Consider the following 53429-nt stretch of genomic DNA (forward strand, 5'->3'; position numbering starts at 1 on the left):
CCGACTTCTGGAGCGCGCGGCCGCGCTGGCCGGGGACGCCGCCCGCGCCGAGGACCTGACCAAGGTCGCCGTCCGGGACGCCGCCGTCGGCGGGGACGCCTTCCGTGCGCGGGCGCTGGCCGGTGCCGTCCTGCGCGGCGCGGCGCCGGCGGCCGCACGGGCGGAGGTGCTGCACGTCCTGGGCCGGGTCGAGCAGGACACCGGCTCGGTGCCGGCCGCGGGCGACCTGCTGCGCGCGGCCGCCGACCTCGCCACCGGCCGCACCGCCGCCTGGGTGCTCACCGACCTCGCCGTCGTCCAGCACCGGCTCGGTGACGTGACGGGCATGCGGGCGACGGCGCGGCGGATCGCGGCCGCCGCGGACGCCGGCGACCCCCTGCAGCGGGTGCTCGCGGCGTGGGTCACCGGGATCGCCGCCCTGCACGCCGGCGACCCCGACCGCGGACGACGGCTCCTGCACCGGGCACTGGAGACCGCGGAGGGCGAGCCGGGGCTGCGCGCCGAGCCCCGGCTGCTGCCGCTGCTCGTCCTCGCGGTGGGCTGGCTGCCCGACCCGCCGGCCGCCGTCCCCGTGGTGGAGCGCCGCCTGCGCGAGGCCCGGGAGCTCGGGGCCCTGGGGGTGCTGGTCGCCGTCCTGTCGATGACCGCCCACGGCCGGGCGGAGCTGCTGGGCGACCACCCGGGCGCTTACGCCGACGCCGGCGAGGCGGTCGAGCTCGCCGAGGAGCTGGGCTACGTCGCCGACGCCGCGCCGGCCCTGGAGCTGCTGGCGGAGGAGGCCGCGGCGCGCGGGCGGCACGGGGAGGCGGCGGCGCACCTGGACCGCGCCCGGGCGCTGGTCGCCCGGGCCGGCACGGCCGCCGTCGCGGCGCACCTGACCCTCTCCGAGGCGTTCTGCGCGCTGTGCCGCGGCGACCTCGCCGCGGTGGCCCGGCTGCTGGAGGGGCGGCTGGCCGCCGACGGCGGGGTCGGCGCGCTGGGCGAGCCGCTGGGCGTGGCGCCGCTGCTGGTCGAGGCGTGGACGGGGCTGGGCCGGGCCGCCGAGGCCGCGGAGCTCGCCGGGGAGTACGAGCGGGTGTCGCGGTCGCCGCTGCCGCCGACCGCCGCGCTGGTGGCCCGCTGCCGGGCGCTGACCTGCCCGGACGACGACGCCGCGACGGCGCTGTTCGAGGGGGCGCTCGCCGCCCACGCGCTCGCGCCGGACCCCTTCGAGACCCCGCACACGCGGCTGCTGTTCGGAGCGAGACTGCGCCGCTCGGGTCAGCGGACGCGGGCGCGGGCGGAGCTCGCCGCGGCGGCCGACGCCTTCGCCGCGCTGGACCTCACGGCCTGGGCGCAGCGCGCCGAGGGCGAGCTGCGCGCCACCGGGCGGACCGCGCGCCCGCGCCGGCCGCTGCCCGAGGAGCCCCTCACCGCGCAGGAGACGCGGATCGCCGTCCTGGCGGCGCGGGGCGCCTCGAACGCGGAGGTCGCCGCGGCGCTGTTCCTCAGCCCGAAGACCGTCGAGCACCACCTGAGCAGCGTCTACCGCAAGCGCGGGCTGCGCTCGCGCGTCGGGCTGGCGGCGCTGTTCCCGCCCGCGGGCTGAGGGCGGGTCAGCCCGCCCGGTCGAGGCGGCCGGCCAGCCGGTCGACGAACCGGTCGACCGGGCGCGGCTGCTCGCCGGGCGGCAGGGGCTCGGCGGGGGTGAGCACCCACAGCACGGCGTAGAGCACCAGGCCGGCGCCGCCGGCGAGGGTCAGGGCGACGGCGGCGGCGCGCCACAGCACCGCGTCGACGCCGGTGTAGGCGGCCAGCCCGCCGCAGACGCCGCCGAGCATGCGCTCGGTGGAGCTGCGTCGCAGCGGCGGCCGGTTGCCGGTGTACGAGGTCGGGATCGTCATGGCACCAGGCTCCCGCCGCCGGGCCCCGCGGCACATCGGGGAAGGCCCGGAGAGCGCACCCGGACCCGACCCTGGTCAGCCCGCGGCGACCTTCGGGGCGACCTCGGTGCCCAGCAGCTCGATGCCGCGCAGCAGGTCCTCGTGGGCCAGCCGCGGGTTGGTCATCTGGATGGAGACCCGGTCCACCCCGCCGAGCTGGGCGGAGATCCGCAGCAGCTTCTCGGCCACGGTGTCGGGGTCGCCCGTGAAGAAGGCGCCGTCGGGCCCGCTGGTGGCGTCGAACTGGGCGCGGGTGGGCGCCCGGAAGCCGCGCTCGCGGGAGACCTTCGTGAACATCTCGTGCCAGCCGGGGTAGATCGTGTCCGCGGCGGCCCGGGTGCTGTCGGCGACGTAGCCGAACACGTGCAGGCCCACCTGCAGCTGCTCGGGGGCGTGCCCGGCCTGCGCGCCGGCCTGCCGGTAGAGGTCGACCAGCGGCGCGAACTGCCGGGGCTCGCCCCCGATGACCGCGACCATGAGCGGCAGGCCGAGGAGCCCGGCGCGGACGAACGACGTCGGGGTGCCGCCCACGCCCACCCAGATCGGCAGCGGGTCCTGCAGCGGGCGCGGGTAGACGCCCTGGCCGGTGAGCGCCGGACGGTGCCGGCCGGACCAGGTGACGTGCTCGGACTCGCGGATGCGCAGCAGCAGGTCCAGCTTCTCGTCGAACAGCTCGTCGTAGTCGGCCAGCGACAGGCCGAAGAGCGGGAACGCCTCGGTGAACGACCCGCGGCCGACGACCAGGTCGGTCCGCCCGCGGCTGATGAGGTCGAGGGTGGCGAACTGCTGGAACACCCGGACCGGGTCGGCGGCCGACAGCACCGCGACGGCGCTGCCCAGCCGGATCCGCTCGGTGCGGGCGGCGGCCGCGGCCAGGATGACCGGCGGCGCGGAGTCGTAGTACTCGGGGCGGTGGTGCTCCCCGATGCCGAAGGAGTACAGCCCGGACCGGTCGGCCAGCTCGATCTCCTCGAGCAGGTGGGCCATCCGCTCCTCGGGACCGATGAGCCGGCCCGTCCGCGGGTCGGTCACCGCCGCCACGAAGCTGTCGACGCCGAGGTGCACGGCGGTCCTCCTCCCGGGGCGGGCGCCCCTCTCGTCGAGCGGTCGGTCGTCAAGCGCTCAACGAGCAGTGAACCAGCCCCCCGGCGCGTGCCGCCCGACACAGGGGGTACCGCACGGCCCGTACCGCACACCCGAGTGATGGAGGGACCGTGTCGGAGTCAGACACCCAGGGTCAGGGCCTCGAGGAGACCGGGACCGGCGACGCCGCCAAGCGGATCGGCCAGGCGCCGACGGCGACCGACGTGGAGGACCCGGACCGGGCCTCGCGCAACACCGCGGCGGGCAGCGGGTCGGAGCCGGGCGAGGGCCCGGTGCAGCCCGCGGCCGACGAGGGCGTGGACCCGTCGGCGAGCATCGAACCGCACAACGAGGGGCAGGTCTAGCGGAGCCCGTGGACGACAGCGCCCCTCCGGCCTCGTGGCCGGAGGGGCGCTGTCGTGCACGGGTCTAGGCGGCGGTGGTCGCCCGGCCGTCGCGCGTGGCGCGGGGGCGGGGCGCCGCAGGGCGGTCCTCGGCGCCGGCGCGGAGGCCGGCGAGGTGCCAGGCGGTGCAGTCGGGGCAGCTGGCGATCCAGACGTGCCGGGGGTGGCGGAAGCAGGCGGCTCGGTCAGCCGGGGTGCTGGACATGGTGCGGGTACTCCCTGCCGCCGGTCTGACGGCGGCTCGTGACTCGTGGGACGGGTGGTGCAACACCCGGGAGGGGGTCCCCCATCCGGGCTGTGCGCGAGGACACCCTGCGTGCCCCGTACCTGCGCGTTCGGCGGAACGTGACGATCACGACCGCACTCTTTGGTGTCCAGCGTCTGCGACCCGGCCACGGGGAGTGCCGATCCTGGGCGCATGTCCGCTCGACTCGTCGCTGCCGGCACCGCCGCCGCGCAGCAGCCGTGGTCCCGGCCCGTTGCCCCGCCGGCGACCCAGGAGCAGCCCTGGTGGCGCTCGGCCGTCGTCTACCAGGTCTACCTGCGCTCGTTCGCCGACGGCAACGGGGACGGCATCGGCGACCTCGCCGGCCTGCGCGCCCGCCTGCCCTACCTGTCGTGGCTCGGCGTCGACGCGCTGTGGATCAACCCGCACTACCCCTCGGGCGGCGCCGACGGCGGCTACGACGTCGTCGACTACCGGGCGGTGGACCCCGAGTACGGCGACGTGTCCGACGTCGAGGCGCTGGTCGCCGACGCGCGCCGGCTGGGCCTGCGCGTCGTGCTCGACGTCGTCCCCAACCACACCTCCGACCGGCACCCCTGGTTCCAGGCGGCGCTGGCCGACCCCGACTGCCCCGAGGCCTCCCGCTACCACTTCGCGCCGCCGTCGGAGGAGCCGCCGAACAACTGGCGCTCGCTGTTCGGCGGGCCGGCCTGGTCGCGCACCCCGGACGGCCGCTGGTACCTGCACCTGTTCGCCCCCGAGCAGCCCGACCTCAACTGGCGCGACCCGGTCGTGGCCGAGGACTTCGAGCGGACCCTGCGCTTCTGGCTCGACCGCGGGGTGAGCGGCTTCCGCGTCGACGTCGCCTACGGGCTGTACAAGGACGCCGGCCTGCGCGACAACCCCGGCGAGTACTCCCCCACCCTGTTCGGCCACGGCCCCGAGCAGGCCATGACGTGGAACCAGCCCGAGGTGCACGACGTGTGGCGCCGCTGGCGGGCGGTCTGCGACGAGTACCCGGACACCATGCTGGTCGGTGAGGTCTGCCTGGCCGACCTCGACGAGGTCGCCCTCTACTCGCGGCCCGACGAGCTGCACCAGTCGCTGTCGTTCCGGCTGCTGAAGTCGGCGTGGGACACCCCGGCCTTCGCCGAGGCGATCGGCAGCGCGCTCGAGGCCTTCGGGCGGGTGGGCGCGCCGGTGTCGTGGGTCCTCGGCAACCACGACAAGGACCGCATGGTCACCCGCTTCGGCGGCGGCGGGACGGGCCTGGCCCGGGCGCGCGCCGCGGCGCTGCTGCTGCTGTCCCTGCCCGGCTCGGCCTACGTCTACGCCGGCGACGAGCTCGGCCTGCCGCAGGCGCACGTCCCCGACGAGGCCAAGCAGGACCCGATCTTCTTCCGCAGCGGCGGCGAGCGCGCCGGCCGCGACGGCTGCCGCGTCCCGATGCCGTGGAACGCCACCACCGGCGTCGGCTTCTCCCGCGACCGCTCCGCGAAGCCGTGGCTGCCGGTGCCCGCGGAGTGGAAGCGGCACGCCGTCTCCCGGCAGACCCGCGAGTCCGGCTCGGTGCTGCACCTCTACCGGCAGGCGCTGGCCGTCCGCGCCGAGCACCCGGCGCTGGGCACCGGCGAGGCCACCGTGAGCACCCGCGGCCACGTCCTCACCGTGCGCTGCACCGGCGGCGGGCGCACCGTCCGCTGCGTGGTCAACATGGGCGCCGACACCGCGCTGGTCCGCTCGCGCGGCCGGGTGCTGCTCGAGTCCGGTCCGGGCGTGCACACGTCCGCCCGGTCGGTGGCGCTGCCGCCGGACACGGCCGTCTGGATCGCTGAGGACTGAGGGCGTGAGCCCGGAGCGCTGCCCCTGCGGCACCGGCCTGGCCTACGCGGAGTGCTGCGGCCGCCTCCACGACGGGACGGCGGCCGCGGCCACCGCCGAGCAGCTGATGCGCTCGCGCTACAGCGCCTTCGCCGTCGGGGACGCCGCCCACCTGCAGGAGACGTGGGACCCGGCCACCCGGCCGCGGTCGCTGACCCTGGACCCGGCGGTGCGCTGGACCGGGCTGGAGGTGCTGGCCACCACCGGCGGCGGCCTGTTCGACGCCGAGGGCACGGTGACCTTCCGCGCGCACTCGCGCGCCGGCGGGCGGGAGCACGTGCAGGCCGAGCACAGCCGGTTCCGCCGCGTCGGCGGCCGCTGGCTCTACGTGGACGGCGACCCCGCCTGAGACCCCGGCAACCAGCGGTCCAGCCAGCCGAGGGTGCGGTCGACGACCTGCTCCAGCGCGCCGGGCTCGGGGAACAGGTGTGTCGCCCCGGGGACGACGGCCAGCCCGGACGGCCCGCCCAGCCGCGCGGCGGCGTCCCGGTTGAGCGCGAGCACCCGCTCGTCGGCACCGCCGACGACGAGCAGCGTCGGCGCCCGCACCCGGGCCAGCGCCGCCCCGGCCAGGTCCGGCCGGCCGCCGCGCGACACCACCGCTCCCACCCGGCCGGGCCGGTCGGCGGCGGTGAGGAGGGCCGCGGCCGCCCCCGTGCTCGCGCCGAACAGGGCCAGGGGCAGGCCGGCGGTCGCCTCCGCGCGGTCGAGCAGGTCGGCGGCCGCGGTCAGTCGGCCGGCCAGCAGCCCGACGTCGAAGCGCAGCTCGCGGGTGCGGGTGTCGACCTCCTCCTCCGCGGGCGTGAGCAGGTCCAGCAGCAGGGTGGCCCACCCCGCCCGCTGCAGCGCGGCGGCCACCTGCCGGTTGCGCGGGCTGTGCCGGCTGCTGCCGCTGCCGTGGGCGAACAGCACCACGCCCCGGGCGGCGGGCGGCACGGCGAGGTCACCGGCCAGCGCCGCCCCGGGTGCCGGCACCTCGACGGGGACCTCACCGGGCACCCCAGCAGGCATGGCCGTCCCTCCCCGGACGCTCGGCTCCCGGGTACCCGGCGGGGACCGGGCCGACGCGCGGGTCCCGGCCGGGTGTGGCGGGGAGCGGGCCGGTGTGGTGGTCTGCCGCGGTGCCCCCGCCCGCTGCCGACGTCGTCGTCGCCGGGGCCGGGCCGGCCGGGCTGTCGGCGGCCGCCGCCTGCGCCGCCGCGGGGCTGCGGACGGTGCTGGTGGCCCCGGCGGCCCGCCCGTGGCCGGCCACCTACTGCCTGTGGGCCGACGAGCTGGCGGCCGCGGCCGCCCCGCTCGGGCTCGACCCGGCCGCCGTCGCGGCCGGGTACTCCCCCACCGTCGTGCGCACCGCGGCCGGCGGCGAGCGGCGGCTGGCCCGCGGCTACGCGCGGCTGCGCAACGACGTCGTCACCGCCGCCCTGCTCGACCGGCTGCGCGCCGGCGGCGGCGAGGTGGTGACCGGCCGGGTGGCGGCGGTGGAGGCCGGGGAGGCCGGAGCCGGGGAGGCCGGAGCCGGGGAGGTCGCCGTCCTCGCCGACGGGCGCCGGCTGGCCGCCCGCACGGTCCTCGACGCGCGCGGCGGCGGCCCGGGGACGGCACAGCAGCGCGCCTGGGGCGAGGTGGTGAGCGGCCCCGTGGACGACGTCGTCCCGCCCGGCGGGGCGCTGCTCATGGACTGGACGGCCCTGGCCGACCCCGCCGCGCTGCCGGCGTTCCTCTACGGCCTGACCCTCGACGACGGCACCGTGCTGCTGGAGGCGACCTCGCTGGCCGCCCGCCCGCCGGTGCCACTGCCGGACCTGCGGGCGCGGCTGGACCGGTTCCTCGCCGCCCGCGGCCTGCGCCCGGCCGGCGAGCCCGAGCGGGTGGCGATCCCCCTGGACGCCCGGCCGCGGGCCGCCGGCCCGGGGATCCCGCTCGGCGCGTCCGCGGGGCTGGTGCACCCGGCCACCGGCTACAGCGTCGCGTCCTCGCTGCGGCTGGGCCCGCGGGTGGCGGCCGCGCTCGCGGCCGGCGGGGACGCGCGCGCGGTGGTGCGGCGGGCCCGGCCCCGGACGACGGCCGCGCTGCTGGGCCTGGGCCTGGAGGTGCTGCTGCCGCTGGACACCCGCGCCACCGACGCCTTCTTCGCCGCGTTCTTCGCGCTGCCCGAGCGGGCCTGGGCGGGCTACCTGGACGTCGGCTCGCCGCCGGCCGCCATCGCCGCGGCGATGGCCCGGGTGTTCGCCGCGCTGCCCGGGCCGCAGCGGGTGCGGCTGCTGCGCGGGGTGGCCGCCGGCTCGGCCCGCGGTCTCAGGCGGGGGTGGGTGGCGGCGTCGGGTCGATGACGGCGGCGTGCTCGGGCAGCACGCCGGTGCGCCGCCGCTGGCGCAGCAGGTACCACGCCAGGCCGACGGCGACGATCGCCCCGATGAACACCGGCGCGGCCCACTGCAGGTACCAGTGCGGCTCGCCGGTGGCGTTGTAGACCTCCCGCCGCGGCCAGGCCAGGTTGACCGCCATCCCGGCGCCCCACAGCACCGCGAGCACGTTGACCGGCAGGCCGAGGCGGCCCAGGGAGAACCGGCCCGGCGCCGGCCGGGGCCAGCGCCCGCGCAGCCGGGCGACCAGCATGGGGCCGGTCACCAGCAGGTAGGCCAGGTAGATCATCACCACGGCGATGCTGGTGAGCGCGGTGAACACCTGCGGCTGGCGCACGTTGAGCAGCAGCACGCCGACGGCGAGCAGGCCGACCAGGACCGCGGGCACCACGGGCGTGCGCCGCCGCGGGTCGACGTGCGCGAGCCGGGCGGAGGCCGGCAGCGCGTTGTCGCGGGCCATGGCGAAGGTCATCCGGATGGCCGCGGTGTGCACCGCGAGGCAGCAGACGGTGACCGCGACGACGATGCAGACGAGGAACGCCTTCCCGAGGCCGGTGCCGGCCACCGACAGCAGGACGTACTGCAGCCCCCCGCTGCTGGAGGCCAGCTGCGGGTCGGTGAGGTCGGGGGCGGCCATCAGCCCGAACAGCAGGATCAGCCCGCCGAGCACGAAGGACGCGGTGATCGCCCGCAGGATCGCCCGCGGCGCGGTGCGGCCCGGGTCGACCGTCTCCTCGCCGAGCGAGCTGGCGGTGTCGAAGCCGTACATGACGTAGCCCGACGCGAGCGCCGCGACGAGGAACGCGCCGAGGTAGCCCAGCGACTGGCCCTCGCCCCGGCCGCCGGTGTCGAACAGCACGTCCTGCGGCCCGCGGGTGAGCGCGACGGCCAGGACGACGACGATCAGCACCGCGGCCACCAGCTCGATGAACACCCCGGCGCTGTTGATGCGGGCCATCAGCCGCACGCCGAACGCGTTGACCAGCGTGGTGAACGTGATCAGCAGGCCGCCCAGCACGACGGCGTTGACGGCGACGTCGTAGGTGCCGGTGCCGTCGCCGACCAGCTGGAAGCCCGACCACAGCTGGGGCAGCGTGATCTGGTAGGCCAGCGCGGTCGCGGCGAGGGTCACGACCGAGGCGGTGAGCATCACCCAGCCGGCCAGCCACGACGTCGTCGCGCTGCCGAGGCGCTTGGTCCAGTTGTAGAGCGACCCGGCCACCGGGTAGCGGGCGGCGAGCTCGGCGAAGCACAGCGCCACCATGAGCTGCCCGGCGAACACCATCGGCCACGACCACACGTAGGCCGGGCCGCCGGCGCCGAAACCGAAGTAGAAGAGCTGGAACGTCCCGGTGAGGATCGAGATGTAGCTGACGCCGGCGGCGAAGCTGGAGAACCGGCCGATGCTGCGGTCCAGGTGCTGCCGGTAGCCGAACTCCGCGAGCTGGGGTTCGCCGTCGTCGGTGGGGCGCACGGGGGGCCTTCCGGGTGGGAGGTGCGGGCGGGCGGCCCCACTGTGGCCGACGGCGGGGTCCCCGGCGACCCGGGAGGTCATCCGCCGAAGGTGAGCACCTCCGCGACCGGCCGGCGGTTGGTGGACGGGCTGCGGTCCCCGGACGGGTACCCCAGCCGCATCAGCATCTGCGGGTGGCCGACCAGCGACAGCCGCGAGCGCAGCTGCGCGCGGGTGGCCGGCCAGTCCAGCGCCTGGGTCAGCGGGGAGGCCGCGAGCCCGGCCGCGGTCACCTCGAGCAGCACCCGGCCGAGCGCCCGCCCGGCGGTGAGCCAGGCCTGCCGGTCGTCGCCGTCGGTGCCCAGGAGCAGCACGGTGGGGCGCTCGACGTCCGGCGGCGGCGCGTCGGGGTCGAGGTCGCGGGGCCGCTCACCGGTGCGCGAGCCCACCACGAAGTCGCGGACCAGCCAGTTCGACGGCCGGGTCGCCGGGTCCTCCCCCGGCACCGCCCCGACCGGGATGCCGTCGGGTGCGGCCGGGTCGGTGCGCATCCACCGCTGCAGCTCGGCGAGGTACTCGGGCTCGCGCTGCTCGACCTCCTCGGCGCGGGACAGCAGGAAGGTCGTGGTGACCTCCTCGTCCTCCCCGCTGATCCGCTTCACCCAGACGCGGAACCCCCCTGCGGTGGCCTGCAGCCGGTCGACGACCTCGGCCGGGACGGCCTGCGGCAGGAACGGCGCCCGCTCGGTGTGCCGGGCGCCGATGGCGTCGGCCAGGGCCCGGTCGGCGTCGTCCGGGGTGCGGCCGCCGGTGACGGTAAGGACCGCCAGCAGGTCGGGGTCGGCCGGGTCGGGCAGCTCCTCGACGGCGGTGTCGTGCCCGGCGGCCGCGAGCGCGACGACGGCGAACTCGACGGCGACGCCGCAGCTGACCACCCGCTGCCGGCCGCTGGGGTCGAGGGCCTGCAGCGCCCGACCGGGATCGGTGCGGACCGCCAGCCGGTCGCCGGACGCGGTGAACCGCCACGGCTGCGTGTTGTGGATCGACGGGGCCCGGGTGGCGGCCTCCACCACACGCGTCCACTCCTGCTGGTCCACCGTCGTCCTCCCGTCGTCCGTGCGTCCCGTGCAGGACCTGCCTACCCCGTCCCCGCAGGTCACACCGCGCCAACCGCGGGAGCCCGCCGGAGCCGCCCGGCGAGGAGGACGACGACGCCGCGGCCGGTGACCGCCGCCCTCGTCAGGGCCATCGCGAGGCCGCCGAGGACGCCGATCGCGGCGACCGGCACCGGGGCCTGCCCCGGCCGCCACAGCGGCGTGGTGACGGCGGTGAACACGAGCAGGCCGGCGAGCCAGGCCAGCGCGGTGCAGGCGATCCAGCGGCCGGCGCGGGGCACGTGCCGGCGCAGCACCGTCCACTGGGCGGCGCCGACGACGGTGAGCAGCAGCGCCGCCGCGAGCAGCGCCAGGGGCACCCGCACGGCGAGCGGCCCGCCGGGGACCGCGGCGGCCCAGGTGCTCGGCGCCATCCCGAGGGACCACGCCACGACGGCGGCCGCGGCGGTGCGCAGCGTCCAGTCGCGCCGGGACAGGCCGGGCAGCACGCCGGCGAGCACGGCGGCCTGCGCCGCGCCGAGCAGCGCGCCCTCGGCGGCTCCGGCGGCCAGGAGCACCACGAGGGCGGCCGGGCCGGGCAGGTCGCCGGCGCCCAGCAGCACCGCCGTCACCGGCACCAGGAACCCGAGCGCCTCGCCGGCGGTGACGGCGAGCAGCCAGCGCCGCCACAGCGCGGTCGGGGTGGTCACCGGGGCAGCGTGCCGAGCGGACGCGCGCGTTCCGTAGGGCCGGAGGTCCCGGCCGCCGCTACCCTCCCGGCCGGTGAGCGCCCCTCCGTCCGACCCCGGCCCCGTGGCGGCGCTGCTGCGCCGCTGGCGGACGGCGGCCGCCCTCACCCAGGAGGAGCTCGCCGCCCGGTCGGGGCTCACCGCCAAGGCGGTCAGCGCCCTGGAGCGGGGCGAGCGGCGCCGCCCCCACCCGCACACCGTGCGCGCGCTCGCCGACGCCCTCGGCGTCGACGCCGCCGTCCGCACCGCCCTGACCGCCGCCGCCCTCGCGGCCGGCGGCGGGGCCGCGGCGGACTCCCTCCCGCCGCCCGCGGCGCCGGTGTTCGGCCGCGAGGGCGACGTCGCCGAGGTCGCCGGGCTGCTGCGGTCGGGCACCGCCCGGCTGGTCACGCTCACCGGGCCCGGCGGGGTGGGCAAGACGACGCTGGCGCTGGCGGTGGCCCGGGAGGTGGCGGCCGCGTTCCCCGACGGGGTGACGGTCGTCGAGCTCGCCCCGGTGCGCGAGGCGCGGCTGGTGCTGCCCACGCTGGCCCGCGCGCTCGGCGGCCGTCAGCTGGCCGGGCCGGTCGCTGACGCGGTGGCCGCCCGGATCGGGGACCGGCGCCACCTCGTCGTCCTCGACAACGTCGAGCACGTGCTCGACGCCGCGCCGGAGGTCGCCGGCCTGCTCGGGCGCTGCCCTGGCCTGGCGGTGCTGGCCACCAGCCGGGCGCCGCTGCGGGTGCGGGCGGAGCGGGAGCGCCCGCTCGCCCCCCTCCCGCTGCCGGCGGGCACCGGCGCGGCGGCCGTGGCCGCCTCCCCCGCCGCCCAGGTGTTCCTCGACCGGGCAGCGGCCGCCGGGCGCCCGGTCGTCCTCACCGGCGCCACGGCCGCCGACGTCGCCGCGATCTGCCGGCGCCTCGACGGGCTGCCCCTGGCCCTGGAGCTGGCCGCCGCGCACGCGCGCTACCTGCCGCCGGCCGCGCTGCTCGGTCGGCTGGACGAGGCACTCGGGTCCGGCGGCGCCCGGGACCTGCCCGAGCGGCAGCGCACGATGCGGGCCGCGCTGGACTGGAGCCACGACCTGCTGACCGCCGCCGAGCAGCAGCTCCTGCGCCGGCTGGCGGTGCTCGCCGGCGGTTTCTCCCTCGACGCCGCGCAGGCGGTGGCCGGCGTCCCCGACGTGCTGCCCGCCCTGGGCGGCCTGGTCGAGCAGTCCCTCGTCGTCGCCGAGGACGGGCCCGAGGCCCGCTACCGGCTGCTGGAGCCGGTGCGGCAGTACGCCGCCGCACGGCTGGCCGACGCCGGGGAGACCGAGCCGGCCGCCGACCGCGCGACGGCCGCCGTCGTCGACCTCGCCGCCGGCGCGGAGGCCGGGCTGACCGGGCCCGAGCAGGGCGCCTGGCTGGACCGGCTGGAGCGCGACCACGGCAACCTGAGCGCGGCGCTCGGCCGGCTGGTGGCCGCCGGGCGGTCCGCCGACGCCGCCCGGCTCCTGCGGGCGACCTGGCTGTACTGGGCGGTGCGCGGCGACGTCGCCGAGGGCCTGGGCTGGGTCGCCCGGGTCGACCGCACCGGTCTGGACCCGGTCGACGACGCCCGGCTGCTGCTCGGACTCGCCGCGCTGCGCCACGCGGCCGGTGACGTCCCCGGCACGGCGGAGGCGGCGGCCGGGGCGGCGGAGGCCGCCGCGGCCGCCGGCGGCGACGGCCCGCGCGCCCTGGCGCTGGTGCTCACCGGCTCGGCCGCGGTGTTCCGCGGCGACCTCGCCGCCGCCGGGCGCGACCTGGCCGAGGCGCTGCGGCTGGCCGGGGAGACCGGGGAGGCGTGGGCGCGGGTGCACGCCGTCGTCGCGCAGGGGCAGCTGCTGCTCCAGGCGGGCGACCTCGCCGCCGGGACGGCGACGCTGGCCGACGCCGAGCGGCTGGCCCGCGGGCTCGGCAGCCCGTTCAGCCTGGCGACGCTGCTCAACGTGCAGGCCTCCCTGGCCGCGCTCGCCGGCGACGAGGACGGCGCCCTCGACCGGTGGGCGGAGGCGGCCGACCTCGCCGCGGAGGTCCGCACCTCGTGGACGCTGGCCTACACGCTGCCCGGGCTGGCCGCCGTCGCCGCCTCCCGCGGGCTGCCCGAGCTCGCGGCGCAGCTGTTCGCGGCGGGGTCGGCGACGGCGGAGGCGGCGGCGGTGGCGGTGGCGTTCCCGCCCGACGTCGCGCTGGCCGCCCAGGAGCTGCCGGCGGTGCGGGCGGCGCTCGGCGAGGAGGCGTTCGCCCGGGCCTGGGACGCCGGCCGGCTGCTGCGCCCGGAGGACGTCCCGGCCCTGGTGGGGGCGATCAGGCGGGCCCGCGGACCGCGCTGACGTAGCGGCGGTACCGGCGCGCGAAGACCGTGCGCAGCAGCACCCGGACCGGGAACGGGACGACCTGCAGCATCATCGCCCGCTCGTCGGGGTCGCACTCCTCCAGCAGCGCGCCGAACAGCAGCGGCAGGTCCCGCACCGACATCTCGCCCTTGCCGTGCTCGCCGAGCTGCGCCCACTCCGCCTGCGTGACGTGCCGCTGCGCCAGCGGCAGGATCTCGCGCTCCTCCTCGGCCAGGTGCCCGGCCAGGACGGCGCCCAGCGCCTCGACGGTGGACGCCACCTCCTCGGCCACCGCCGGCCGGGCCTCCACCTCCCAGCGGTCCAGCGCCGGGCCGAGGGCGCCGATCAGCCGCTCCACCTCGGAGTGCTGGGCCTCCATGCGGTGGACGACGGCGGCGTCGGGCGGACAGCGCTCGAGCAGCCTCGGCCACAGCAGGTCGTCCTCGGCGGTGTGGTGCAGGTGGAGGCCGAGCAGCACCATCCGGGCGTGCCGGGCGAGGACGGCGGCGCGGGCGGTGTCGCCCGGCTCGACGGCGCGCACGAGCCCGGGGAGCAGGCCGAACTCGCGACGGAAGGCGCGGTGGACGACGTACATGTCGCGGACGTCGGCCATCGGGACGGCGGTGCGGCCGGGTGCGGTGGAGGCGGTGTTCGTCATGACGGCGAGCCTGTCGGCGCCGCCGCGCGCGTCCCACCCACAGCGCCCCCACACCACTCCCACGGTCCGGACCGGTGGACCCGGGCGGCCCGTTCCCGTCCCCGGTGGGACGCCGCGGTCCGGCGCTGCCCGGCCGGCGCGGGGTCAGCTCTCGGAGGCGTGGTGGTGGAACCGCCGCCACGGGTGCCGGCGGGCCGTCGGGGGCTCGGGGTGCGGCGCGGCGCCCGGCGGCGGACCGGCGGGCTCCGCGGCCGCGCCGGCGGCGGAGGGCCGGCGCGGGGTGGGCGGCCGGGTGCTGTCGGCCAGCCGCTCGCGGCTGAGCTGGTGCTGCAGGCCGAGCGGGTCGCAGCGGTGGCCGCGCGCGGCGACGTCGTGCTGCGCCTCCCACTGCGCGATGAGCTTCTCCTCGAGCGACATCTCGCGGCGCTCCGGCGCCGACGGGTCCATGGCTCCCCCTCTCCACCCCCGGGGCCGTCCCGGGGGACGCACGTCGTCAGGGCCGCGCGGCGGCGGACCCCACGGCCTCGGCCCGGCCGGGGCGCACCGCGTCGGGCCGCACGACGGTCACCGGGCAGGGCGCCGCGCGCAGCACCGAGGACGCCACCGAGCCGAGCAGCCGCCCGCGGGCGCCGCCCCTCCCCCGCGCGCCGAGCACCACCAGCTCCGCGCCCTCGGCCGCGGCCAGCAGCGCGTCGACCGGCGCCCGGTGCACCGCGCGGCAGGTCACCGCGACGGCGGAGGGCACGCCGGCCGCGGCGACGTCGTCGGCGAGCGCCTGCTCCACCGCCCGCTCCCAGTCGGCCAGCGGCGGCACGTAGGCCGGCTCCCAGGTGTCCGGGCGGGGTGCGGTCGGCACGCTCCACGCGCGCACCGCGGTCAGCGGCATGCCGGTGCGGGCGGCCATCCGGCCCGCCCAGGCGAGGGCGGCCCGGGCGCACGCCGAGCCGTCCACACCGACGACGACGCCGCCGGGCACGGCTCCCGAGGTCACGGCACAGACCCCCTCCACGCCGGTCACCAGGAACCGGCGCGCACCCATGACACGCCGCACCGCGGCCGGGCGGCAGGGTCGGAGGTCCCGGCCGGAGGTCCCGGCCGGAGGTCCCGGCCGGAGGTCCCGGTCGGCGGCCGGCCCCGGACCTCCCGAGGTCAGACCTCCTCGGTCTCCAGGTCCCCCGCCGCGCGCTGCGCCCAGCCCACCACGACGACCGTCACGACCAGCGCGGCCAGGGCGCCGACGACCACGGACGCCGGGAGCTCCAGCAGCGCGTCGAGCAGGGCGACGGCCGCGGCGAGCAGCGGCCACCACCAGCCGCGCCGGGCCTTCCCCGTCATCGCCGAGGCGGTGACGCTCGCGGCGACCAGGTAGACCGCCACCCCGCCGGCCACCAGCGACCGGGTCCCCGCCGGCACCTCGCCGGCGGCGGCCTCCACGACCGCGAGCTCGAGACCCGCGCCGACCGTGGCCAGCGCGAGCGTCAGGGGCAGGTGCCCGAAGACGTACGCGTCGTGGGCGTGGGCGCCGTTGTGCTCCCCCGCCTCGCCCAGCAGCCGCTTGGCGCGGGCGCCGGCGAGGTCGAAGTAGCTCCACCACAGCGCCGCGGCGAGGACGAAGGCCAGCACCGCCACCGGCAGCGCCGAGCCCGACCAGCCGGCGTCGTACAGGCCGTGCGCGACCGCGGCGACCGGCTCGCCGAGCACGAGGATGACGAACAGCGCGAACCGCTCGGGCAGGTGCTCGACGTGCAGCGGCAGGTCGGCCGAGGACCGCGTCGCCAGCAGCGGGACCAGCGCCTCGGCCAGCACCGCGGCGGCCCACAGGGCGAACGCGGCCGGGCGGGGCACCGCGAGCGACACCGCCCAGAGCGCCGCGCCCGCGGCGGTCCCGGCCAGGTAGAGCCGGGTGATCGGCCGCGCGTCCGGCACGTGCCGGTGGGCGCGGTGGTACTGCAGGAGCAGCATCGCGCGCAGCAGGAGCTGGCAGACGACGAAGACGGCGAACCGCTCGCCGGTCGCCTCCGACGCCGAGGCCGCCAGCCCGACGACGGCGGCCATGCTCCCGAGCTTGTACAGGCGGTAGACGACGTCGTCGTGGTCGAAGCGGTTGGCGTAGAGGGTCGAGCTGACCCAGGACCACCAGACGGTCGTGAACAGGCCGGCGAAGACGAGGAACCCGTGCAGGGTCACGTCCTCGCGCAGCGCGATCGCGAGCTCGGCGACGACCAGGACGAAGGCCAGGTCGAAGAACAGCTCCAGCCGCGAGGCGGACCGGTCGTCGTCCGTGCGCAGCGACGGCGGCCGGACGGCGTCCCGGCCGGTGAGGGCGCCGAGCAGCCTGCGGGCCGGTGCCTGGTCGGGCACGTGTCCCCCCGACGGGGTCAGGGCGCGGGGGCCGCGTCCTCGACCGGCGCCGACCGGCTCAGCTTGCGCCAGATCCAGCTCTGCGGCACCCGCTGGCCGGTGACCAGGTAGTCGGCGACCCCGTCGATGAACAGGGTCGCCTCCACCTCCCGGTGCACCGCGGCCCGGCCGGCGAACAGCAGTTCGTCGCCGGGCTCGAGCACCGTCCCGGGGTCGGGGGTCAGCACCGCCTCCTCGCCGCGCAGCAGGAGCAGCGGCACGGCCAGCAGGGTCTGGTCCCGGTCGGCCGGGTCGCGCAGCAGGTCGCCGAGCCGGAAGCACCCTCCGGCCAGCCGCGGGTGCAGCGCCGGCGCGTCCTCCGGGGTCAGGCGCACCTTCCACAGCGCCTCCAGGTGCGCACCGCACGCGTCCAGCAGCCGCTCGACGACGCCCGCCGACCACTCGTCGCTCTGCCCGGGCAGCTCGCGCAGGAACCGCCACAGCAGCGGCGTGCTCAGCCGGGCGTAGGCGTCGTGCGCGACCACCTCGGTGGGCACGAGCAGCGCGTCGACCTCCATGGCGGCGAACAGGGCGGCGTCGGCGGGCTGGTTCTGGCGGGCGGCGACGAACAGCGAGGGGTTGACCCGCCGCGCCTCGGCCACCAGCGAGAGGTTGGTGGTGTCGTTGTCGGTGCCGGCCACCAGCCCGACCGCCGTGGCCAGGTCCGTCCGCCGGATGACGTCGGGATCGGCGGCGTCGCCCTCCACGACGCCGTCGCCCGGCGTCGTGTCGACGACGGTGACCTCCAGGCCCTCGGCGCCCAGGTCGGCGGCGAAGTGCCGGCCGAACCGGCCGTAGCCGCACACCACCCACCGGCCCGGCGCGGGCGCCGTGCCCCGCGGCGGCAGCTCGGCGCCCGGCCCGCTCTCCAGCCAGGTCGTGAGCTGGTAGGACGCGGGCGTCCGCAGCGCCAGCCGCAGGTGGTCGCCGAACCGGTCGAAGGGGTTGATGACCGTCGGCGAGCCGAACCGGCTCATCCGCTCGGCGACCGCGGCCGACGTCGTGCGGGTGACCACCGTGAGCTCCGGGCGCAGCAGGGCGGCGGCCATGGCGACGGCGAGGTTGGCCTCGTCGTCGCCGGTCACGGCCAGCACCCCCTCGCACCACGGGTGGCCGAGGCCGGCGACGCCGAGCACGTGCGGGTCGCGCGCGTCGCCCACCACGCCGGGGACGTCGCCCCGGTGCGGCGCGATCTCCAGGGCGTCGATGCGGCTCTCGGCGATGTCGACGACGGTGAACCGGCGGCCGAGCGCGTCCAGCGACAGCCCGAGCGTCTCCCCGGCCTGCCCGTAGCCGCAGATGAGCAGGAACGGCTCGCGCAGCCGGGTCACCTTGCGCGACACGTGCCGCAGCGCCATCGCCTGGCGGAACGCGCGGTCCTGCAGCAGCGCCAGCAGCGAGCCGATCGCGTACGCCCAGCCGACCACGGTCAGGTAGATCGCGCCGGTCACCCACATGCGCTGCGCGTAGCTGAACGCGTACGGGATCTCCCCGAAGCCGATCGTGGTCGCGGTGTAGCTCATGACGTAGAAGGCGTCGAACGGGCTCAGCCGGGCCGGCTGCCCGTCCGCGTCCACGCCCGGGACCAGCGACAGCCCGAGCACGCTGACGGCGAAGATGACGATCAGCGTGATCAGCGGCGCGCGCATCCGCCGGAGGACGGTGAACACCGTCGCCGAGCCCTCCGCGCGCGGCACCACCGGCGCCCGGCGGCGGATGCGCCGTCCGCGGGTGGTGACGGGGGGCGGCGGCGCGGTCTCCACGGCGGCCCGCCTCAGTGCCGCTGGAAGGACACGGTCTCGACGACGAGCAGCACCACCGAGACCACGTTGGCCAGCAGCGCCCCGCCCGACAGCGACACCATGCTCGCCGTCGTCACGTCGGTCAGCCCCTCGGCGGAGACGTGCACCGCCCAGGCCCAGGTGATCGTCGCCGCGACCAGCTGCAGGTCGGCGACCAGGCTGGTGGCCAGGTGCACCGCGCCGATCTGGGTGCGGTCGCCGAACTTGAGCACCGTGGCGACGAGGCTGACCACGAGCGCGGCGAACAGCTCGTAGACGTTGTGCACCGCCGGGTCGTCGATGTCGCCCAGGAAGAACCCGAAGTTGAGCGTGGCGGCGAGCAGCACGAAGAACCCGAAGACGACCTTCTCGAGGTTCACGCGGGAGCACCTCCTCTCGGCGCGCGGACGACGCTAACGGGATCACGGCACGCGCACCTCCCGGAGTCGTACCGCACTGTCACCATCGCCGCGTGCTGCTCGCCGACGTCGTCGCCGCCTCCGCGGCCGTGGCCGCCACCCGCTCGCGCACCGCCAAGGCGCAGGCCATCGCCGGGGCGCTGCGCGCGGCCGGGCCGGACGAGGCCGGGCCGGTGGCCGCGTGGCTGGCCGGCGAGCTGCCGCAGGGCCGGGTCGGCGTCGGCTGGCGCACGCTGGCGCGGACCGCCCCGCCGGCCGCGGCCGCGCCGTCGCTGACCGTCGCGGCGGTCGACCGCACGCTCACCGCGCTGGCCGGCCCGGCCGGCAGCGGCTCGGCCGCCCGCCGCGAGGCGCTGCTGACCGAGCTGCTCACCGCCGCCACCGCCGACGAGCAGCACCTCCTCGTCCGGCTGCTGGGCGGCGAGCTGCGGCAGGGCGCGCTGGAGGGCGTGGTGCTGGACGCGATCGCCGCCGCGGCCGGCGTCCCGGCACCGGCGGTCCGGCGGGCGATGATGCTGGCCGGCCGGCTCGACGAGACCGCCGTCCTCGCCCTCGGCGGCGGGGAGGACGCCCTCGCCGCGGTCGGGCTGCGGGTGGGCCGCCCGGTGCGGCCGATGCTGGCCAGCCCCGGCTCCTCCCTCGACGCCGCGCTCGCCGACCTCGGCCCCGCGGTCACCGTGGAGCACAAGCTCGACGGCGCCCGCATCCAGGTGCACCGCGACGGCGACGACGTCCGGGTGTGGACCCGCACGCTGCGCGAGGTCACCGGCGGCGTGCCGGAGCTGGTCGAGCGGGTCCGCGCGCTGCCCTGCCGCACCGCCGTCCTCGACGGCGAGACCCTCGCCCTCGACGACGACGGCCGCCCGCGCGCCTTCCAGGACACGATGAGCCGCTTCGGCAGCGACGGCGTCGACACCTCCGAGGACGCGGCCGTGCTGCTGAGCCCGTTCCTGTTCGACGTGCTGCACCTCGACGGCCGCGACCTGCTCGACGAGCCGCTCGACGTGCGCCTCGACGCGCTGGCCGGCCTGCTCGCCGACGACGCGCACGCCCCGCTGCGCATGCCCGGGGTCCGCCGGCCGACGCCGGAGCAGGCGGCCGCGGTGCTCGACGACGCGCTGTCCGCCGGGCACGAGGGCGTGGTGGTCAAGGCGCTGGACGCCCCGTACGCCGCCGGCCGGCGCGGCCGCGCGTGGCAGAAGGTCAAGCCGGTGCACACCCTCGACCTCGTCGTCCTCGCCGCCGAGTGGGGGTACGGCCGGCGCACCGGCACGCTGTCCAACATCTGGCTCGGCGCCCGCGACCCCGACGGCGGTGAGCCGGTGATGGTCGGCAAGACGTTCAAGGGCATGACCGACGAGCTGCTGGACTGGCAGACCCGCACCTTCCCCGCGCTCGCCCGCGCCGAGCACCCGTGGGGCGTGGAGCTGCGGCCCGAGCTCGTCGTCGAGGTCGCGCTCGACGGCGCCCAGCGCAGCCCGCGCTACCCCGGCGGGCTGGCGCTGCGCTTCGCCCGGGTGCTCCGCTACCGGCCGGACAAGACCCCGGGCCAGGCCGACGACCTCGACGCGGTGCGCGCCCTGCTCGCGGGCGGCTGAGCCCGCTCCCGCCCGGGTGGTTCACTGCTCGCGGTCGGTCGGGCGGGCGGAACGGGGGCGGGCGTGGCACAGCCGGTCGGCGGGGGTCCGGTCCCCGGTGGGCTGGTCGCCCTGCTCGACGTCGCGGAGGCCGCACCCGGCCGGTTCCGCGGCGCGGCGCGCGGCGTGCCGGCCGACCGGGCGTTCGGCGGCGCGGTGGTCGCCCAGGCGCTGCTCGCGGCCACGGCGACCGTCCCGGACGACCGGGCGGTGCACTCGCTGCACGCCTACTTCGTCCGCGCCGGCGACCCGGCCGCGCCCACCGACCTGCAGGTCACCCGGGTGCGCGACGGCGGCAGCTACACCACCCGGGAGGTCGCCGCCGTCCAGCACGGGGAGACGGTCCTGGTGCTGACGGCGTCCTTCGCCCGGCCCGAGACCGGCCCCGAGCACCAGGTGCCCACCCTGGACGCCCCGCCGCCGGAGTCCCTGGCCGCGCCGGCCGACGCGTCGGCCGGCGCCCCCGCCTCCGTCCTCGCCTGGCTGGCCTGGCTGGACGCGCGGCACCCGTTCGACTTCCGGTTCGACGGCGGGCCGCCCCGGATCGCCGCCGGCCGGGGCGAGCCCGCGCCGCCGCGGCAGCGCTTCTGGTTCCGCTCCCGCGAGGCGCTCCCGGACGACCCGCGGCTGCACGCCTGCGCGCTCGCCTACGCCACCGACATGCTGCTGCTCGCCGTCGCGGTCGCCCCGCACGCGGCGGTCATCGGCGACCCCGGCCTCGTGACGGCGAGCCTCGACCACGCCGTCTGGTTCCACGGCCCGGCCCGCGCCGACACCTGGCTGTGCTTCGAGCAGGAGAGCGCCTGGTCCGCGGGCGGCCGGGCGCTCTGCTCCGGGCGGGTGTTCGACCGCGAGGGGCGGCTGGTGCTCACCGTCGTCCAGGAGGGCGTGCTCCGCCGCCGCCGGGCCTGAGCGGCCCCCAGCGGCAGGCGCCCGGGCGCGCGTCCCCCCGTCCCGGGGTGGCATCTGCTGTGATGGGTGGCACAGCGGTTCGCACGCCCCGCGGAGGTGCCGATGGCCGGCTGCCCGGCGAGCGCCCCCGCGCTCACCCGACCGGGTGGGGATCCCGTGTCCGCCCTGTCGCGGCGGCACCGCGCTGCCGATGGGGAGTCGTGACCAGTCTCGCCGTCCGTCCGGACGCCGGCGCCGTGCCCGGGGGCTCCCCGCGGCCGCCGGACCCGCTCGCGGTCCTGCTCACGACGCTCGACGAGCTGGAGACCCTCGCCCGCTTCGACTCCGAGGCCGCCGCGGAGCGCGCCGGCGCCGCCGCGGGGACCGCCCGCGAGCTCGGCCGCCCCGACCTCGAGCAGCGGGCGCGGCTGGTGGCCGCCGACCTGCTGCGGCGGCGCGGCTCGGTGGCCGAGGGCGGGCGGATCGCGCAGGAGGTGCACCGCTGGGCCACCGAGGCCCGGTCCCGGCACCTGCTCGCCCGCAGCTCCTTCGTCCTCACCGCGGTGTTCCAGGAGCTCGGCGACCTCGCCGGCGCGCTCGAGCACGCCGTGCAGGGCGTCGACCTGCTCGACGACGACGCGCTCCCGGCCCTGCGCATCGACCACCTGGTCCGGCTGGCCGACGTCCTGGGCCTGTCCCGCGACCCCGCCGCGCCCGAGCGCTACGCCACCGTCCTCCGGCTGGCCGAGGACCTCGGCGACGTCGACCGCCAGCTGCGCATCCTCAACAACCGCGCCTACACCGACACCCTCGCCGGCCGGTTCGCCGACGCGCTGCGGTTCAGCAGCCGGCTGCAGGAGCTGGCCGCCGCGCACGGCGTCCCGCTCGACGTCGGCCGCCTGGACACCGTCGCCCGCGCCCTCATGGGCCTGGACCGGCTGGACGAGGCCGAGGAGGCGCTGCTGCCGGGCCTGGCGCCGGAGGTGCTCGACAGCTCCCACGACGGCGACGCCGGGGCCGACTACCTGCTCACCCTCGCCGAGGTGCAGCGCCGCCGCGGCGCCGTCGACGCCGCCCAGCGCACCCTCGACGAGTGCGTGCGCCGCTGCCGGCAGCACGGGCTGACCTCCATCCGGGTGCGCGCCCGGGCCGAGCAGGCCGAGCTGCACGCGGCCGCCGGCGACCACCGCGCCGCCTTCGAGGAGCACAAGCGCTACTGCGCCGAGCTGATGGAGCAGCAGTCCGCCCAGCGCGAGTCCCGCGCCCGCGCGCTGCAGGCCATGTACGAGACCACCGAGGCCCGCCGGCAGAGCCGCCGCTGGCGCGAGCTGTCCCTGCGCGACCCGCTCACCGGCCTGCACAACCGCCGGCACGTCGACGACGAGCTGCCGCGGATGCTGGCCGACGGCGCGCTGGTGTGGGTGGCGCTGCTGGACCTGGACCACTTCAAGCGGGTCAACGACACCTGCTCGCACGCCGTCGGCGACGAGGTGCTGCGCACCGTCGCGGGCATCGTGCAGGACCTCCCGGCCCCGGGCACCGCCTCGCTGGTCGCCCGCCTGGGCGGCGAGGAGTTCCTCGTCGTCCTCGCCGGCGCCGACGCCGCGGCCACGGCCCGGTACCTGGAGGACGTCCGCAGCGCCGTGGCCGCCCACGCGTGGGGCCCGCTCACCGGGGACCTGCCGGTGACCGTGAGCATCGGCGCCGCCAGCACCAGCGAGGTGCCCGACCGGACGCCCGCGCAGCTGCTCGGCCGCGCCGACGCCCGCCTCTACCGCGCCAAGCGCGAGGGCCGCGACCGCGTCGTCGTCGGCGACTGACGCCCGGGCGGATCCGCGGGACGGTGCGCGCCCCACGCCGCACTCCGGCGCCCGTGTCGCGGCGCCGGCGCACACGGTCGACGCCGGACCGGCCGCGGGGCACGCTGACGGGGTGACGACCGACCCGACGCCGATCAGCCGCTTCCCCGTCGCCGACCCCGCCGACCTGCCGCCGGACCTGGCCGGGCGCCACGCGGAGGTGGCGGAGAAGTCGGGGTTCCTGCCCAACGTCTTCGCGGCGCTGGCCTGGCGGCCGGCCGAGGAGCGGGCGTTCCTCGCCATGCACGACGCGCTGATGGACAAGGACACCCCGGGCCTGTCGACCGGCGAGCGCGAGCTGATCGTGGTCGCCACCAGCGCGGCCAACGACTGCGCGTACTGCGTGGTGGCGCACGGCGCGATCGCGCGCATCCGCACCCGCGACCCGTACCTGGCCGACCTGGTCGCCGTCGACTGGCGCAAGGCCCCGCTCGACGACCGGGTGCGCGCCGTCCTCGACGTCGCCGTCCGGCTGGCCACCGACCCCGCCGCCGTCACCGCCGCCGACCTCGACCGGCTGCGCGCGCACGGCCTGACCGAGGACGACGTCTGGGACGTGGGCGCGATCACCGCCTTCTTCGCGCTGTCCAACCGGCTCGCGCACTTCGCCGCGATCCCGCCCAACCCCGAGTTCCACCTCATGGGCCGGCTCCCCCGGTGACCGCGCGCGGGCCGACTACCGTGGGCCCGTGACCAGCGCGGACAGCGGGACCGACGACCCGTCGGGCATCGCCGACGCCGACTTCGACCGGCTGGTCGTCCTGGTCCGCACGCTGCTCGACGTCCCCACCGCGCTGGTGACCCTCGTGGAGCCCGACCGCCAGGTGTTCCCCGGCGCGGTCGGCCTCCCGCCCGAGTGGCAGGCCCGCCGCAGCACCCCGCTGAGCCACTCGTTCTGCCAGTACGTGCGGGTCACCGCACAGCCGCTGGTGGTCCGCGACGCCCGCGAGGTGGAGGTCCTGGCCGGCAACCGGGCGATCGACGACCTCGGGGTGGTCGCCTACTGCGGGGTGCCGCTGGTCGGCCCGGACGGCGACGTCGTGGGCGCGGTCTGCGCCATCGACTCCCGCCCCCGCGACTGGACCGGCACCGACGTCGCGGTGCTCACCCAGGTCGCGGGGCTGGCCGCCTCCGAGCTGCGGCTGCGCGCGCTGACCCGCGACGCCGAGACCGCCCGGCGCGCCGCGGAGCGGATCAGCGAGCAGACCCGGCTGCTGCTGCGGTTCGCCGAGACGCTGGCCGACGCGGTCACCCTCGACGACGTCGCCGCGGCCGTGACCGGCGCCGCCGCCGAGGCGCTGGGCACCTCGCGGACCTGCCTGGCGCTCGTCGACCCCGCGACCCGCCGGCTGCGGCCGGTGCCCGGCTCCGCGGACGGCTCCCCCGAGGACGACTCCGCCTCCGTCGCGCTGGGCGCCGAGGTCCCGCCGGCGGTCGCGCTGGCCACCGGGCGCGCGGTGTTCCTCCCCGACCCCGCCACCACCGCCGAACGCTTCCCGCACGCGCGGCCCCCGCGGCCGGCCGGGGCGTCGGCGCACCTGCCGCTGCCGGTCGCCGGCGCGCTGCCCGGCACGCTGAGCCTGGCCTGGGACGAGCCGCACGCGTTCGGCCCGGTCGAGCAGGGCCTGGTCCTCGCCCTCGCCCAGTACACCGCCCAGGCCGTCGGCCGCGCGGTGCTGCTCGCCCGGCAGGAGTCGGTGGCCACCACGCTGCAGCGCGCGCTGCTCGGCGAGCTGCCCGCCCCGGACGGGCTGGAGCTGGCCGCCCGCTACCTGCCCAGCAGCGCCGGCGCGCAGGTCGGCGGGGACTGGTGGGACGCCTTCGACGACTCCGACGGCGCCACGGTGCTGGTCATCGGCGACGTCAACGGCCACGACGTCGCCGCCGCGGCCACCATGGGCCAGCTGCGGGCGATGCTGCGCGGCTTCGCCTTCGAGGGCGGCGAGCCGCCGGCCCGGGCGCTGGACCGGCTCGACGCCGCCGTCGCCGGCCTGCGCACCGGCGCCCTGGCCACCGCGCTGGTCAGCCGGGTCGACCTCGGCGACGACGGCGGCCGGGTGCTGTCCTGGAGCAACGCCGGGCACCCGCCGCCGCTGCTGCGGCACGCCGACGGCCGCGTCGAGGTGCTCGCCTCTCCCCCCGACCTGCTCGTGGGCCTGGACGCCACCCGGGCGCGGGGCACCCACCGCATCGCCCTGGAGCCGGGCAGCACGGTGCTGCTCTACACCGACGGCCTGGTCGAGCGCCGCCGCACCGACCTCGACGACGGCATCGCCCAGCTCACCGCCGCCGTCGCGGCGGACGGCGCCGGCTCGCTGGACGACCTGCTCGACCGGCTGCTGGAGGGCGTCCGGGGCTCCACCGACGACGACGTCGCGCTGCTCGCCGTCCGCGTGCGGTGACCGCGGACGGGCGTCCGCGACCCCGCCACGCCGCCGGGTGACCGGAACGCCGGCGGGCCCGCGCCGGACCGGCCCGACCGGGGCGGGCAGGATCGACGCCGTGCCCACCCCCGGTACCCCCCTCGCACGGCTCGGCTTCCTCACCATCGGCCTGTTCGACCCCGCCGACCCTGCCGCGGGTCACGAGACGACGCTGCGGACGGTCGAGCTCGGCGAGCGGCTGGGCTTCGACAGCGCCTGGCTGCGCCACCGGCACCTGCAGTACGGCATCTCCTCGCCGGTCGCCGTCCTCGCCGCGGCCACGCAGCGGACGTCGCGGATCGAGCTCGGCACCGCGGTCACCCCGCTCGGCTGGGAGAACCCGCTGCGGCTGGCCGAGGACCTCGCCACCGTCGACGTCCTCTCCGGCGGCCGGCTCAACCCCGGGGTCAGCGTCGGCCCGCCGATGCACTGGGACGACGTCAGGGCTGCGCTCTACCCCGACACCGCCGACGTCGAGGACTTCTCCTACACCCGGGTGGAGCGGCTGCTGCGGCTGGTCGCCGGGGAGCCCGCGGCGTCGTTCGCGGGCCGCGAGGGCGTCGTCGAGGAGTGGTCGGACCGGGTGCAGCCGCACTCCCCCGGCCTGCGCGACCGGCTCTGGTACGGCGGGGCGAGCACCCGCTCGGCGCAGTGGGCCGGGCAGGCGGGCGTGCACTTCCTGACCAGCAGCGTGGTCCGCGCCGAGGGCGGCTCCACCGACTTCGCGCAGATCCAGGCGGACCAGGTGCGTGCCTTCCGCGAGGCGAACCCGGCCGGGCGGGTGTCGCAGGGGCTGGTCGTCATCCCGACCGACGGTGCCACGGCCGAGCAGCGGGAGCGGTACGCCGCCTACGTCGAGGCCCGCAGCCCGCGGGTGGGGGTCCCCCAGGGCCCGGGGAGGCTGCTGTTCGCCCGCGACCTGCTCGGCACCTCGGAGCAGATCGCCGAGGCCCTGTACGCGCACGCCGGCTTCCGCGAGGTCACCGAGGTGGTGTTCGCGCTGCCGTTCAGCTTCGCCGAGGCCGACTACGAGCAGATCCTCACCGACACCGCCGAGCGCCTCGGCCCGCTGCTCGGCTGGTCCCCGGCGGCCTGAGCGGTCAGCGCGGCACGGACACCGACCACGCGGCCGGGACCACCCGCCAGGTGCGCGCGCCCACCGGCGGCAGCAGGTCGCCGTCGGCGTCCAGCCCGGCCGGCCCGCCGCTCACGGTGACCTCCCGCCCGCGGACGAGGACGACGTCGTCGCGGGCGGGGTGCCGCCCGGCGAGCAGCGCGACGGCGAACGCGGCCCGCGCGGCGGGACCGGTGGCCGCGCTGACCACGACGTCGGCCAGGCCGTCGCCGGGGTCGGCGCCCGGCGCGAGCGCCGTCCCGCCGCCGATGGTGGGCCCGTTGCACACGCCGACCACGAGCAGCGGCGTCCCCCCGTCGGCCGCCCAGCCGGCGGGCGCGGTGACGACGGCGCCGTCGACGGTCACCCGCAGCCGGTGGTCCGCGCCGGCGATCCCGGCCACGGCCGCGCCGACGGGGTAGGCGAGCGCGCCGAACCGGTCCTTGAGCCCTGCGGCCTCATCCGCGGCGCGGACGCCGATCCCGGCGTGCACCGCGTTGACGACCACGCCCCCGGCGTCGTCGCGCAGCAGGTCCAGCGGGCGCGGGGCGCCGTCGAGGACGCAGTGGGCGGCGGCGGCCGGGTCGTCGGGCAGCCCGAGCGCGCCGGCCAGGTCGTTGCCGGTGCCGAGTGGCACGACGCCGAGCGGGTCGGCGGGATCGAGGGCGCCGGCGCGGTCCAGCGCGGCGACGACCGCGTGCACCGAGCCGTCGCCGCCGGCGACGACCAGCCGGCGCCCGTCCCGCCCGGCGAGCACCCGGTCGAGGTCGCCCGCGTCCGCGGTCGCCGCGACCTCCACGTCGGCGCCGGCGCGCAGCACCTCCAGCGCCGGGTCCAGCGCGTCGGCGCTCCCGGCCGATCCGTTCACCACCAGCAGCAGCCGCACGGGGAGCACCCTCCCAGCCCGCGCGCGCCCCGGCCGCCAGCGGGCAGGATCGGCACCGTGACGAGTGACGCCGACGCCGTGGTCGCGGGCCTGCGCTCGCGCGGCAGCCTGAAGTGGACCCGCTACCCCGACGCGCTCGGCGCCTGGGTGGCCGAGTCCGACCTGGGCACCGCGCCCGCGGTGACCGCCGCGCTGCAGGACGCCGTCGCCCGCGGCCTGTTCGGCTACCTGCCCGACTGGCTCGCCGACGACGTGGCGCGGGCGACCGCCGGCTTCCTGCGCGACCGGCACGGCTGGGAGGTGCCGCCGGAGCGGGTCCGGCCGATGGCCGACGTCCTGGCCGGGCTGTCCGCGGCCATCACCCACCTGTCCCGGCCCGGCTCGCCGGTGGTCCTGCCCACCCCGGCCTACATGCCCTTCCTGGAGGTGCCGCCGGCGCTGGGCCGGGAGGTGCTCGAGGTGCCGATGGCCCGCGACGGCGACCGGTTCGTCTACGACCTCGACGCGCTCGACGCCGCCTTCCGCGCCGGCGGGCACCTGCTGGTGCTGTGCAACCCGCACAACCCGATCGGCCGGGTGCTCGAGCCCGCGGAGATGCTCGCCGTCGCCGAGGTGGTCGACCGGCACGGCGGCCGGGTGTTCTCCGACGAGGTGCACGCGCCGCTGGTCTTCCCCGGCTCCCGGCACGTGCCCTACGCGTCGCTGTCGGACACCACCGCCGCGCACACCCTCACCGCCACCAGCGCGTCCAAGGCGTGGGACCTCGCCGGCCTCAAGTGCGCGCAGCTGCTGCTCTCGAACGACGCCGACGCCGAGCTGTGGGCGCGGGTCGGGCACGGGGTGGAGCACGGCTGCTCGACGCTCGGCGCGGTCGCCAACACCGCCGCCTACCGGGACGGCGTCGGCTGGCTGGAGGAGACGATCGCCGTCCTCGACCGGCACCGCCGGCTGCTCGCCGACCTGGTCGCCTCGCACCTGCCCGGGGTCCGGTACCGCCCGCCGGAGGGCACCTACCTGGCCTGGCTGGAGGGCCTCCCGGCCGACGCCCCGGGCGACCTGCTGCTCGAGCGGGCCGGGGTGGCGGTGGTCGACGGCGCCCGCTGCGGCGAGGCCGGCCGCGGCGCGGTGCGGCTGAACCTGGCCACGCCCGAGCCGGTGCTCACCGCGATCGTCGAGCGGATGGCGGGCGTGCTGCGCTGACCGGTCAGCTGCGGGTGTCGGCCTCCACGGCCTCGAACGCCTTGCGGGCGGCGATGAGCACCGGGTCCCACACCGGCGCGAACGGCGGCGCGTAGGACAGGTCCAGCGACAGGACCTCGTCGACGGTCATCTCGTTCCAGATGCAGATGGCCAGCGCGTCGACCCGCTTGGCCGCGCCCTCCTCGCCGACCACCTGGGCGCCGAGCAGCCGGCCGCTGCGCCGCTCGGCGATCATCTTGACCCGGATCGGGGACGCGTTGGGCATGTAGCCGGCGGTGGTGGTGGAGTCGACGGCGGCGGTGACGAAGGAGTAGCCGGCGTCCTCGGCCTCCCTCTCCGACAGCCCGGTGCGCGCGGCCTCCACCGTGCAGATCTTGGTGATCGCCGTCCCGATGACGCCGGGGAAGGTGGCGTAGCCGCCGCCGACGTTGATCCCGGCCACCCGGCCCTGCTTGTTGGCGTGCGTGCCGAGCGCGACGACGACCCGCTGTTTCGACAGCCGGTGCACCGACTCCACGCAGTCGCCGGCCGCCCACACGCCGGGCACCTGGGTCCGCATCCGCTGGTCGACGGCGACGCCGCCGGAGGTGCCGAGCGGGATGCCCGCCTCCTTCGCCAGCCGCACGTTCGGCCGCACCCCGAGGCCGAGGACGACGAGGTCGGCGGGCAGCTCGCGGCCGCTCTCGGTGACCACCGCGCGCGCCCGCCCGCCGCGGTCGACGTCGATGCCCGCGACGCCGTCGCACAGGACCAGCTCGACTCCCTCGCTGCGGATGCCGTCGGCGATGAACCGGCCGACGTCGGGGTCGAAGGTGCCCACCGGGGTGGCCGACTTGTCGACGACGGTGACCTCGAGCCCGCGCATCCGGCACGCCTCGGCGATCTCCAGGCCGATGTAGCCGCCGCCGACGACGACCACCTTCCCCACGCGGCCGCTGTCGAGCTCGGCGCGCAGCGCGACGCCGTCGTCGAGGACCTGGACGCCGTAGACGCCCTCGGCGTCGATGCCCTCGACCGGCGGGCGCATCGGCACGCTGCCGGTGGCGTAGACGAGGTCGTCGTAGGGCTCGGTGCCCTCGGTGCCGGCGTCGAGGTCGCGCCAGTGGACGACGCCCTTGTCGGTGTCGATGCCGACGACCTCCGTGCGCATGCGGACGTCGATGCCGGCCGCCCGGTGCTGCTCGGGCGTGCGGGCGACCAGCCGGGCCTCGCTGTCGACGGTGCCGGAGATCCAGTACGGGATGCCGCAGGCGGAGTAGGAGGTCGCGCGGCCGCGCTCGAACATCACGACCTCGAGGTCGGGCTGCCGCTTCCGGGCCTGGGACGCCGCGCTGCCGCCGGCGGCGTCCCCTCCGATGACGACGAGACGACGGGTGCTCACCCCGGCAGGCTAGGACTCAGCGGCCCTCCAGGCTCACCGCGACGGTGGCGGCGAGTTCGCGGACCGCCTCGAGGTCGTCCTTCGTGGGGGCGCCGGTGAGCGACAGGGGTGCCGCGACCTGCTTCCAGCGGAGCGCGCCGGTGATCGTGCCGATCGCCCTGAGCGCGCCGGCGGTGTCGTCGCCGCCGTGCACCCAGACGCCGAAGGGCAGGCCGACGGTGGCGTCCAGGCACGGGTAGTAGACGGTGTCGAAGAAGTGCTTGAGCGCCCCGCTCATGTAGCCGATGTTGGCCGGGGTGCCGAGCAGGACGCCGTCGGCGGCGAGCAGGTCCGCGGGCCCGGCCGACAGCGCCGGCCGCTCGACCAGCTCGGTCTCCTCGACCATCGCCACGCCCTCGCGGGCCGCCTCGAGCACCGTCTGCAGGTTGGGCGAGGGCGTGTGGTGGACGACGAGCAGCCGCGGCATGCCGCCATCGTGCCCCGGCGGTCCGCGGACGCCGCCCGTCGTCGACCCGTGGCGGTCTCGACGGCGCCGGGACCGCCACAGGTCGACTCGGCGCGCGGCGTCAGGATCGGGACGTGCTCGAGGGGTCACCCGGGACGCCGACTTCCCCGGCTTCCGGCGCGTCCGACCCGTTCGGCAACCGCCTGGAGTTCCTGCAACGCGCCTGACCGCACCGCCGCTCCGTGGGCGGGCCGCCCCGCAGCTGACGCCGGTCCGGCAGGATCGCGGCCATGGCGGACAACCCCCGGATCGGGCCGATCGAGCGGACCACGAAGCGGTCGTGGGACGAGTGGCTCCGCTTCCTGGACTCCGTCGGCGCGAAGGACCTGGACCACCAGGCGATCGCGCTGCACGTCCACGAGGAGCTCGGCGACGGCTTCGAGCAGCGCGGCTGGTGGACCCAGTCGGTGACGGTCGCCTACGAGCACCACATCGGCCGCCGCGTCCCGGGCCAGCGCTCCGACGGCACCTTCCAGACCAGCGTGAGCCGGGCCACGCCGCTCGGCATGACCGAGCTGATGGAGCGCTGGCGGTCGTTCGCCGACGGCGACGCGGCCGTGCAGGAGATCGTCGCCGGGTCCGACGTGCGGGTCAGCGGCACCGACCGGCGCATCACCTGGCGGACGAGGGCGGCCGACGGCACCTCCGTCGTCGTCACCAGCGAGCCGAAGAGGAACGGGACGGCGTCGCTCGTGGCGACGCAGATGGGCCTGCCCACGCCCGAGGCCAACGAGGCGGCCCGCACGCGGTGGACGGGGATCGCCGAGCGGTTCCTGGCGGGTGCGCAGCCGGGACGCTGACCCGAGGAGGCGGCATCCGGGTGTGGCCGGACGCCGCCGCCGTCACTAGCGTGGCGCGATGGCCATCGAGGTCCAGCCGGCGACGCGGGAGCGGTTCGACGACGTCGCGACGGTGCTCGGCCCGCGGAACCCGGACGCGAACGTCTGCTGGTGCCTGAGCCACCGGCTCGACTCGCGGACCAACCGCGAGCTCGTCGGGCCCGCGCGACGCGAGTACGTCCGCGAGCTCACCGGGCGCCCGGTCGCGCCGGGGGTGCTCGCCTACGACGACGGCGAGGTCGCCGGCTGGGCCGCGGTCGCGCCCCGGGCGGAGCTGCCCTTCGAACGGTCGCGGCGGATCCCGCACGTCGACGACCTGCCCGTGTGGTCGCTGTGGTGCGTGCGCGTGCGCCCGGGCCACCGCGGGAAGGGCATCGCGCTCGCGCTCATCCAGGGGGCGGTCGCGTACGCGGCGGCGAACGGCGCCCCCGCCGTCGAGGGCTATCCCGCCGACAGCGGGGACGAGCGGGTCGACACGACGATGGCCTACGTCGGCACGCGGCGGATGTTCGAGGAGGCGGGGTTCACCAAGGCCGCCGACACCGACGCCGTCGCCGGCGGCTTCCCCCGCGTCCTCGTGCGCCGCGCCCTCCCCTGAGCCGGGACGTCACCGGTCGTCACGGCCCGTCGACGAGCGGGCGGCCCACGCCGACGACGTCGCGAGAGGCGTGGTCCAGCGGTGACGGGGCCACGAGTCTCGATCCGAGCAGGGGCCACGCACTCGGCTGTCAGGGGTGGGCATGACCAGGGTGGCGATCGTGACGGGAGGCGCCTCGGGGATCGGACGGGCGCTGGGTGCGGCCCTGGTCCGCCGGGGTGACCAGGTCGTCCTCGCGGGTCCCGACGGCGCGGCCGCGGTGCAGGTCGCGGAGCGGCTCACCGCGGACGGGCCCGGAACGGCCACGGGGGCGGCCGTGGACGTCCGGGACGCGGCAGCGGTCGAGGCCCTGGTGACGGGGACCACCGGGCGGTACGGCCGGCTGGACCTGCTCGTCAACAACGCGGGGGTGGGCATGGGCGGCCCCGTCGAGGAGCTGTCCCTCGCCCACTGGGACCGGGCCATCGACGTGAACCTGCGCGGAGTGGTGCACGGCGTGCAGGCCGCCTACCCGCTGATGGTGCGCCAGGGCTCCGGGCACATCGTGAACACCGCGTCCCTCGCCGGGTTGCTGCCCAACCCCGGGTTCACGCCCTACGCCACGACGAAGTGGGCGGTGGTGGGCCTCTCGCTGTCCCTGCGCGGCGAGGCCGCGCCCCGGGGCGTGCGGGTCAGCGTCGTCTGTCCCGGCGGCGTGGACACCCCCATGCTGGACAAGGGCATCCCGCCCGGTCTCCCACGGGTGCCCACCGTGGAGGCGATCGACCCGCGCAGGGTGATCACCACGCTGAACGGTGGCCGTCTGTACAGCGCCGAGGCCCTGGCCGCCGACGTGCTCCGCGGGGTGGACCGCGACCGGGCGGTCATCGTCGTGCCCCGGAGGGCCCGCGTCGCGTGGCGCCTGATGCGCCTGTCCCCGTCGCTGTTCCTGCGCCTCGGGGAGGTGGTGACCGGCCGCGACCCGGACCTGCGGGCGGTGGTCACCGGGGTGGCTCCCACCCTGAGGACGGAGCCCGCCGAGCAGGCTCGTACCTCGGGCTGACGCGCCCGGCCTGGTACTGGAGCAGGTGCTCCATTAAGGTGGTCTCGTCCGTCCACGGAGGAGGCACCGATGCCCCGGCCCCGGGTCCACGCGCCCGACGCGGTCCTCGACGCCGCCGAGGAGCTGCTCGTCGACCGCGGCCGCGCACGGCTGACCGTCCGCGCGCTGGCCGCCCGGTCGGGGGCCTCGAACGGCAGCATCTACCACGCCTTCGGCTCGCTGGAGACCGTCGTCGGGGCCGCCTGGCTGCGCCGCGCGCGGCAGTTCCTCGACCTGCAGCGGGCCGTCGTCGCGGAGGCCGGCGGGGACGCCCGCCGGGCGGTGCAGGCCGCCGCCGACGCCCCGGCCCGGCTCGCCGAGCAGGACCTGCGGGCGGCGCGGCTGCTGGTCGGGCTGCAGCGCGACGACGTGCTCACCGACGCCGTCGCCCCGGACGTCGCCGACGACCTGCGCGCCCTGGACACCGCGCTGCTCGACACGCTGCGCCGGCTCGCCCGCTCGCTCTGGGACCGCGACGACGCGGCCGCCGTCGGGGTCGTCACCACCTGCGTCGTGCGCCTGCCCGCCGCGCTGCTGTTCCCCGGCATCCGCGCCGGACGGGTGCACCCGCACACCCGCGCGCAGCTCGCCGCCGCCGTCGGCGCGGTCGTCGACTGCGGCCCGCCGGCCTGAGCCGCCCGCCCCCACCTCCCGACCACGGACCAGGAGCCTCCCGTGCCCACGCTCGACCGCCACGACGACGTCCTCGTGCTCGACCTCGGCGCCGACGAGAACCGCTTCTCCCCCGACTGGCTCACCGCCGTCGACGCCGCCCTGGACGAGGTCGAGGGCGCCTCCGGGCCCCGCGCCCTGGTCACCACGGCCACGGGCAGGTTCTTCTCCAACGGCCTGGACCTCGCGTGGCTGGCCGACCACGCCGACCAGCGCGACGCCTACGTCGCCAGGGTCCAGCGGCTGTTCGCCCGCGTGCTGGCACTGCCGGTCGTGACCGTGGCGGCGGTGCAGGGTCACGCCTTCGCCGCGGGGGCGATGCTCGCCCTCGCGCACGACCAGCGGGTCATGCGCGCCGACCGCGGCTTCTGGTGCCTGCCGGAGATAGACATCGACCTCCCGTTCAGCCCCGGCATGTCCGCCCTGGTCCAGGCGCGGCTGACCCCGCAGACGGCGCACGTGGCGATGACCACCGGCCGCCGCTACGGCGGCACCGACGCCCTCGCCGCGGCGATCGTCGACCGCGCCGTCGCCGAGGAGGACGTCCGCCCGGCCGCCGTCGAGATCGCCGCCGCGCACGCCGGGAAGGCCGGCCCGACCCTGGGGACCATCAAGTCCCGCCTGTACGCCCCGGTCCTGGCGCTGTTGCGGGACGCGGTGGCCCCCCGCGGCTGAGCACCGTCGGCGCGGCCGAGGGCGGCCGGCCGCTCAGTCGAAGAGCACGAGTCCGCGGATGTTCTTGCCGGCCTTCATGTCGTCGAACCCCTCGGCGACCTGCTCCAGCGAGTAGGTCCGGGTGACGAGCTCGTCGAGCTTCAGCGTCCCGGCCACGTACTGGGCCAGCAGGCTGGGGATGTCCCACCGGGGGTTGCAACCGCCGAAGAGCGCGCCCTGCAGCCGCTTCTGGAACACCGTGAACATCGTGTGGTTGATCGGGATGCCGCCCGCCTGGCGCATGCTCCCGGTGCCGGTGAGGACGACCGTGCCGGCCTTGCGGATGGAGGCCACCGCCTCGGCGATGTGGTCGCCGGTGACGACACCGACCGCCACGACGGTCGCGTCGGCGCCCTGGCCGTTCGTCATGGACCGGGCGAGCTCGGTGGCCTCGGCCATGGTCTCGGCCGTGTGCGTCGCGCCGAGCTGCTTGGCGGTCTCGCGCTTGAACTCGACCGGGTCGACGGCGATGACCGCCCGGGCGCCGATGGCCCGGGCGGCCTGCACGCTGTTGATCCCGATCCCGCCGACGCCCATGACGATGACCACGTCGCCGTCCCGGGCGTCGGACAGGTTGGTGACCGACCCCCATCCGGTGGGGACGCCGCAGCCGACGAGCGCGGCCTTGTCCAGCGGCACGTCGGGGTCGATCTTCACCGCCGACCGGGCGTCGACGACGGTGTGCTCGCTCAGCGCGGCGAGGCCGTAGGCCTGACCCACCGGCTTGCCCCGGTAGGACATCCGGAAGCTGGTGGGGTCCTCGATCCGGGCGCCGCTGAACAGCCGGGCGCCGAGGTCGCAGAGGTTCTGCCGGCCGGTCGAGCACATCCGGCACCGTCCGCAGACCGCGACGAAGCTGAGCACCACGTGGTCCCCCTCGGCCCACCCCGGGGTGTGGGGGCCGACACCCACGACGACGCCGGCGCCCTCGTGGCCACCGGCGAGGGGCAGCCGCAGGGGTGGGGCGCTCCCGGGCGGGACGTCGTGGTCGTCGGTGTGGCACAGCCCGACGGCGGCCATCCGCACGAGCAACTCGCCCTCGCGCGGCTCGTCGAGGTCGACCTCGGTGACCTCGTACCGGCCGGGCTGGGTGTGGAGGACGGCACTACGGGTCTTCACGACGGCTCCTTGCGGGCATCCGGGCAGGTGACGGGGGTCACACCGAGGTACCGGACCGTATCGGAGGACGCCCGGGAGCGGGAGTCCGTCAGCGCCGGATCGCGGCGAGCAGGCCGGCGCGGGCGCCGGCCAGCGACGGGCCGTACCACGTCAGCGCCCGCCCGGACACCAGCACCGACCGGACCTGCGGGAACGCCTCGGGGCCGTCGCCGGCGGTGAACGGGTACGGCTCGTCGGGCAGCAGGACGACGTCGGGCCGCGCGGCGAGGACGTCGTCGACCGACACGTGCGGGTAGCGGTCCTCCCCCTCCCCGAAGACGTTGACCAGGCCGAGGCGGGCCAGCACGTCGCCGGTGAAGGTGCGCGGGCCGACCACCATCCACGGGTCCCGCCAGACCGGGACGGCGCAGCGCAGCGGCGGCTCCGGCGCCGGCTCCGCCCACGCGCGCGCCGCGTCCGTCAGCCACGGCGGCTCGGGGACCTCCAGCGCCTCGGCGAACAGCCGCCGCATCGAGGTCAGCGCCTCGTCCACCGACTCGATCACGGTCACCCACACCGTGATGCCCGCCGCCCGCAGCCGGTCGACGTCCAGGCGCCGGTTCTCCTCCCGGTTGCAGACGACGAGGTCGGGCGCCAGCGCCGCGATCGCCGCCCGGTCGGGGTTCTTCGTGCCCCGCACCCGCGCGACGTCGAGGCCGGCCGGGTGGGTGCACCAGTCGGTGGCGCCCACCAGCCGGTCGGGGACGGTGACCGCCAGCGCCTCGGTCAGCGAGGGCACCAGTGACACGACCCGGCGCGCCGGCCCCACCAGCGGGACCGGCGCACCGAGGTCGTCCTCACACACTGCGCCGGTACTGGCCGCCCACCTCGAAGAACGCATCGGAGATCTGGCCGAGAGAGCACACCCGGACGGCGTCCATCAGCGCGTCGAAGACGTTGCCGCCCGACGTCGCCGCCTCCTGCAGCCGGGCGAGCGCGGCCGGCGCCTCCTCGGCGTGCCGGGCGTGGAAGTCGGCCAGCCGGTCCAGCTGCGACCGCTTCTCCGCCTCGGTGGCCCGGGCCAGCTCCAGCTCCTCCGGCGGGGCCTCGTCCCGGTGCGGGTCGAGGAAGGTGTTGACGCCGACGATCGGCAGCGAGCCGTCGTGCTTGCGGTGCTCGTAGAGCATCGACTCGTCCTGGATCCTGCCGCGCTGGTAGCCGGTCTCCATCGCGCCCAGCACGCCGCCGCGCTCGGCGATCCGGTCGAACTCGGCCAGCACCGCCTCCTCGACGAGGTCGGTGAGCTCCTCGACGATCGCCGACCCCTGCAGCGGGTTCTCGTTGCCGGCCAGTCCCCACTCCTTGTCGATGATCATCTGGATGGCCAGCGCCCGGCGGACCGAGTGCTCCGACGGCGTCGTGACCGCCTCGTCGTAGGCGTTGGTGTGCAGCGAGTTGGCGTTGTCGTAGATCGCGCACAGCGCCTGCAGGGTCGTGCGGATGTCGTTGAAGTCCATCTCCTGCGCGTGCAGCGACCGGCCCGACGTCTGCACGTGGTACTTGAGCTGCTGGGACCGCGCGCCGGCGCCGTAGCGGTCCCGCATCGCGACCGCCCAGATCCGCCGCGCCACCCGGCCGATCACCGTGTACTCGGCGTCCATCCCGTTGGAGAAGAAGAAGCTCAGGTTGGGCGCGAAGTCGTCGATCGCCATGCCGCGGGCGAGGTAGGCCTCGACGTAGGTGAAGCCGTTGGCGAGGGTGAAGGCGAGCTGGCTGATGGGGTTCGCCCCGGCCTCGGCGATGTGGTAGCCGGAGATCGAGACCGAGTAGAAGTTGCGCACCCGGTGCCGGATGAACCACTCCTGGATGTCGGCCATGCAGCGCAGCGCGAACTCGGTCGAGAAGATGCAGGTGTTCTGGCCCTGGTCCTCCTTGAGGATGTCGGCCTGCACCGTGCCGCGGACGTTCGCCAGCACCCAGGCGCGGATCTCCTCGGTCTCGGCGGCGTCGGGCTCGCGGCCCTCCTCCTCGCGGAACCGGTCCAGCCGCTGCTCGATCGCGGTGTTCATGAACATCGCGAGGATCGCCGGCGCGGGACCGTTGATCGTCATCGACACCGACGTCGTGGGCGCGCACAGGTCGAACCCGTCGTAGAGCACGCGCATGTCGTCGAGCGTGGCGATCGAGACGCCGGAGGTGCCGACCTTGCCGTAGACGTCGGGCCGCGGCTGCGGGTCGCGGCCGTAGAGGGTCACCGAGTCGAACGCCGTGGACAGCCGGGTGGCCTCGTTGCCGGCCGACAGCACCCGGAACCGCCGGTTGGTGCGGAACGCATCGCCCTCGCCGGCGAACATCCGCGCCGGGGCCTCCCCGGAGCGCTTGAACGGGAAGACGCCGGCCGTGTACGGGAAGGAGCCGGGCAGGTTCTCCCGCCGCAGGAAGCGCAGCAGCCCGGCGGCGTCGGAGGTCCGGGGCAGCGCCACCCGCGGCACCCTCGTCCCGGACAGCGTCTCCCTGGTCAGCGGCGTGCGGACCTCCCTGCCGCGCACCGTGTAGACGAACTCGTCGCCGGAGTACTGCTCCACCCGCGCCGGCCACTCCTCCAGCAGCGTGCGCACCTCGGGCAGCAGCTCCCGGTCGGCGGCCTCCGCGGCCTCGCGCGCGGCCTGCGCCGCGGCGCCGACCAGCACCTCGGCCGCGGTGGTCAGGTGCTCGCGCCGCCGGACGACCGCGGCCTGCTCCCCGGTCACCCGGTGGTGCGCCCGCACCGCCTCGGCCACCTCGGCCAGGTACCGCGACCGCGACGACGGCACCACGCTGGCCAGCCCCGTCGAGGCGCGCACGTCCACCCGCGGCAGCACGCCGGCGCCCGCGGGCAGGCCCTTCTCCACCAGCAGGCCGAGCAGGTGCTGGTAGAGCGCGGTGACGCCGTCGTCGTCGAAGCGGGCGGCGCTGGTGCCGAACACCGGCATCTGCTCCCACGGGACGCCGAACGCCTCGCGGTTGCGCACCATCTGCCGGGCGACGTCGCGGCGGGCGTCCTCGGCGCCGCGGCGCTCGAACTTGTTGATCGCGACGACGTCGGCGAGGTCGAGCATGTCGATCTTCTCGAGCTGCGACGCGGCTCCGAACTCCGGCGTCATGACGTAGAGCGCGACGTCGCTGAACGGCACGATCGCCGCGTCGCCCTGCCCGATGCCCGGCGTCTCCACGATCACCAGGTCGAACCCGGCGGCCTTCACCGCCGCGAGGACGTCGTCGAGGTGCTCGGGCACCTGCGCACCGGCGGCGCGGGTGGCCATCGAGCGGAAGAAGGTGTGCGACCCGTCGCCGGACTCCAGGGCGTTCATCCGGATCCGGTCGCCGAGCAGCGCGCCGCCGCCGCGGCGGCGGGTCGGGTCGACCGCGACGACGGCGACCCGCAGCTTGTCCTCCTGGTCGCGGCGCAGCCGGCGCAGCAGCTCGTCGGTGAGCGAGGACTTGCCCGACCCACCGGTGCCGGTGATGCCCAGCACCGGCACGGTGCGGGCCGCGGCGGCCTCGCGCACGCGGGCGGCGAGCGCCTCGTCGGCGCCGGCCTCCAGCACGCTGATCGCCCGCGCCAGCGCCCGCGGGTCGCCGGTCAGCAGCGCGTCGACGTCGGGGCCCTCGGCGGTGAGGTCGACGTCGCAGGCGCGGACCAGCTCGTTGACCATCCCGGGCAGGCCCAGGCGGGCGCCGTCCTCCGGGCTGAACACCCGCACCCCGCGCTCGGCGAGCAGCGCGATCTCGTGCGGCACGATCACGCCCCCGCCGCCGCCGAACACCTGCACGTGTCCCGCCCCGGCGGCGGCCAGCCGCTCCTTGAGGTAGCTGAAGTACTCGACGTGCCCGCCCTGGTAGCTGGAGATCGCGACGCCCTGCACGTCCTCCTCGACGGCGGCGCGCACCACCTCGTCGACGCCGCGGTCGTGGCCGAGGTGCACCACCTCCGCGCCCTGGCTCTGCAGCAGCCGCCGCATCACGTTGATCGCCGCGTCGTGCCCGTCGAACAGGCTGGCCGCGGTGACGAAGCGGACGGGGTGGACGGGCACGTGCAGCTCCGCAGACGCCATGGCCGTACGGTAGGCCCGATTTAGTAGGACGTCCAACCATCTCGGCGTGTCCGCACGGGGCGTCGCGGACCGGCCCGGCGGCGGTGGCCCGGTGGGAGGCTGAGCGGCACGCGCGGGAACCCCTCGTCAGGTCCCGGCCGTCGTGTCAGGGTGCCCGCCGTCCCCGAACCGAACGGAGCAGCACCCCCATGGCCTTCCGCAACCTGATGGCGAAGCTCGGCGCCGGCAACGCGAGCGTCGACGCCGTCCTCGACCGCCCGGCGACCACCCCCGGCGGCACCGTGACCGGCACGGTGCACCTCACCGGCGGGCAGGTCGCCCAGGAGATCAACGAGATCCGGGTGTCGCTGCAGGCCACCGTGGAGGTGGAGAGCGGCGACAACGAGTGGCGGGAGAACGTCACCTTCGGCACCGCGCCGATCGCCGGCGCCGGCCGGATCGAGGCGGGCGCGAAGGCGGCGATCCCGTTCAGCTTCCCGGTGCCCTGGCAGTGCCCCTTCACGACGCTCGACGGCTGGACGCTGCGCGGCGTGAAGATCGGCCTGCGCACCAAGGTCGACATCCCCGGCGCCGTCGACCCCGGCGACCTCGACGCGGTCGCCGTCGAGCCGCTGCCCGTGCAGCGCACCGTCGTCCAGGCGCTCACCGGCCTCGGCTTCCGCTTCCGCGGCGCCGACGTCGAGAAGGGCCGGCTGGCCGGCAGCGACCTGCCCTTCTACCAGGAGGTCGAGTTCGCGCCGCCGTCGTCGCTGCGCGGGCGCGTCAACGAGCTCGAGGTGACCTTCCTCGCCGGCCCGCACGGCGTCGAGGTCGTGCTCGAGGTGGACCGGCGCGGCGGGCTGCTCACCGAGGGCCGCGACGTCGGCGGCCGGCTGCGGTTCGGCCACTCCGACACCGACGTCTCCGCGGTGGCCGCCCAGCTCGACGCCGCCGTCCGGCAGCTCGGCGCCCGGCGCGGCTGGCTCTGAGCACCCCGGACCGGGCCCTGACACGGGACGGGGCGGCCGCGCGCCTGCGGGACCTCCCGCGGCGCGCGGCCGGCCGCCCCGACCTGCGCCAGGCCGCCGTCGCCGTCTGCGTCACCTGCACCGGCGACGTCCCCGCCCTGCTGGTCACCCGCCGCGCGGCCGGGCTGCGGGCGCACGCCGGGCAGTGGGCGCTGCCCGGCGGCCGGCTGGACCCGGGTGAGACCCCGGTGCGGGCCGCGCTGCGCGAGCTGGAGGAGGAGGTCGGGCTGGTCCGCGGGGAGGACGACGTCCTCGGCCTGCTCGACGACTACGTGACCCGCTCCGGCTACGTCATGACGCCGGTGGTCGTGTGGGCCGGCGACGCCGGGGAGCTGCGCCCGGCCGAGGCCGAGGTGGCCGCGGCATACCAGGTGCCGCTGGCCGACCTCGACGTCGAGCCGGTGCTGCTGTCGATCCCCGAGTCCGACGCGCCGGTCATCCGGCTGCCGCTGCTCGGCGGCTGGGTGCACGCCCCGACCGCCGCGGTCGTGTACCAGTTCTGCCAGGTGGTGTGCCGCGGGCTGCACACCCGCGTCGCGCACCTCGAGCAGCCGGTCTTCGCCTGGCGCTAGCCGTGCACGGGCCCGGCGTCAGCGGCGGTGCCAGCGGGCGGCGCCGTAGGAGGCGAGCCCCAGCACGACCCCCGACAGGACGGCGCTGCGCCGGGCCACGTCGCCCTCGGCGCGGGAGGTCCACACCGCGGCGGCGTCCAGCGCGGTGAGCAGCAGCGTCACCTCGGTGGTGCGCCGCGCCTGCGGCGCCGGGGTGACCAGCAGCGCGGCGCCCATCGCGATGTTGCGGGCCGCGCCCAGGCGCACCAGCAGCGGCAGCGCGACGTCGCCCTGCGCGGCGTCGGTCCGCACCCCGAGCGTCCGGGCGGTCCACCGGGGCGCGAACAGCGCCACCGTCCCGATCCACACCGACAGCGACCCGACGGCCCTGCGGGTGACGTCCCAGTCGTGGCTGCTCACGAGCGGCCCTTGCCCGCGAAGGACCTGCTCGAACCGGCGGTGAGCACGAGCACGACGGCGAGGAACGGCAGCGTCGCCCAGCTGGCCACCACGTCGCTGACCGTCGCCACGGTGAACGCCGCCGCCGGCGGGGCGTCCAGCGGGCCGACCACGCGCTCGAGGCCGAGCGCGGCCACCGACGCGGGCACGGTCAGCAGCGCCGACACCGCGCCGCCGAGCACCACCCCGGCGAGCACCGCGGCCGGCAAGGTGCGCACCGCCCGCAGCGCGGTCGCCGTCCCCCGCCCGAGCGCGCCGCCGGGCCGCAGCCGGCCGTCACCGGGCAGGCCGGTGAGCGCGCCGGTCAGCCACAGCTGGGCGAGCAGGCCGGTGGTGAAGCCGACGACGTCGACCAGCAGCGCGTGCCCGACGCTCGGGTCCCGGTACACGAGCAGCTGGCGCAGCACGTCGGGGACGGTGTTGACCAGCGTGACCGCGAGCGAGAGGGCGTAGACCCGCCCGGCGTGCCGGCGCAGCAGCGCCAGGGCCTCCCGGACGACCGCGGCGGCGCTCACGCCCGCCGTCGTCATGCCCTCGTCGCGACGGCCTGGACCCAGCGGTCGCCGGCCGCCCGCCGCAGCCGCCCCGGCGGCACCTCCAGCCCGTGCGCGCGGAGCTCCGCCAGCAGCTGCTCGGTGGAGAACCGGTCGGCCGGGTGGCGGGAGACCGCGCGCAGCCACGGCGCGTCGACGAACCGCGCGGTCATCTCGGTCAGCGCCAGCTGCCCGCCCGGGCGCAGCACCCGCGCGACCTCCGCGACGGCGGCCCGCCAGTCGGCGATGTGGTGCAGGGCGTGGAAGTCGACGACGAGGTCGGTGCTCGCGTCGTCGACCGGCAGCGCGGTGGCGTCCCCGACGCGGAAGGTGACCCGGTCGGCGAGGTCGGCGCAGGCGATCCGGGCGCGCCCGACGGTGGCCGGGTACAGGTCGAACGCGGTCACCTGCGTGGCGCCGAGCCGCTCGACGGCGACCCGCGCGCCCAGGCCGCGGCGGCCGGTGCCGATCTCGACGACGCGCTCGCCGCGGGCGCCCAGGCGGCGCAGGATGCGCCCCTCGACCCGCAGGCCGATCTCGTAGCGGAGGCGGGAGTCGACCCACAGGCGGTTGGCGTCGACGTAGGTGGGAGGCACGGTGCGGCTCCCGTGCGGGGCGGTCATGCCGGGCGGCTACCCACTCCGCGGGCGAGCGCACCGTAGACGTCACGGGCGTGGTCGAAGACGAGGAAGTGCCCCTCGCCGGCGTGCCAGTGCGCGGTGACCGACGGCAGCATCCCGGCCAGCACCCGGCCCAGCGCGACCGGCACCTGCCAGTCCTGGGTGCCGTGCCAGAGGTGGACGTGCTGGCGGACCTCCCCCACCGGGAAGCCCCAGGGCCGGAACAGCAGCGCCCGGTCCTCGGCCAGCACCCCGGCGCCCTGGCGCAGCCCCTCGGTGAACGTGCGCGCCAGCACCCGCCGCACCGCGGGCCGGCCGATCACCCGCCGGTCGGCCGGGTTGAGCCGCAGCTGCAGGTAGCGGGGCAGCAGCTGCGGGCGGACGGTCAGCGGCGCGAACACCGGCCGCAGCAGCGCCGCCGTCGCCGGGGACGGGCGGTGCGCGGCCGCGCGGACCGACGTCGGCAGCCAGCCCGGCCACGGCCACGGGACGTCCGGCGGCGGGGCGCCGCCGAGGATCCCGACGGCGTCCACCCGGTCGGGCAGGGCGTGCGCGCAGGCCAGCGCGTACGCGGCGCCGCCGGACAGCGAGAGGGCGGCGAACCGGTCGATGCCGAGGGCGTCGAGCAGCTGGACGACGTCGCCCGGCCAGTCGGTCACCCGCCGGCCCGGCTGCGGGTCGGAGGCGCCGAAGCCGGGCCGGTCGGGGACGACGAACCGCACGCCCCACCGGCGGTAGGCGGCGGGGTCCTCGACGTGCCGCTCGAGACGGGAGCTGGGCGAGCCGTGGCAGCCGAGCACCGGCCGGCCGTCGGGGTCGCCCCACTCGGCGTAGGCCATCGTGCGGCCGTCGCGCAGCTGCAGCCGGCCCTCGCGGGGTCCGTCGGTGAGGTCGGTGCTCCCGGGGTGCATGCCCGGGGGCTACCCGGCCGGCGGGCGGGTCAGGCGCGGCGGCCGAGCAGCGCCAGGACCCGCGCCTGCCGGTCGGCGCCCTCCGGTGCGTCCACCCGCCGGCAGATGCCGTCCGTGTAGAGGGCGTCGCCCCAGCCGCGGGCGCCGGACTCGACCCGGTCGAGCTCGGCGGCGGTCAGCGTCGCGTCCTGGCCGGTGGCCCGGGCGAGGTCCCAGCGGTGGACGACCATGTCCCACACGTAGAACTGCGCCAGGGTCTCCCCCACCGTCGTCGGGCCGAAGAAGCCGTCGTACCCGGCGTCGGCGACGGCCGGGTCGGCCACGACGGCGAGCACCCGGGCGGCGTGCTCGCGCAGCGCCGCGGCGGGGTCGGCGGCGACGTCGGGCGCGGGACCGAGGTCGACCCCGCGGCCGGTGAGGAACTCGCGCTGGGTGTCGACGAGGTGCGCCACCAGGTCGCGGGCGGTCCAGTCCTCGCACGGCGTGGCGGCGTCCCACCCGGCGGCGGGCACGGCGTCGGCGACGGCGAGCAGCGGCTCGAGGACGGCGGCGTAGTCGGCGGCGATCGGGGTGGTGGTCGTCGTGTCCATGGCCCGAGCCTGGCCGCGTGCGGCAGCCTGCGTCTTGATGGAACCCGACAGCGCCGCCGTCCACCCTCGCGACGCCGTCGAGCGGGCGCACCTGCGCGACCCGCGCGACGCCTCGCACGTCATGTACCGCTACGAGGTCACCGGTCCCCTGGCGGCGCTGGTGCAGCGGTTCTGGATCCCGGTGTGGTCGGTGCCGCCCGGCGAGGAGGCGGTGCAGCGGGTGCTGCAGTACCCGGTCTGCCTGCTCGTCGTCGCGCCCGGCTACGCCCGCTTCTACGGCGTCGTGTCGGGGCTGTCGACGACGACGCTCACCGGTGACGGCTGGGCGGTCGGCGTCATGCTCACCCCGGCCGCCGGCGCGCTGGTGGCCGGCGGGCCGGTGGCGGCCTACACCGACCGGCACGTCGACGTCGGCGAGGTGCTCGGCGACGACGGCGCCCGGCTGGCCGCGCGGGTGCGCGCGGCGATGGCGGCCGACCCGCACTCCCCCGCGGCGCACGCGGAGGCGCGGGCCGCCTACGACGACGCGCTGCGCCGGTTCCTGCCGGTCGACGAGGAGGGCGCGCTGGTCGACCGGCTGGTGGCGCTGGTCGAGTCGCGGCCGGACCTCACCCGCGTCGACCAGCTGTGTGCCGAGACGGGGCTGTCCGAGCGGGCGCTGCAACGGCTGGTGTCCCGCCGGCTGGGGCTGACGCCCAAGTGGCTGGTGCAGCGGCGGCGGCTGCAGGAGGCCGCCGGCCGGCTGCGCGACCGGACGGCGACGCTCGCCGGGGTCGCCGCCGACCTGGGCTACGCCGACCAGCCACACCTGACCCGCGACTTCGCCCGGGTCACCGGGATGACGCCGGGCGAGTTCGCCGCGCGGTACGCGACCTGATCAGCCGGAGACGACCTGCCGCTCCGGCTCGATCCAGACGGTGACCCGCTCGGTCGTGATGTTCTCCGGCGGGTAGGGCCGGCCGTCGTACTTCTGCGACAGCTCGTCGATGTGCGCCCGCGCCTCCGGACCGGTCGTCGTCTCGGCCACCCGCCCGCGCACCTCGGCGAAGCGGTAGGGGTCCGACTCGTCGCGGATGGCCAGCGTCACCCGGGCGTCGCGCTGCAGGTTCTCGAACTTGCGCCGTCCGGTCTCGGTGTTGACGAACAGCCGCTCCCCGTCGGTGCCGACCCAGATGTACTGCGTCTGGATGCGCCCGCTCGGCAGCAGCGTGCTGATCGCCGCGTAGTTGGGGCCCTCCGCGAGCTCACGGGTGACCGGGTGGAGCGAGGGGCCGTCCTGGGTGTCTGCCACCGCGGGTGCCTACCCCCTCCGGTTCCGGTGCACGCCGTCCGTGTTGCGGGCCCCGACCCGGCAGCCCACCGTGGGTCGACCGCCCCTCCCCAGCCCAGGAGCTGCCATGGCCTCCCTGTCGAAGGACCCGGGTGCCGCCCCGGCCGACGGCGACCGCCCGACCCCTCGACAGCGACGCGACCGCACGCACTGGCTCTACATCGCGGTGATCGCGGCGGTGGTCCTCGGGATCGTCGTCGGGCTGGTCCTCCCCGGCTTCGCCACCTCGCTGGAGTGGCTGGGGACGGCGTTCGTCGGGCTGATCAAGATGCTCATCGCGCCGGTCATCTTCTGCACGATCGTGCTGGGCATCGGCGCGATCCGGAAGGCCGCCGCGGTGGGCCGGATCGGCGGCCTGGCGCTGGGCTACTTCCTGCTGATGTCCACGGTCGCGCTGGCGATCGGGCTCGTCGTCGGCAACCTGCTGCACCCCGGCGACGGGCTCGCGCTGTCCGAGGAGCTGCGCGGCCGCGGCTCGGAGCTCGCCGAGACCGCCGAGGAGAGCGGCGGCACCGTCGACTTCCTGCTCGGCCTGATCCCGACGACGCTGCTCTCCTCGCTCACCGACGGGTCGGTGCTGCAGGCGCTGCTGGTCGCGCTGCTCGTCGGGTTCGCCATCCAGGCGATGGGCGCGTCCGGGGAGCCGCTGCTGCGCGGCATCGGGCACCTGCAGAAGCTGGTCTTCCGGATCCTGGCGATGGTCATGTGGCTGGCCCCGGTCGGCGCGTTCGGCGCGATCGCGGCGGTGGTCGGCGAGACCGGCGTCGACGCGCTCAAGAGCCTCGCCGTGATCATGCTGGGCTTCTACGCCACCTGCGCGGTGTTCGTCTTCGTCGTCCTCGGGCTGCTCCTGCGGCTGGTGGCGAGGCTCAACGTGTTCCGGCTGCTGAGGTACCTGGGCCGGGAGTTCCTGCTCATCCTGTCGACGTCGTCGTCGGAGACGGCGCTGCCGCGGCTGATCGCGAAGATGGAGCACGCCGGGGTCAGCCAGCCGGTGGCCGGCATCGTCGTGCCGACCGGCTACTCGTTCAACCTCGACGGCACCGCCATCTACCTGACGATGGCCTCGCTGTTCATCGCCGAGGCGCTCGGCGACCCGCTGTCGATCGGCGAGCAGATCGGCCTGCTGCTGTTCATGATCATCGCGTCGAAGGGCGCCGCCGGGGTCACCGGGGCCGGGCTGGCCACCCTCGCCGGCGGCCTGTCGGCGCACCGGCCCGAGCTGCTCGACGGCGTGGGGCTGATCGTCGGCATCGACCGGTTCATGTCCGAGGCCCGCGCGCTGACCAACTTCGCCGGCAACGCGGTCGCCACCGTGCTGGTGGCCACCTGGACCCGGCAGCTGGACCGCGAGCGGCTCGAGGCGGCGCTGTCGGGTGCCGCGCCCTTCGACGAGGCCCGCATGCTCGACGACCACGGCGGGTCCGCGCTGCCCGACGACGCCACCAGCGCCGGCCCCGGCGACCGGGACGCCGACGCCGGGCTGCGCCGGCTGGCCGAGAGCTCGAAGCGGTAGCCGCGGCGGCCTGGCCGGGCGACGCCGCGGCGCTGGCCGCCGAGCAGGACCGGCTCGCCGCGCTGCGCCCGCCGCCGTGGTCCCCGCCCGCCGGGCCGGACGTGCGGCCGCTCGCCGGCGCGGTGGCCGCGGTCGAGGACGCCGGAGGGCTGGTCGCGGCCGCGGTGCTGGGGAACGCGGCCGCCGTCGTGCGGGGACCGGCGGCGGGCCCCTACGCACCGGCGCTGCTGGCGCTGCGCGAGGCGCCCCTGCTGGCCGCCGCGCTGGCCGCGCTGGCCGCCCGGCCGGACGTCCTGCTGGTCGCGGCGGCCGGACGGGACCACCCGCGGCGGGCCGGGCTCGCGCTGCACCTCGGCGCCGTGCTGGACCTGCCGAGCGTCGGCGTCACCGACCGGCCGCTGGCCGCCCGCGGCGACCCGCCCGGGCCGGCGCGCGGGGACACCGCTCCCCTGCTGCTCGGCGGCGAGGAGGTGGCGCGGGCGGTGCGCGTGGTGCCCGGCGCGCGCCCGGTGGTGGCCTCGGCCGGCTGGCGCACCGCCTCGGCGACCGCGGCCGACGTCGTCCTGGCGACGACGGCCGGCGTCCGCACGCCCGAGCCGCTGCGCGCGGCCCGCCGGGTGGCCCGGCTCAGCCGCGGTCGGCCGGGGTGAGGCCCTCGACGACCGCGGCCATGTCCACCGCGCCCGGGTCGCCGAGCCGGCCGGCGGCGGCCTCCATCGTCTCGAGCACCGCGGCGGTGAGCCGGTCGGAGACCCCGCCGGCCCGCAGCGCCGCGCGGATGAGCCGGGCGTCCTTGGCCGCGCCGGTCAGGCCGAAGCTCGGCGGGTAGTCGCCGGCCATCATCAGCGCGCCCTTGACGTGGGCGTAGGCGGAGTCGACCGGCCCGCCCTCGATGGCGTCGAGGAACCGCTGCGGGTCCTGGCCGAGGGCGCGGGTCAGCGCGACCGCCTGCGCGGTGCCGGCGGTGAGCATGAACAGCCACGAGTTGCACGCCAGCTTGAGCCGGCTGCCCGCGCCCGCCTCCCCCAGCCACACCGTCTTCGAGCCCAGCGCGTCGAACACCGGCGCCAGCCGCTCGCGCGCCTCCTCCGGGCCGCTGGCCAGCAGGGTCAGCGCGCCCTTCGCGGCCGGCTCCTTCGTGCCGAGCACCGGGCAGTCGACGAGCACGAGGTCGAGTTCCCGGGCCGCCTCGACGGTGCGGTCGGCGCCCTCGACACCGACCGTGGAGCACTGCAGCCACGTGGTCCCGGCGGCGGGGGCGGCCCGCCGGACGACGTCGAGCACCGCGTCGGCGTCCAGCAGCATCGTCAGGACGACGTCGGCGCCGTCGGCCGCCTCCGCCGGGGAGCCGAACGCCTCCGCGCCGGTGCCGGTGAGCGCCTGCGCCTTGGCGGGGTCCCGGTTCCAGGTGCGGACGGGCAGCCCGGCCCGCCGCAGCGAGGTGACCATCCCCGCGCCCATCGTCCCGGTGCCGAGCACCGCCACCGTCGGTCGCGCCATGCAGCCGATCCTGCGGCCGGCGGCCCGGCCCCGCAGCCCCGGCCCCGCAGCCCCGGCCCCGTGTGCACGCAGCGCGCCCGGACCCGCCCCCCGCCCGCGCTGCGTGCACACGACGCGGACCTCCTCCGCCCGGTCGACGTCGGTGACCGGGATCGGCACCCGCTCCACGTCCGTCGTGCGGTCCTCCTCGCCGGGCGTGGCCGTGCCCTACCCGTGCCAGGCGTGGCCGTGGCTGTGCACGCCGTCGGGACCGTGCCGCTCGTCGGGCACCGGGCCGCCGTCGTCCGCGGCCCGGCCGGCCCCGTCGTCGTCGCGGCCGCGGTTGCGCCGGAGGTCGACCACGCCGAGCGCGAGCGCGGCGGCGGCGCCGAGGACGGACACGGCCAGCCCGGCCGCGGCCGCCGTCGGGTAGTCCCCGGACGCCGACAGCACGAGGTAGAACAGGCCCGGCAGCGCCGCGGTGCCGACGGCCGCGCCGAAGCGCTGCGCCGTCTGCAGACCCCCGCCGGCCGACCCGGCCATGGACACCGGGACGTCGCGCAGGGTCATCGTGATGTTGGGCGAGATGACGAACCCGCCGCCGATGCCGCCGACCAGCAGCGCCGGCGCGATCGCCCACCCGGCCGCCGACGGCGGGACCAGCAGCAGGACCACCGCGGCCGCCGCGAGGCCGACCATGACGCCCGACAGCCCGAACACCGTCAGCCTCCGGCCGTGCCGCTCCACCAGCCGCCCGGCCACGACCGCCGCCGACGCCGACCCGAGCGCGAACGGCGTCACCGCCAGCCCCGACTGCAGCGGCGTGTAGTCCAGCCCGGTCTGGAAGAAGAGCGCGAACACCAGCCAGATGCCGCTGAACCCGACGAAGTAGACGGTGCCCAGCGCCGCGCCGATGCCGTAGCCGCGGGTCCGGGTGACCAGACGGGGGTCGAACACCGGCTGCCCGTCGCGGGCCACCACCCGCCGCTCCCACGCGACGAAGACCGCGAGCAGCGCCGCCCCGACGAGGAACAGCCACCACAGCCGCGCGAGCCCGCCGGACTCGGCTTGCACCAGCGGGAACAGCACGGCGAGCGCCCCGGCGCCGAGCAGCAGCACCCCGACGACGTCGATCCGCCCGCGCCCGCCGCCGCCGCCGCGGGGCAGCAGCCGCAGGGCGAGCGCGAACGCGACGACGCCGATCGGCACGTTGACGTAGAACAGCCAGCGCCAGCCGCCGGGCCCGTCGGCCAGGCCGAGGATCGCGCCGCCGACGACCGGGCCGACGGCGGTCGAGATCCCGACCGTGGCGCCGAACAGGCCGAAGGCCCGCCCGCGCTCGGCGCCGCGGAACAGCTGCTGGATGAGCGCGGAGTTCTGCGGCGCCAGGCACCCGGCCGCCAGCCCCTGCACCAGCCGGGCGGCGACCAGCCAGCCCACCGACGGCGCCGCCCCGGCCGCGGCGCTGGAGAGCACGAACCCGGCCAGCCCGAGCAGGAACAGCCGCCGGCGGCCGAACGCGTCGCCCAGCCGGCCGGCGGGGACCAGCATCAGCCCGAAGGTCAGCGCGTAGCCGGACACCACCCACTGCACGGTCGCGGGCGTCGCCCCGAGGTCGGACTGCAGCGAGGGCAGCGCCACCGACACGATGCTGACGTCGAGCAGGCTCATGAACCCGACGACGAGGGTCACCGACAGCGCGGTCCACCGCTTCGGGTCCGGGCGGTACCCCTCCTCCCCGGCGGCGGCCTGCGACGGGGCGTCGGTGGATGCGCGTGGCGGCACGGGGAGGCCTCTTCCGGTGGTGCAGCGGGAGGCGCGGCCGCCGTCCGGCCGGCCGCGCCGTGCTGCCCTACCCGGTCGTGCCCCACCGACACCCGGGGGTGCCGGTGGGGCACGGTCAGTCGAGGACGGCGGTGGCGTCCACCTCGACCAGCAGGTCCGGCTCGGCGAGCGCGGCCACGGGGAGCAGGGTGACCGGCCGGGTCAGGTCGCGGCCGAGCCGGGCCGACGCCCGGGCCACGCCCTCGCCCAGCGCCGGCAGCGCCTCCGGGGACCAGCCGACGACGTAGAGGACGAGCTTGGCGACGTCGTCGAAGGTGCCGCCGGCGGCCTCCAGCGCCGTGGCCACGTTGAGGAACGCCTGCTCGGTCTGCGCGGCGAGGTCGCCGGGGCCGACGGGCTCCCCCTCGGCGGTGCGGGCGACCTGGCCGGCCAGGTACACGGTGCGGCTGCCGGTGGCGACCGCCACCTGGCGGTAGACGCCGGGGACGGGCAGGCCGGGCGGGTCGATCAGCCGGACGGTCACGGCTCCTCCTCGGGGGTGGTGGGGGCCAGAACATAAAGCCGCTATGCGACAGTTCCGGGATGCCGCGACGTCCCGACCCCGCCGTCCGCCGGCTGCTGGTCGAGCGGGCGGCGCGGATGCTCGCCGGCCGGGAGCCGGTGACCCTGCGCGTGCTGGTCGAGGGCACCGGCGCCTCGACGATGGCCGTGTACACGCACTTCGGCGGCATGCCGGGGCTGTGGAGGGCGGTGCGGCAGGAGGGCTTCACCCGGCTCGCGGCCCGGCTGGACGCCGTCGCCCGCACCGCCGACCCGGTCCACGACCTCGCCGCGCTCGGCGTCGCCTACGCACGCAACGCGCTGGACGCCCCGGAGCTGTACCGGGCGATGTTCGACGCCCGCGCCGACCTCGCCGACGCACGGGCCGCCGACGCGACCTTCCAGCGCCTGGTGGACGCCGCCGCCCGCGCCCGCGACGACGGCCGGCTGGCCCCGGGCACCGACCCGCTCGCCCTGGCCACGCGGTACTGGGCCGCCGGGCACGGCCTGGTGTCGCTGGTCGTGCAGGGCGTGCTGCCCGCCGGGGTCCTGGAGCCGCAGGCCGTCGAGACCGCCGTCGCCCTGCTCACCGCCGCCGGCGACGACCCCGCCCGCTGCCGGGCCTCGGTGCGGCGCGCCTGGTCCGCTGGCTGACAGCGCAAGAACGGTCGGGCCACACGGCCGCCCGGGTCGCCAGACTCGACGCGTGACCCCGCCCGGCCGCGACCGCCTCCGCGAACTGCTCGACGCCGTGCTCGACGAGGACAACCGCACGCTCTCGGACATGGCCGGCGACGCGTACGCCTCGCCGTTCCACTTCAGCCGGCAGGTGTCCGGCGGCGCCGGGGAGTCACCGGTCGCGCTGCGCCGCCGGGTGGTGCTCGAGCGGGCGGCCTGGCAGCTGCGGCAGGGCGCGAGCGTCACCGACGCCGCGTTCGCCGCGGGCTACGAGTCGGTCGAGGGCTTCAGCCGGGCGTTCGCGCGGGCCTACGGCCGCAGCCCGGGCTCGGCCGACACCGGCAGCGCCGCGCGGGACGGGCACTGGCTGCCCGCGCCCAACGGCATCCACTTCCACCCGCCGGCGTCGCTGTGGGTCGCCGACGAGCCCGCGCGCCGCGGCGGCGACCAGGTGACCGCGCTGCTGGTGCACCACGGCGTCGAGGACACCCGCGCCCTGCTGGAGCTGGCCAAGGGCCTGCCCGAGGAGGAGTACCGGCGGGTGCGGGCGCCGGGCCTGACGGTCCTCGCCTGGGACGGCGCCGAGGAGACGCTCGCGGCCGTCCTCGACGCCCTCGTCTGGTCGCTCGAGGTGTGGGTCGCCTCGATCGAGGGCGGGGAGCACCCCGTCCGCGGCGCCGACGACCCGGCCGCGCTGATCGACCGGCACGACGCCGTCGCGCCGCGCTGGCTCGCCGCCGTCCGCGAGATCGCCCGTCGCGGCGCCTGGGGCGACCGGCTGGTCGACGCGCTGTGCGAGCCGCCGGAGAGCTTCGTCCTCGGCAGCGTCGTCGCGCACGTCCTCACCTTCTCCGCGCACCGCCGGCTGCTCGCCCGGCACTGGCTGCGCGACGCCGGCGTCGCGGTCGACGCCGGCGACCCCATCGAGTGGCTCTCCCGGAGGGACCGATGACCCGCACCGTCTACTACACCGCCACGACCCTCGACGGCTTCATCGCCGGCCCCGGCCACTCGCTGGACTGGCTGCTCACCCGCGAGGCCGACGCCGAGGGGGCGATGGGCTACCAGGCGTTCGAGAAGACCGTCGGCTCGCTGGTCATGGGCGCCTCCACGTACGAGTGGGTGCGCGAGCACGGCGGCCCGGACACCTGGAGCTACGACCAGCCCGCCTGGGTGCTCACCCACCGGCAGCTGACGCCGTACGAGGGCGCGGACGTCCGCTTCACCAGCGCGGACACCCCCGACGACCTGCGCGCGCTGCACGCGGAGATGACCGCGGCGGCCGGCGACCTGGACGTGTGGATCGTCGGCGGCGGCCCGGTGGCCGCGCAGTTCGCCCGGGCGGGACTGCTGGACGAGGTGGTCGTCTCGATCGCGCCGGTCACGCTGGGCGCCGGGATGCCGCTGCTGCCGGCGCACGTCGAGCTGGTCACCCGGGAGGTCGCGCAGAACGGCGAGTTCGTCGTCGTGCGGTACGACGTCGTCCGTCCCGGCTGAGCGCCGCACCCGGGCGGCCGGTCCGAGGGGGCGGATCGGGCCGCCGGGGTACGCCGCTCCGGCCAGGACCGCGATCCCGTGTCGACACCTCGACGCGGCGACAAGCCTCCGTGCCGACAAGCCTCCGTGCCGACAAGCCTCCGTGCCGACAAGCCTCCGTGCCGACAAGC

The 53429-nt window shown here is 77.2% G+C and carries 53 protein-coding genes; 26 read left to right on the plus strand and 27 right to left on the minus strand.

The features are described from left to right. Positions 1-1588 (plus strand): LuxR C-terminal-related transcriptional regulator (locus tag ACFO3M_RS19980; RefSeq protein ID WP_387993051.1); only part of this gene is annotated, 1588 nt, incomplete at its 5' end. A 7-nt stretch (positions 1589-1595) separates the two neighbouring features. On the opposite strand, the gene ACFO3M_RS19985 is transcribed toward ACFO3M_RS19980, so the two are convergent. Further along, entirely contained in the window at positions 1596-1883 is a 288-nt protein-coding gene (locus tag ACFO3M_RS19985; RefSeq protein ID WP_387993053.1) for a PspC domain-containing protein, read from the minus strand. Positions 1884-1958: 75 nt separating this feature from the next. Further along, a complete protein-coding gene (locus tag ACFO3M_RS19990) occupies positions 1959-2987 on the minus strand; it encodes an LLM class flavin-dependent oxidoreductase (protein ID WP_387993055.1) in 1029 nt (342 codons plus the stop codon). A 149-nt stretch (positions 2988-3136) separates the two neighbouring features. Here ACFO3M_RS19990 and ACFO3M_RS19995 point away from each other — a divergent pair, with 149 nt between their 5' ends. From ACFO3M_RS19995 to ACFO3M_RS20005, 3 genes are all read left to right on the plus strand, one after another. Continuing rightward, positions 3137-3370, plus strand: coding sequence for a hypothetical protein (locus ACFO3M_RS19995; RefSeq protein WP_387993057.1), 234 nt, complete (start codon positions 3137-3139; stop codon positions 3368-3370). 457 nt (positions 3371-3827) lie between these two features. Continuing rightward, positions 3828-5477 carry a glycoside hydrolase family 13 protein gene (locus ACFO3M_RS20000; RefSeq protein WP_387993060.1) on the plus strand — a complete coding sequence of 550 codons (1650 nt, stop codon included), beginning with the start codon at positions 3828-3830 and terminating at the stop codon, positions 5475-5477. A gap of 4 nt (positions 5478-5481) precedes the next feature. After that, complete coding sequence (locus ACFO3M_RS20005) at positions 5482-5865, plus strand: YchJ family protein (RefSeq protein ID WP_387993062.1); 384 nt, start codon at positions 5482-5484, stop codon at positions 5863-5865. Here ACFO3M_RS20005 and ACFO3M_RS20010 read toward each other — a convergent pair. Continuing rightward, positions 5841-6527, minus strand: a complete 687-nt coding sequence (locus ACFO3M_RS20010) for a dienelactone hydrolase family protein (protein ID WP_387993065.1) — start codon at positions 6525-6527, stop codon at positions 5841-5843. The genes ACFO3M_RS20005 and ACFO3M_RS20010 overlap by 25 nt on opposite strands. Before the next feature lie 110 nt (positions 6528-6637). Here ACFO3M_RS20010 and ACFO3M_RS20015 point away from each other — a divergent pair, with 110 nt between their 5' ends. Next, complete coding sequence (locus tag ACFO3M_RS20015) at positions 6638-7846, plus strand: lycopene cyclase family protein (RefSeq protein WP_387993067.1); 1209 nt, start codon at positions 6638-6640, stop codon at positions 7844-7846. Here the strand turns inward: ACFO3M_RS20015 and ACFO3M_RS20020 are convergent. The 3 genes from ACFO3M_RS20020 to ACFO3M_RS20030 form a co-directional block, all read right to left on the minus strand. Then, a complete protein-coding gene (locus ACFO3M_RS20020) occupies positions 7812-9353 on the minus strand; it encodes an APC family permease (RefSeq protein ID WP_387993069.1) in 1542 nt (513 codons plus the stop codon). The genes ACFO3M_RS20015 and ACFO3M_RS20020 overlap by 35 nt on opposite strands. Positions 9354-9430: 77 nt before the next feature. Next, a complete protein-coding gene (locus ACFO3M_RS20025; RefSeq protein ID WP_387993072.1) occupies positions 9431-10429 on the minus strand; it encodes an Acg family FMN-binding oxidoreductase in 999 nt (332 codons plus the stop codon). Between the two features lie 59 nt (positions 10430-10488). Beyond that, positions 10489-11136, minus strand: coding sequence for a hypothetical protein (locus tag ACFO3M_RS20030; protein WP_387993074.1), 648 nt, complete (start codon positions 11134-11136; stop codon positions 10489-10491). Between the two features lie 73 nt (positions 11137-11209). Between ACFO3M_RS20030 and ACFO3M_RS20035 the strand changes: the two genes are divergently transcribed. After that, entirely contained in the window at positions 11210-13510 is a 2301-nt protein-coding gene (locus tag ACFO3M_RS20035; RefSeq protein ID WP_387993077.1) for an ATP-binding protein, read from the plus strand. On the opposite strand, the gene ACFO3M_RS20040 is transcribed toward ACFO3M_RS20035, so the two are convergent. The 6 genes from ACFO3M_RS20040 to ACFO3M_RS20065 form a co-directional block, all read right to left on the minus strand. Beyond that, positions 13485-14171 (minus strand): hemerythrin domain-containing protein, encoded by a 687-nt coding sequence (locus ACFO3M_RS20040; protein WP_387993080.1) that lies wholly within the window; start codon positions 14169-14171, stop codon positions 13485-13487. The genes ACFO3M_RS20035 and ACFO3M_RS20040 overlap by 26 nt on opposite strands. 144 nt (positions 14172-14315) lie before the next feature. After that, positions 14316-14618 carry a hypothetical protein gene (locus ACFO3M_RS20045; protein WP_387993083.1) on the minus strand — a complete coding sequence of 101 codons (303 nt, stop codon included), beginning with the start codon at positions 14616-14618 and terminating at the stop codon, positions 14316-14318. A gap of 46 nt (positions 14619-14664) precedes the next feature. Then, positions 14665-15162, minus strand: a complete 498-nt coding sequence (locus ACFO3M_RS20050; protein WP_387993086.1) for a universal stress protein — start codon at positions 15160-15162, stop codon at positions 14665-14667. A 158-nt stretch (positions 15163-15320) separates the two neighbouring features. Continuing rightward, the gene (locus tag ACFO3M_RS20055) at positions 15321-16532 is read right to left on the minus strand and encodes a low temperature requirement protein A (protein WP_387993089.1); all 1212 of its coding nucleotides are present in this window, start codon (positions 16530-16532) and stop codon (positions 15321-15323) included. A 17-nt stretch (positions 16533-16549) separates the two neighbouring features. Then, positions 16550-18334, minus strand: coding sequence for an NAD-binding protein (locus tag ACFO3M_RS20060; RefSeq protein WP_387993092.1), 1785 nt, complete (start codon positions 18332-18334; stop codon positions 16550-16552). An 11-nt stretch (positions 18335-18345) separates the two neighbouring features. Further along, the gene (locus tag ACFO3M_RS20065) at positions 18346-18732 is read right to left on the minus strand and encodes a DUF6394 family protein (protein WP_387993095.1); all 387 of its coding nucleotides are present in this window, start codon (positions 18730-18732) and stop codon (positions 18346-18348) included. A gap of 92 nt (positions 18733-18824) precedes the next feature. On the opposite strand from ACFO3M_RS20065, the gene ACFO3M_RS20070 reads away from it, so the two are divergent. The 6 genes from ACFO3M_RS20070 (at position 18825) to ACFO3M_RS20095 (ending at position 26677) form a co-directional block, all read left to right on the plus strand. After that, a complete protein-coding gene (locus ACFO3M_RS20070) occupies positions 18825-20369 on the plus strand; it encodes an ATP-dependent DNA ligase (RefSeq protein ID WP_387993097.1) in 1545 nt (514 codons plus the stop codon). 63 nt (positions 20370-20432) lie between these two features. Next, positions 20433-21320, plus strand: coding sequence for an acyl-CoA thioesterase (locus ACFO3M_RS20075; protein ID WP_387993100.1), 888 nt, complete (start codon positions 20433-20435; stop codon positions 21318-21320). Positions 21321-21520: 200 nt separating this feature from the next. Further along, entirely contained in the window at positions 21521-23119 is a 1599-nt protein-coding gene (locus tag ACFO3M_RS20080) for a diguanylate cyclase (RefSeq protein ID WP_387993102.1), read from the plus strand. A 112-nt stretch (positions 23120-23231) separates the two neighbouring features. Further along, positions 23232-23819 (plus strand): peroxidase-related enzyme, encoded by a 588-nt coding sequence (locus tag ACFO3M_RS20085; protein WP_387993105.1) that lies wholly within the window; start codon positions 23232-23234, stop codon positions 23817-23819. Positions 23820-23847: 28 nt separating this feature from the next. Next, positions 23848-25560, plus strand: coding sequence for a GAF domain-containing SpoIIE family protein phosphatase (locus tag ACFO3M_RS20090; protein WP_387993108.1), 1713 nt, complete (start codon positions 23848-23850; stop codon positions 25558-25560). Positions 25561-25660: 100 nt separating this feature from the next. Continuing rightward, positions 25661-26677 (plus strand): LLM class flavin-dependent oxidoreductase, encoded by a 1017-nt coding sequence (locus ACFO3M_RS20095; RefSeq protein ID WP_387993111.1) that lies wholly within the window; start codon positions 25661-25663, stop codon positions 26675-26677. 4 nt (positions 26678-26681) lie between these two features. Here the strand turns inward: ACFO3M_RS20095 and ACFO3M_RS20100 are convergent, their stop codons facing one another. Continuing rightward, positions 26682-27581, minus strand: a complete 900-nt coding sequence (locus tag ACFO3M_RS20100; RefSeq protein WP_387993114.1) for a diacylglycerol/lipid kinase family protein — start codon at positions 27579-27581, stop codon at positions 26682-26684. 57 nt (positions 27582-27638) lie between these two features. Here ACFO3M_RS20100 and ACFO3M_RS20105 point away from each other — a divergent pair, with 57 nt between their 5' ends. Beyond that, a complete protein-coding gene (locus ACFO3M_RS20105) occupies positions 27639-28781 on the plus strand; it encodes a MalY/PatB family protein (RefSeq protein ID WP_387993117.1) in 1143 nt (380 codons plus the stop codon). A 4-nt stretch (positions 28782-28785) separates the two neighbouring features. On the opposite strand, the gene ACFO3M_RS20110 is transcribed toward ACFO3M_RS20105, so the two are convergent. After that, positions 28786-30162 (minus strand): FAD-dependent oxidoreductase, encoded by a 1377-nt coding sequence (locus tag ACFO3M_RS20110; RefSeq protein ID WP_387993120.1) that lies wholly within the window; start codon positions 30160-30162, stop codon positions 28786-28788. A 16-nt stretch (positions 30163-30178) separates the two neighbouring features. Beyond that, positions 30179-30628, minus strand: a complete 450-nt coding sequence (locus tag ACFO3M_RS20115; protein WP_387993123.1) for a flavodoxin family protein — start codon at positions 30626-30628, stop codon at positions 30179-30181. Between the two features lie 269 nt (positions 30629-30897). Between ACFO3M_RS20115 and ACFO3M_RS20120 the strand changes: the two genes are divergently transcribed. From ACFO3M_RS20120 to ACFO3M_RS20140, 5 genes are all read left to right on the plus strand, one after another. After that, positions 30898-31467 (plus strand): hypothetical protein, encoded by a 570-nt coding sequence (locus ACFO3M_RS20120; RefSeq protein ID WP_387993126.1) that lies wholly within the window; start codon positions 30898-30900, stop codon positions 31465-31467. Between the two features lie 58 nt (positions 31468-31525). After that, the gene (locus ACFO3M_RS20125; RefSeq protein WP_387993129.1) at positions 31526-32104 is read left to right on the plus strand and encodes a GNAT family N-acetyltransferase; all 579 of its coding nucleotides are present in this window, start codon (positions 31526-31528) and stop codon (positions 32102-32104) included. A 142-nt stretch (positions 32105-32246) separates the two neighbouring features. Further along, on the plus strand, positions 32247-33146 hold the full coding sequence (locus ACFO3M_RS20130; RefSeq protein WP_387993132.1) for an SDR family NAD(P)-dependent oxidoreductase: 900 nt from the start codon (positions 32247-32249) through the stop codon (positions 33144-33146). A gap of 69 nt (positions 33147-33215) precedes the next feature. Then, entirely contained in the window at positions 33216-33818 is a 603-nt protein-coding gene (locus tag ACFO3M_RS20135; protein ID WP_387993135.1) for a TetR/AcrR family transcriptional regulator, read from the plus strand. 42 nt (positions 33819-33860) lie between these two features. Then, positions 33861-34532, plus strand: a complete 672-nt coding sequence (locus tag ACFO3M_RS20140; protein WP_387993138.1) for an enoyl-CoA hydratase-related protein — start codon at positions 33861-33863, stop codon at positions 34530-34532. A 33-nt stretch (positions 34533-34565) separates the two neighbouring features. Here ACFO3M_RS20140 and ACFO3M_RS20145 read toward each other — a convergent pair whose 3' ends face one another. From ACFO3M_RS20145 to icmF, 3 genes are all read right to left on the minus strand, one after another. Further along, positions 34566-35690, minus strand: coding sequence for an NDMA-dependent alcohol dehydrogenase (locus ACFO3M_RS20145; protein ID WP_387993140.1), 1125 nt, complete (start codon positions 35688-35690; stop codon positions 34566-34568). Positions 35691-35778: 88 nt separating this feature from the next. Continuing rightward, on the minus strand, positions 35779-36534 hold the full coding sequence (locus ACFO3M_RS20150) for a helical backbone metal receptor (RefSeq protein ID WP_387993143.1): 756 nt from the start codon (positions 36532-36534) through the stop codon (positions 35779-35781). Then, the gene (gene icmF, locus ACFO3M_RS20155; protein WP_387993146.1) at positions 36527-39763 is read right to left on the minus strand and encodes a fused isobutyryl-CoA mutase/GTPase IcmF; all 3237 of its coding nucleotides are present in this window, start codon (positions 39761-39763) and stop codon (positions 36527-36529) included. Before icmF ends, ACFO3M_RS20150 begins: the two co-directional genes overlap by 8 nt. 188 nt (positions 39764-39951) lie before the next feature. Here icmF and ACFO3M_RS20160 point away from each other — a divergent pair, with 188 nt between their 5' ends. After that, the gene (locus ACFO3M_RS20160) at positions 39952-40731 is read left to right on the plus strand and encodes a sporulation protein (protein WP_387993149.1); all 780 of its coding nucleotides are present in this window, start codon (positions 39952-39954) and stop codon (positions 40729-40731) included. Positions 40732-40814: 83 nt separating this feature from the next. Continuing rightward, the gene (locus ACFO3M_RS20165; RefSeq protein ID WP_387993205.1) at positions 40815-41342 is read left to right on the plus strand and encodes an NUDIX hydrolase; all 528 of its coding nucleotides are present in this window, start codon (positions 40815-40817) and stop codon (positions 41340-41342) included. Between the two features lie 18 nt (positions 41343-41360). Here the strand turns inward: ACFO3M_RS20165 and ACFO3M_RS20170 are convergent, their stop codons facing one another. From ACFO3M_RS20170 to ACFO3M_RS20190, 5 genes are read right to left on the minus strand one after another with little or no spacing between them, the layout of a single operon-like run. Continuing rightward, complete coding sequence (locus tag ACFO3M_RS20170; RefSeq protein WP_387993152.1) at positions 41361-41741, minus strand: DUF4267 domain-containing protein; 381 nt, start codon at positions 41739-41741, stop codon at positions 41361-41363. Next, complete coding sequence (locus ACFO3M_RS20175) at positions 41738-42295, minus strand: hypothetical protein (RefSeq protein WP_387993155.1); 558 nt, start codon at positions 42293-42295, stop codon at positions 41738-41740. The genes ACFO3M_RS20170 and ACFO3M_RS20175 overlap by 4 nt, the downstream gene beginning before the upstream one ends. Before the next feature lie 11 nt (positions 42296-42306). Then, positions 42307-42936, minus strand: a complete 630-nt coding sequence (locus ACFO3M_RS20180) for a class I SAM-dependent methyltransferase (protein WP_387993158.1) — start codon at positions 42934-42936, stop codon at positions 42307-42309. Further along, entirely contained in the window at positions 42933-43844 is a 912-nt protein-coding gene (locus ACFO3M_RS20185; RefSeq protein WP_387993161.1) for an alpha/beta fold hydrolase, read from the minus strand. The genes ACFO3M_RS20180 and ACFO3M_RS20185 overlap by 4 nt, the downstream gene beginning before the upstream one ends. A 29-nt stretch (positions 43845-43873) precedes the next feature. Then, positions 43874-44434 carry a TIGR03086 family metal-binding protein gene (locus ACFO3M_RS20190; protein WP_387993163.1) on the minus strand — a complete coding sequence of 187 codons (561 nt, stop codon included), beginning with the start codon at positions 44432-44434 and terminating at the stop codon, positions 43874-43876. A 37-nt stretch (positions 44435-44471) separates the two neighbouring features. On the opposite strand from ACFO3M_RS20190, the gene ACFO3M_RS20195 reads away from it, so the two are divergent. Beyond that, the gene (locus ACFO3M_RS20195) at positions 44472-45311 is read left to right on the plus strand and encodes a helix-turn-helix domain-containing protein (protein ID WP_387993165.1); all 840 of its coding nucleotides are present in this window, start codon (positions 44472-44474) and stop codon (positions 45309-45311) included. On the opposite strand, the gene ACFO3M_RS20200 is transcribed toward ACFO3M_RS20195, so the two are convergent. Further along, entirely contained in the window at positions 45312-45725 is a 414-nt protein-coding gene (locus ACFO3M_RS20200; protein ID WP_387993168.1) for a TIGR03618 family F420-dependent PPOX class oxidoreductase, read from the minus strand. A gap of 106 nt (positions 45726-45831) precedes the next feature. Between ACFO3M_RS20200 and ACFO3M_RS20205 the strand changes: the two genes are divergently transcribed. Both ACFO3M_RS20205 and ACFO3M_RS20210 read left to right on the plus strand, forming a co-directional pair. Next, a complete protein-coding gene (locus tag ACFO3M_RS20205; protein ID WP_387993171.1) occupies positions 45832-47280 on the plus strand; it encodes a cation:dicarboxylate symporter family transporter in 1449 nt (482 codons plus the stop codon). A gap of 101 nt (positions 47281-47381) precedes the next feature. Next, positions 47382-47930 (plus strand): endonuclease V, encoded by a 549-nt coding sequence (locus ACFO3M_RS20210; RefSeq protein ID WP_387993173.1) that lies wholly within the window; start codon positions 47382-47384, stop codon positions 47928-47930. Here ACFO3M_RS20210 and ACFO3M_RS20215 read toward each other — a convergent pair. The 3 genes from ACFO3M_RS20215 to ACFO3M_RS20225 form a co-directional block, all read right to left on the minus strand. Further along, positions 47908-48780 (minus strand): NAD(P)-dependent oxidoreductase, encoded by an 873-nt coding sequence (locus ACFO3M_RS20215; protein ID WP_387993176.1) that lies wholly within the window; start codon positions 48778-48780, stop codon positions 47908-47910. The two genes, ACFO3M_RS20210 and ACFO3M_RS20215, sit on opposite strands and share 23 nt — an antisense overlap. A gap of 207 nt (positions 48781-48987) precedes the next feature. Then, positions 48988-50544: an MFS transporter gene (locus tag ACFO3M_RS20220; protein ID WP_387993179.1), complete on the minus strand. Its 1557-nt coding sequence runs from the start codon at positions 50542-50544 to the stop codon at positions 48988-48990. Between the two features lie 115 nt (positions 50545-50659). Further along, positions 50660-51067 (minus strand): RidA family protein, encoded by a 408-nt coding sequence (locus ACFO3M_RS20225; protein ID WP_387993182.1) that lies wholly within the window; start codon positions 51065-51067, stop codon positions 50660-50662. Positions 51068-51126: 59 nt separating this feature from the next. Here ACFO3M_RS20225 and ACFO3M_RS20230 point away from each other — a divergent pair, with 59 nt between their 5' ends. From ACFO3M_RS20230 to ACFO3M_RS20240, 3 genes are read left to right on the plus strand one after another with little or no spacing between them, the layout of a single operon-like run. Beyond that, positions 51127-51738, plus strand: a complete 612-nt coding sequence (locus ACFO3M_RS20230) for a TetR/AcrR family transcriptional regulator (RefSeq protein ID WP_387993185.1) — start codon at positions 51127-51129, stop codon at positions 51736-51738. Positions 51739-51790: 52 nt separating this feature from the next. After that, a complete protein-coding gene (locus tag ACFO3M_RS20235) occupies positions 51791-52714 on the plus strand; it encodes a helix-turn-helix domain-containing protein (protein WP_387993188.1) in 924 nt (307 codons plus the stop codon). Next, positions 52711-53259, plus strand: a complete 549-nt coding sequence (locus ACFO3M_RS20240; protein ID WP_387993191.1) for a dihydrofolate reductase family protein — start codon at positions 52711-52713, stop codon at positions 53257-53259. The genes ACFO3M_RS20235 and ACFO3M_RS20240 overlap by 4 nt, the downstream gene beginning before the upstream one ends. The last annotated feature ends 170 nt before the right edge of the window (positions 53260-53429 follow it).

The sequence above is a fragment of the Geodermatophilus arenarius genome (assembly GCF_042654585.1).
GTDB classification, from domain to species: domain Bacteria; phylum Actinomycetota; class Actinomycetes; order Mycobacteriales; family Geodermatophilaceae; genus Geodermatophilus; species Geodermatophilus arenarius.

Excerpts from the sequence above, each read along its gene's own strand:
- ACFO3M_RS20215 (WP_387993176.1), bottom strand. The coding sequence starts at position 48,780 with ATGGCGCGACCGACGGTGGCGGTGCTCGGCACCGGGACGATGGGCGCG.
- ACFO3M_RS20180 (WP_387993158.1), bottom strand. The coding sequence starts at position 42,936 with ATGACCGCCCCGCACGGGAGCCGCACCGTGCCTCCCACCTACGTCGAC.
- ACFO3M_RS20195 (WP_387993165.1), top strand. The coding sequence starts at position 44,472 with ATGGAACCCGACAGCGCCGCCGTCCACCCTCGCGACGCCGTCGAGCGG.
- ACFO3M_RS20135 (WP_387993135.1), top strand. The coding sequence starts at position 33,216 with ATGCCCCGGCCCCGGGTCCACGCGCCCGACGCGGTCCTCGACGCCGCC.
- ACFO3M_RS20190 (WP_387993163.1), bottom strand. The coding sequence starts at position 44,434 with ATGGACACGACGACCACCACCCCGATCGCCGCCGACTACGCCGCCGTC.
- ACFO3M_RS20045 (WP_387993083.1), bottom strand. The coding sequence starts at position 14,618 with ATGGACCCGTCGGCGCCGGAGCGCCGCGAGATGTCGCTCGAGGAGAAG.
- ACFO3M_RS20115 (WP_387993123.1), bottom strand. The coding sequence starts at position 30,628 with ATGCCGCGGCTGCTCGTCGTCCACCACACGCCCTCGCCCAACCTGCAG.
- ACFO3M_RS20130 (WP_387993132.1), top strand. The coding sequence starts at position 32,247 with ATGACCAGGGTGGCGATCGTGACGGGAGGCGCCTCGGGGATCGGACGG.
- ACFO3M_RS20040 (WP_387993080.1), bottom strand. The coding sequence starts at position 14,171 with ATGACGAACACCGCCTCCACCGCACCCGGCCGCACCGCCGTCCCGATG.
- ACFO3M_RS20240 (WP_387993191.1), top strand. The coding sequence starts at position 52,711 with ATGACCCGCACCGTCTACTACACCGCCACGACCCTCGACGGCTTCATC.
- ACFO3M_RS20010 (WP_387993065.1), bottom strand. The coding sequence starts at position 6,527 with ATGCCTGCTGGGGTGCCCGGTGAGGTCCCCGTCGAGGTGCCGGCACCC.
- ACFO3M_RS20120 (WP_387993126.1), top strand. The coding sequence starts at position 30,898 with ATGGCGGACAACCCCCGGATCGGGCCGATCGAGCGGACCACGAAGCGG.
- icmF (WP_387993146.1), bottom strand. The coding sequence starts at position 39,763 with ATGGCGTCTGCGGAGCTGCACGTGCCCGTCCACCCCGTCCGCTTCGTC.
- ACFO3M_RS19985 (WP_387993053.1), bottom strand. The coding sequence starts at position 1,883 with ATGACGATCCCGACCTCGTACACCGGCAACCGGCCGCCGCTGCGACGC.
- ACFO3M_RS20185 (WP_387993161.1), bottom strand. The coding sequence starts at position 43,844 with ATGCACCCCGGGAGCACCGACCTCACCGACGGACCCCGCGAGGGCCGG.
- ACFO3M_RS20160 (WP_387993149.1), top strand. The coding sequence starts at position 39,952 with ATGGCCTTCCGCAACCTGATGGCGAAGCTCGGCGCCGGCAACGCGAGC.
- ACFO3M_RS20230 (WP_387993185.1), top strand. The coding sequence starts at position 51,127 with ATGCCGCGACGTCCCGACCCCGCCGTCCGCCGGCTGCTGGTCGAGCGG.
- ACFO3M_RS20125 (WP_387993129.1), top strand. The coding sequence starts at position 31,526 with ATGGCCATCGAGGTCCAGCCGGCGACGCGGGAGCGGTTCGACGACGTC.
- ACFO3M_RS20205 (WP_387993171.1), top strand. The coding sequence starts at position 45,832 with ATGGCCTCCCTGTCGAAGGACCCGGGTGCCGCCCCGGCCGACGGCGAC.
- ACFO3M_RS20000 (WP_387993060.1), top strand. The coding sequence starts at position 3,828 with ATGTCCGCTCGACTCGTCGCTGCCGGCACCGCCGCCGCGCAGCAGCCG.